Origin of the sequence: Burkholderia pseudomultivorans, from assembly GCF_001718415.1 — a bacterium.
GTDB lineage: Bacteria > Pseudomonadota > Gammaproteobacteria > Burkholderiales > Burkholderiaceae > Burkholderia > Burkholderia pseudomultivorans_A.
Genome location: NZ_CP013378.1, coordinates 3,487,166 through 3,543,446, shown reverse-complemented (window position 1 = coordinate 3,543,446; position 56,281 = coordinate 3,487,166). Strand labels below are relative to the sequence as shown.

Below are 56,281 nucleotides of genomic sequence, written 5' to 3'. Positions count from 1 at the left end.
CCGAACTGGGTGATGGGCCGCAAGATCTCGGTCGATTCCGCGACGATGATGAACAAGGGCCTCGAGGTGATTGAGGCGCACTGGATCTTCGGGCTGCCGGGAGACCGGATCGACGTGCTGATCCATCCGCAGAGCGTGATCCATTCGCTGGTGTCGTATCGCGACGGCTCGGTGCTCGCGCAGCTCGGCAATCCTGACATGCGCACACCGATCGCGCACGCGCTCGCGTTCCCGGAGCGCGTCGACGCGGGCGTCGATCAGCTCGACCTCGCGCAGATCGCGCAGCTGTCGTTCGAAAAGCCCGACTACGCGCGCTTCCCGTGTCTCGCGCTCGCGCTGAAGGCGCTTGAGGAGGGCGGCATCGCGAGCGCCGCGTTGAACGCGGCGAACGAGGTTGCGGTCGAAGCGTTTCTCGAGCGCCGGATCGGCTTCATGACGATCGCGGCGACGGTCGACGCGGTGCTCGACGCGCTGCCGAACCGTTCGCCGAACGGCCTCGACGACGTTCTTGCGGCGGATGCCGAGGCGCGCCGCCTCGCCGCCGCGTTCATTGCGAAAGCGCCTGCGCCACGCGTGGAGCGTACTGTCTGAATGAGGTGCTCATGAACGTGCTGGTCGAACTGGTCGCGTTTGCAGTGGCGATCGGGGTGCTGGTCGTCGTGCATGAGTATGGACACTATCGCGTCGCGCGCTGGTGCGGCGTGAAGGTGCTGCGCTTCTCGATCGGTTTCGGCCAGCCCGTCGCCCGCTGGGTGAGCCGCAGGACCGGCACCGAATGGACGCTGTCCGCGCTGCCGCTCGGCGGCTACGTGAAGATGCTCGACGAGCGCGAGCCGGGCCCGGGCGTGAAGCCTGAGGAACTCGGCCAGGCGTTCAACCGGCAGTCGGTCGGCAAGCGCATCGCGATCGTCGCGGCCGGGCCGATTGCCAACTTCCTGTTGGCAATCGCGCTGTTTTCCGCCGTTTTCGCGACCGGCGTGACCGAGCCGGCCGCGATCATTGCGCCGCCGGCCGCCGGCACGGCGGCTGCGCGCGCGGGCTTCGACGGCAACGAGACGATCGTGTCGCTGCGCAACGCGCAGGGCGGCGAGGCCGAGCCCGTGCGCTCGTGGTCGGATCTGCGCTGGAAGCTGCTGTCGGCCGCCTTCGATCATCGCGAGGTCGTGCTCGGCGCGCGCGACGGCGACACCACCTTCGATTTCCGCGTCGACCTGCGCAACGTGCCCGAAAGCGCGCTCGACGACGATTTCATGATGCATCTCGGCTTCGAGACGGGCGGCGGCACGCTGTCGGTCGCGTCGGTGCAGCCCGGCAGCGCGGCGCAGCAGGCCGGCCTGAAGCCCGGCGACAAGCTGCTCGCGCTCGACGGCGAGCGGATCGGCGGCGCGTCGCGCTTCATCGACGCGGTGAAGCACGATGCGGGCAAGACGCTGCAGCTGCAGATCGAGCGCAACGGCGTCGCGCAGACGCTGACGATCGTGCCGCAGGCGCAGCGCGACGACGAGACGGGGCAGCAGATCGGCCGCATCGGCGCGGCGCTGTCGATGCATACGCCGAGCGTCGACGTGCGCTACGGGCCCTTCGAGAGCCTCAGGCTCGGTGCGCGCCGCACCTGGGACATCGCCGTGTATTCGCTGCGGATGTTCGGGCGCATGATTACCGGCGACGCGTCGCTGAAGAACCTGTCCGGCCCGGTGACGATCGCCGACTACGCGGGCAAGAGCGCGCGGCTCGGTCCGTCGGCGTTCCTGTCGTTCCTCGCCCTTGTCAGCATTAGCCTCGGCGTGCTGAACTTGTTGCCGATTCCCGTTTTGGACGGGGGGCATCTGTTATATTATCTGGTTGAAGCCGCGACCGGGAAAGCCGTTTCGGAGCGCTGGCAGCTGATTCTGCAAAGAGCCGGGTTGATCTGCATCGTCGCGTTGTCGGCAATCGCATTGTTCAACGACCTGGCTCGGTTAATCCATTTCTGAAGCGTCAGGCGGCGGCCAGCGGGCAGTCGCCTGATTTGATGCAGCTAAATATTGGGGATGCATGTTGTTCAAACCTCATCGCTTTGTACCTAAGACAGTTGCAGCGGCCGCGCTCGCCGCTCACGGCCTCGCGGCGCATGCAGCGGCACCGTTCGTGGTGCAAGACATCAAGATCGAGGGGCTGCAGCGCGTCGAACCGGGTTCCGTATTCGCATACCTGCCGATCAAGCAAGGCGATACCTTCACCGACGACAAGGCATCCGAAGCAATCCGCGCGCTGTACGCGACGGGCTTTTTCAACGACGTGCGCATCGCCACCCAGGGCAACGTCGTGATCGTGCAGGTGCAGGAGCGTCCGGCCATCGCGTCGATCGACTTCACCGGCACGAAGGAATTCGACAAGGACAACCTGACGAAGGCGCTGCGCGCAGTCGGCCTCGCCGACGGCCGCTACTACGACAAGGCGCTCGTCGACAAGGCCGAGCAGGAACTCAAGCGCCAGTACCTGACGCGCGGCTTCTACGCGGCCGAAGTGAAGACGACGGTCACGCCGGTCGACGCGAACCGCGTGTCGATCCTGTTCGCGGTCGCCGAAGGGCCGAGCGCGAAGATCCGCCAGATCAACTTCATCGGCAACAAGGCGTTCAGCACGAGCACGCTGCGCGACGAAATGCAGCTGTCGACGCCGAACTGGTTCTCCTGGTACACGAAGAACGACCTGTACTCGAAGGAAAAGCTCACCGGCGACCTCGAGGCGGTGCGCTCGTACTACCTGAACCGCGGCTACCTCGAATTCAACATCGAGTCGACCCAGGTGTCGATCTCGCCCGACAAGAAGGACATGTACCTGACGGTCACGCTGCACGAAGGCGAGCCGTACACGGTGTCGGGCATCAAGCTGTCGGGCAACCTGCTCGACCGCGAAGCCGAACTCAACAAGCTGATCAAGATCAAGCCGGGCGACCGCTTCTCGGCCGAGAAGCTGCAGCAGACGACGAAGGCGATCGTCGACAAGCTCGGCGAATACGGCTACGCATTCGCGACCGTCAACGCGCAGCCGGACATCGACCAGGCGAACCACAAGGTGAACCTGAATCTCGTCGTCGATCCGAGCCGCCGCGTGTACGTGCGACGCATCAACGTGATCGGCAACACGCGCACGCGCGACGAAGTGGTGCGCCGCGAAATGCGCCAGCTCGAGAGCTCGTGGTTCGATTCGAACCGCCTCGCGCTGTCGAAGGACCGCGTGAACCGCCTCGGCTACTTCACCGACGTCGACGTGACGACGGTGCCCGTCGAAGGCACGAACGACCAGGTCGACGTGAACGTGAAGGTCGCGGAAAAGCCGACCGGCGCGATCACGCTCGGTGCGGGCTTCTCGTCGACCGACAAGGTCGTGCTGTCGGCCGGCGTGTCGCAGGACAACGTGTTCGGCTCGGGCACCAGCCTCGCGGTGAACGTCAACACCGCGCGCAGCTACCGCACGCTGACCGTCACGCAGGTCGACCCGTACTTCACGGTCGACGGCATCAAGCGGATCACCGACGTCTACTACCGCACGTACCAGCCGCTCTACTATTCGACCAGCTCGAGCTTCCGGATCATCAGCGCGGGCGGCAACCTGAAGTTCGGCATCCCGTTCTCGGAAGTCGACACCGTCTACTTCGGCGCGGGCTTCGAGCAGAACCGCCTCGACGTCGACTCGAACACGCCGCAGAGCTACCAGGATTACGTGAACGAGTTCGGCCGCGTGTCGAACACGGTGCCGCTGACGGTCGCGTGGTCGCGCGATGCGCGCGACAGCGCGCTGATCCCGAGCCGCGGCTACTTCACGCAGGCCAACGTCGAATACGGCGTGCCGGTCGGCAAGATCCAGTACTACAAGGCCGACCTGCAGGCGCAGTACTACTATTCGTTCTCGCGCGGCTTCATCCTGGGCCTGAACCTGCAGGGCGGCTACGGTAACGGCATCGGCAACCCGTACCCGATCTTCAAGAACTACTACGCGGGCGGTATCGGCTCCGTGCGTGGCTACGAGCCGAGCTCGCTGGGCCCGCGCGACACGAAGACGAACGACCCGATCGGCGGTTCGAAGATGCTCGTCGGCAACATCGAGCTGACGTTCCCGCTGCCGGGCACGGGCTACGACCGCACGCTGCGCGTGTTCACGTTCCTCGACGGCGGCAACGTATGGGGCAATGCACCGGGCGGCACCAGTACCGGTGCGAACGGCCTGCGTTACGGCTACGGTGTGGGTCTTGCGTGGATCTCGCCGATCGGCCCGCTGAAGCTGAGCCTCGGCTTCCCGCTGCAGAAGCACGAGGGCGACCAGTACCAGAAATTCCAGTTCCAGATCGGGACGGCGTTCTGATCGAACGCATAACAACAGCAACGAGAGGGTAATTTTGCTAACCGGTAAGTTTTCGAAACGAGTGTTGTGTGCGCTGACCGTTGCGCTGGCCTTGGGCGCGGCGACGGCACACGCACAGGACGTCGCCCGCATCGCGGCGGTCAATTCGGATCGGATCCTGCGCGAGTCGGCGCCCGCGAAGGCGGCGCAGACGAAGCTCGAAGCCGAGTTCGCGAAGCGCGACAAGGATCTGCAGGACATGGCGGCGCGCCTGAAATCGTTGTCCGATTCGCTGGACAAGAACGGCACGTCGATGTCCGCGGCCGATCGCGCGCAGAAGCAGCGTGACCTTGCCCAGCTCGATACCGACTTCCAGCGCAAGCAGCGCGAGTTCCGCGAAGACCTGAACCAGCGTCGCAACGAGGAACTGGCGGCCGTGCTGGACAAGGCGAACAAGGTCATCAAGCAGATTGCCGAGCAGCAGAATTACGACCTGATCGTGCAGGAAGCCGTGTACGTCAGCCCGCGCATCGACATCACCGACAAGGTGCTCAAGGCGCTCGCGTCCGGCCCGACGAACTGAACGGAGCAGACGACGAATGGCATTGACGCTTGAGGAACTCGTAAAGCGGTTCGGCGGCGAGATCGTCGGCGATCCCCTCTGCAAGGTAGCCGGCCTCGCGCCGCTCGATCAGGCAGGCCCGCAGCAGCTCGCGTTCCTCGCGAACCCGAAGTACCTGTCGCAGGTCAACGCGACCGGCGCCGGCGCCGTGCTGATCGCGCCGAAGGATCTGGAAAAGCTGGGTACGGCCGGCCCCCGGACGGCCGGCCCCCGCAACTTCATCGTGACGCCGAATCCGTACGCGTACTTCGCGCGCGTCGCGCAGATGTTCATCGATCTCGCCACGCCGCCGCGCGCGGCCGGCATCCATCCGAGCGCGACGGTCGATCCGGTCGCGAAGATCGCCGCGAGCGCGGTGATCGGCCCGCACGTGACGGTCGAAGCGGGCGCCGTGATCGAGGACGGCGTGCAACTCGACGCGAACGTATTCGTCGGCCGCGGCACGACGATCGGCGCGGGCTCGCACCTGTATCCGAATGCATCGGTCTACCACGGCTGCAAGATCGGCCCGCGCGTGATCATCCATGCGGGCGCAGTGATCGGCTCCGACGGTTTCGGCTTCGCGCCGGACTTCGTCGGCGAAGGCGACGCGCGCACCGGCAGCTGGGTCAAGATCCCGCAGGTCGGCGGCGTGACGATCGGCCCGGACGTCGAGATCGGCGCGAACACGACGATCGACCGCGGCGCGATGGCGGACACCGTCATCGAGGAATGCGTGAAGATCGACAATCAGGTCCAGATCGCGCACAACTGCCGGATCGGCGCCTATACGGTGATCGCCGGCAGCGCGGGCATCGCGGGCAGCACGACGATCGGCCGCCACTGCATGATCGGCGGCGCGGTCGGGATCGCCGGCCACGTGACGCTCGGCGACTACGTGATCATCACCGCGAAATCGGGCGTGTCGAAATCGCTGCCGAAGGCCGGCATCTACACGAGCGCATTCCCGGCCGTCGACCACGGCGAGTGGAACAGGAGCGCCGCGCTCGTGCGCAACCTCGACAAGCTGCGCGACCGCATCAAGGCGCTCGAAACCGCGCTCGCCGCCAAGGGCGGCGAGACGGACGCCTGACCAGACCATGCGAGACCATGAACCGGGCACGGCCAGCGCATCCGGCCCGGTTCGCCAGACAGGGCCGCACGACGGCCCGCTCCAGCCTTTGCTTCACCACCGCGCAGCCTCTGCGTGAGACGAACCATCATGAGCACTGAAAAAATCAACCTCGACATTCACAAGATCCTCACGCTGCTGCCGCATCGCTATCCGATTCTGCTCGTCGATCGCGTGCTCGAACTCGAGCCGCACAAAGGCATCAAAGCGCTGAAGAATGTGTCGATCAACGAGCCGTTCTTCCAGGGGCATTTCCCGAAGCGGCCGGTGATGCCGGGCGTGCTGATTCTCGAGGCGCTCGCCCAGGCGGCCGCGCTGCTGACCTTCTCGGAAGAGCAGCCGAAGGACCCGGAAAACACGCTGTACTACTTCGTCGGGATCGACGGCGCGCGCTTCAAGCGCGTGGTCGAACCGGGCGATCAACTGATTCTGAACGTGACGTTCGAACGCTACATCCGCGGCATCTGGAAGTTCAAGGCGGTGGCGGAAGTGGACGGCAAGGTGGCGGCGGAAGCCGAACTGATGTGCACGGTCAAGACGGCCGACGCGGCGCCCTGAGCGACGCGACACGCATCGGCAACGCAACCCATCACATCGAGAGGCAACGGCGCATGACCAGGATTCATCCCACCGCGATCGTCGAACCGGGCGCGCAGATCGACGAATCGGTCGAGATCGGCCCGTACGCGATCGTCGGTCCGCACGTCACGATCGGCGCGCGCACGACGATCGGTTCGCACAGCGTGATCGAAGGGCATACGACGCTCGGCGAAGACAACCGCATCGGCCATTACGCATCGGTCGGCGGTCGTCCGCAGGACATGAAGTACAACGACGAGCCGACCCGGCTCGTGATCGGCAACCGCAACACGATCCGCGAGTTCACGACGATCCACACGGGCACCGTGCAGGACAGCGGCGTGACGACGCTCGGCGACGACAACTGGATCATGGCCTACGTGCATATCGGCCATGACTGCCGCGTCGGCAACCACGTGATCCTGTCGAGCAACGCGCAGATGGCCGGTCACGTCGAAATCGGCGACTGGGCGATCATCGGCGGGATGTCGGGCGTGCACCAGTTCGTGCGCATCGGCGCGCATGCGATGCTCGGCGGCGCGTCGGCGCTCGTGCAGGACGTGCCGCCGTTCGTGATCGCGGCCGGCAACAAGGCGGAGCCGCACGGAATCAACATCGAGGGGCTGCGCCGTCGCGGCTTCTCGCCGGATGCGATCTCGGCGCTGCGCAGCGCCTACCGGCTGCTGTACAAGAACGGCCTGTCGCTCGAGGAGGCGAAGACGCAGCTGCGCGAGCTGGCGGAAGCCGGCGGCGACGGCGATGCGCCCGTCAAGGCGCTCGTCGCGTTCATCGAAGCATCCCAGCGCGGCATCATTCGCTAAGCGATGACGCTTCCGACCACTCAGCTCCGGCTCGCGATGGTGGCGGGCGAGCCGTCGGGCGATCTGCTCGCGGCATCGCTGCTCGGCGGGCTGCGCGAGCGGCTGCCGGCATCCACGCAGTATTACGGGATCGGCGGGCCGCGGATGATCGCGCAGGGCTTCGACTCGCACTGGCAGATGGACAAGCTGACGGTGCGCGGCTACGTCGAGGCGCTGGGCCAGATCCCCGAGATCCTGCGGATTCGCGGCGAGCTGAAGCGCCAGCTGCTCGCGGAGCGGCCGGACGCGTTCATCGGCGTCGACGCGCCCGATTTCAACTTCAACGTCGAGCAGGCTGCGCGCGACGCGGGCATTCCGTCGATCCACTTCGTGTGTCCGTCGATCTGGGCGTGGCGCGGCGGGCGGATCAAGAAGATCGCGAAGTCCGTCGATCACATGCTGTGCCTGTTCCCGTTCGAGCCGGCGATTCTCGACAAGGCCGGCGTCGCGTCGACCTACGTCGGCCATCCGCTCGCCGACGACATCCCGCTCGAACCCGACACGCACGGCGCGCGCATCGCGCTCGGGCTGCCGGCCGACGGCCCCGTGATCGCGGTGCTGCCGGGCAGCCGGCGCTCGGAGATCGCGCTGATCGGCCCGACCTTCTTCGCGGCGATGGCGCTGATGCAGCAGCGCGAGCCGGGCCTGCGCTTCGTGATGCCGGCCGCGACGCCCGCATTGCGCGAACTGCTGCAGCCGCTCGTCGACGCGCATCCGCAGCTCGCGCTGACGATCACCGACGGCCGCTCGCAGGTCGCGATGACGGCCGCCGACGCGATCCTCGTGAAGAGCGGCACGGTGACGCTGGAAGCCGCGCTGCTGAAAAAGCCGATGGTGATCTCGTACAAGGTGCCCTGGCTGACCGGACAGATCATGCGCCGGCAGGGCTATCTGCCGTACGTCGGGCTGCCGAACATCCTCGCGGGGCGCTTCGTGGTGCCCGAGCTGCTGCAGCATTTCGCGACGCCCGAGGCGCTCGCCGATGCGACGCTCACGCAACTGCGCGACGATGCGAATCGTCGCACGCTGACCGAAGTCTTTACCGAAATGCACCTTTCGCTGCGGCAGAACACGGCCGCGAAGGCGGCCGAAGCGGTCGCGCGCGTGCTCGAACAACGCAAGGGGCGCGCATGACCGCAGTCGGCACATCGCGGCGCCGCGCGTCGGACGACGCGCAGGGCGGCTTCGACTTCAGCCGGCCCGACGAGATCGTCTGCGGCGTCGACGAAGCCGGGCGCGGCCCGCTCGCGGGGCCAGTGGTGGCCGCCGCGGTGATCCTCGATCCCGCGCAGCCGATCGACGGCCTCGACGATTCGAAGGCGCTGTCCGCGAAGAAGCGCGACGCGCTGTACGAGCTGATCATCGCGCGCTCGGTGTCGTACTGCGTCGCGTCGGCGAGCGTCGACGAGATCGATACGCTGAACATCCTGCACGCGACGATGCTCGCGATGAAGCGGGCCGTCGAAGGGCTGGCGGTGCTGCCGACGCTCGCGCAGATCGACGGCAACCGCTGCCCGACGCTGTCGGTCCGCGCGGAGGCGATCGTCAGCGGTGATGCGCTGGTGCCAAGCATCTCGGCCGCGTCGATCCTCGCGAAAGTCACGCGCGACCGCATGCTGGTCGATCTGCACGAGCGTTTTCCGGTGTACGGTTTCAACGTGCACGCGGGCTACGGCACCCCGAAACACCTTGCGGCGCTGCGCGAGCACGGCCCGTGCGAAGCGCATCGGCGCTCGTTCGCACCCGTGCGCGAAGCGCTCGACCTGATTCGATGAAAGCCATTACGTCAAGGGACAACCCGCTGTACAAGCGCCTGAAGGCGCTCGCGGGTTCGACGCCGCATCAGCGCCGCAGCGGGCAGGCGCTGCTCGAAGGATTCCACCTCGCGAGCGCCTATCTCGATACGGGCGCGACACCCGAGCTGTGCGTCGCGACCGAAGGCGCGCTGGCGCACGCCGAGGCACAGGCGATCGTCGCGCGCATCGACGCGCAGCGCGTCGTCACGCTGCCGGACGCGCTGTTCGGACAACTGTCGAACGTCGTCAGCGGCGTCGGCTTCCTGCTGCTCGTCGATCGTCCTGCGCAGCCGCTGCCCGAGCGCGTCACGCAGTCGTCGGTCGTGCTCGACGGCGTGCAGGACGCCGGCAACGTCGGCTCGATCCTGCGCAGCGCGGCGGCCGCCGGCGTGCGGCACGTGTTCTGCGCGCCGGGCACCGCCTACGCGTGGTCGTCGAAGGTGCTGCGCTCCGGAATGGGCGCGCATTTCCTGCTGTCGATCCACGAGGACGTCGCGCCCGACGCGCTGGCGGCGCGGCTCGACGTGCCCGTCGCGCTGACCGATTCGCACGGCGCGCAGGCGATCTACGACTGCGACCTGTCGGGCCCCCTGGCATGGGTGTTCGGCAACGAGGGCGCGGGCGTGTCGGCGTTCTGGCGCGACGCGGCTGCGCATCGCGTGACGATTCCGCAGCCGGGCGGCATGGAGTCGCTGAACGTCGCCGCGGCCGCGGCCGTGTGCCTGTTCGAGCAGGTCAGGCAGCAGCGGGGCGCTTGAGCTCACGCACACATCGCCGCGCGCATCGAGGGCGAGAACGAAAAAAGGCCGCTCCGAAGAGCGGCTCAGATTGCTGACAAACCCTCGCCAAGTGCGGGGGTTTTGTTTTTTAATGGCGTGATGCTGAAGACGCCCATGCCCACGCAGCACGAACTCGAGATGGTGACGCTCGAGGAACTCGTGCCGAAGGACCACCTGCTGCGCCAGATCGACGCGGCGGTGGATTTCGAGTTCATCCGCGCGAAGGTGGCGCATCTGTATTGCGCGGATAACGGGCGGCCAGCGCTCGATCCCGTGGTGATGTTCAAGCTGCTGTTCATCGGCTACCTGTTTGGGGTGGGCAGCGAGCGGCAACTGATGCGTGAGGTCCAGGTCAACGTCGCCTATCGGTGGTTCGCGCGGTTCCGGCTGACCGACAAGGTGCCGGATGCGTCGACGTTCTCGCAGAATCGCCGCCGCCGCTTCCCGGACACGGTGGTGTATCAGGAGATCTTCGACGAGATCGTGCGGCAGGCAATGAAGCGCGGGTTGGTCGATGGTCGGGTGCTGTACACCGACAGCACGCACCTGAAGGCGAATGCGAACAAAGGCAAGTTTGATGTCGTGAAGCTGGAGCAGACGCCTGCGGCGTACACGGAGGCGCTGAATGCGGCGGTGGATGCGGACCGGGCCGCGCATGGCAAGAAGCCGCTGGATCGCGACGACGACGAGCCGCCGCCGAGCAAGGACACCAAGATCAGCCGAACCGATCCGGACAGCGGCTACATGGTTCGGGACGACAAGCCCAAAGGGTTCTTCTATCTGGACCACCGCACGGTGGATGCCCGGCACGCGATCATCACCGATACGCATGTGACGCCGGCCTCGGTGCACGACAGCCAGCCGTATCTGGATCGGCTGGATCGGCAGCGCGAGCGCTTCGAGTTCAAGGTCGATGCGGTGGGGCTGGATGCGGGCTACTTCACGCCGGCGGTGTGCCAGGGGCTGGAGGAGCGAGGGATTGCCGGGGTGATGGGCTATCGCACGCCGAACCACAAGCCGGGCATGTTCTACAAACGGCAGTTCAAGTACGACGCGTATCGCAACGAATACGTGTGCCCGCAGGGGCAGGCACTGCCTTACAGCACGACCAATCGAGTCGGCTACCGGGAATACAAATCCAACCCGCAGATCTGCCGGCGTTGCCCGGTACGCGCGCAGTGCACGAACAGTGCGAACGCGGTGAAGGTGGTGACGCGCCACGTGTGGGAGCGCGCCAAGGAGAAGGTGGACGCGCGGCGCTTGACCGAATGGGGCCAACGCATTTACGCGCGGCGCAAGGAGACGGTGGAGCGTAGCTTCGCCGATGCCAAGCAACTGCATGGGCACCGTTATGCGCGTATGCGTGGGCTACGCAAGGTGGCCGAGCAGTGCTTGCTGGCCGCGGCGGCGCAGAACATCAAGAAGATCGCGATGCTGGTGGCGCGGAAGCGGAAAAAGGGGCCAGCGGGTCCCGATTGGCGCTTCGTGCGCATGCTGCTGCGTCTGGTGAGCGGTTTGCGCTGCAGCTTCGACTACCCGCTCGCGGCGAGCTCGCAATCCTGATCCCAGAAAGACAAAACCCCACGCTTCCAAAAACGTGGGGTTCGTCAGCAATCTGAGGCCGCGTCGAACGCGGCCTTTTTGCTTCCGGCGGGACGATCGAGCCGCGAGACGGTCAGTACGACTGCCGTTCGAGGCGGATTTCCTGCAGGATCGTCGTTGCGATTTCCTCGATCGACTTGTGCGTCGACGACAGCCACTTGATCCCTTCGCGGCGCATCATCGCCTCGGCCTCGTTGATCTCGTAGCGGCAGTTCTCGGGCGCCGCATACTTGCTGCCGGGCCGGCGCTCGTTGCGGATTTCCGACAGGCGCTGCGGGTCGATCGACAGCCCGAACAGCTTGTCGCGATGCGGCGACAGCGCCGACGGCAGCTTGCCGCGCTCGAAGTCTTCCGGAATCAGCGGATAGTTGGCGGCCTTCACGCCGTACTGCATCGCGAGATACAGGCTGGTCGGCGTCTTGCCGCTGCGCGACACGCCGACCAGGATCACGTCGGCTTCCGACAGGTTGCGGTTCGACTGGCCGTCGTCGTGCGCGAGCGAGAAGTTGATCGCCTCGATCCGCGTCTTGTATTCCTCGGTGTCCGCGTTCTGGTGGCCGCGGCCCATCGCATGGCTCGACTTCAGCTGCAGTTCCTGCTCGAGCGGTTCGACGAAGCGCTGGAACATGTCGAGCACCAGCGCGTTCGAGCGCTTGACGATGTCGTTCGACTCGCTGTCGACGAGCGTCGTGAACACGATCGAGCGGCGGCCGTCGTGCACGGCGGCCTCGTTGATCTTCTCGACGGTCGAATACGCCTTGTCGAGCGAATCGACGAACGGAACGCGTACGAGGCGGAATTTCTGGTCGAACTGCGAGAGGATCGAATGCGCGAAGGTTTCGGCAGTGATCCCGGTGCCGTCGGACACGATGAAAACGGTAGGCAGCATGAATCTGGAGGTCGAGCGTGAAGGGCGGGTGCACGGGTGGCTGGAGGGCCTCCTCCAGACGCGGTGACAAGGTCGCGCCACATCCGGCAGCCGGCACGGTAGAATAGCGGCAACCTGTTGGATAAGCAATTGCGGGGGCAGGGCGCGACCGGCGCCCGGAGCATGCCGCGATCGGTCAAAGATTCCCGGCAAGTTCGGCGATTCGTCTGCAAATATCGCCCTTCTGCCGGGATTTTTGCAAATCGGGTCGGAACAATTCCGCCGCTGCGATTGTTTATCTAACAGGTTGCGCAAGACGCGCCGCGCCTTTTTGCAAGCGCCCGCGTTCAAGCCCACTTGCGCGATCGAGCATTTTTTTCACACTTAGGGGCTTGTATGACTAACGCAGCAAACGTCGCAAAGGACCAGGCGTATGTAATTCCGTTCGAGCAGTTGCGGATGACCGATGTGGAGATCGTCGGCGGCAAGAATGCGTCGCTCGGCGAAATGATCAGCCAGCTTTCCGAGGCAGGCGTTCGCGTACCCACCGGTTTCGCCACGACCGCGCTCGCTTTCCGCGATTTCCTCAAGCATAACGACCTCACCGACCGCATCGCCAAGCGTCTCGAGTCGCTCGACATCGACGACGTGAAGGCGCTCGCCGAAGCCGGCGCCGAGATCCGCAAGTGGATCGTCGATGCGCCGCTGCAGCCGCGTCTCGAGCAGGAAATCCGCGCGCAGTTCGAAGTCCTGCAGAACGGCTCGCCGGGCGAGCTGTCGTTCGCCGTGCGCTCGTCCGCCACCGCGGAAGACCTGCCCGACGCCTCGTTCGCAGGCCAGCAGGAGTCGTATCTGAACGTCGTCGGCATCGAGGACGTGCTCGACCGCATGAAGCACGTGTTCGCGTCGCTGTACAACGACCGCGCGATCTCGTATCGCGTGCACAAGGGCTTCACGCACGCCGAGGTCGCGCTGTCGGCCGGCGTGCAGCGCATGGTCCGCTCGGACGTCGGCGCGGCCGGCGTGATGTTCACGATCGACACCGAATCGGGCTTCAAGGACGCCGTGTTCGTCACGTCGAGCTACGGCCTCGGCGAAACCGTCGTGCAGGGCGCCGTGAACCCGGACGAGTTCTACGTGTTCAAGACCACGCTCGCCGACGGCAAGTACCCGATCATCCGCCGCTCGATCGGCTCGAAGCTGATCAAGATGGAGTTCACGCAGCCGGGCGAGCCGGGCCGCGTGAAGACGGTCGACGTGCCGCACGAGCAGCGCAACCGCTACTCGATCACCGACGAAGACGTGATCGAGCTCGCGAAGTACGCGGTCATCATCGAGAAGCACTACCAGCGTCCGATGGACATCGAGTGGGGCAAGGACGGCCGCGACGGCAAGATCTTCATCCTGCAGGCGCGTCCTGAAACGGTGAAGAGCCAGGCGAGCGGCAAGGCCGAGCAGCGCTTCAAGCTGAAGGGCCAGTCGCAGGTGCTGGCGACGGGCCGTGCGATCGGCCAGAAGATCGGCGCGGGTCCCGTGCGCGTGATCCAGGATCCGTCCGAAATGGAGCGCGTGCAGCCGGGCGACGTGCTGGTTGCCGACATGACCGACCCGAACTGGGAGCCGGTGATGAAGCGTGCGTCGGCGATCGTCACGAACCGCGGCGGCCGGACCTGCCACGCGGCGATCATCGCGCGCGAGCTCGGCGTGCCGGCCGTGGTCGGCTGCGGCGACGCGACGGACGTGCTGAAGGACGGCGCGCTCGTCACCGTGTCGTGCGCGGAAGGCGACGAAGGCAAGATCTACGACGGGCTGCTCGAGACGGAAGTCACCGAAGTGCAGCGCGGCGAACTGCCGGAAATCCCGGTGAAGATCATGATGAACGTCGGCAACCCGCAGCTCGCGTTCGACTTCTCGCAGCTGCCGAACGCCGGCGTCGGCCTCGCGCGTCTCGAGTTCATCATCAACAACAACATCGGCGTGCACCCGAAGGCGATCCTCGAGTATCCGAACATCGATCAGGATCTGAAGAAGGCGGTCGAGAGCGTCGCGCGCGGTCATGCGTCGCCGCGTGCGTTCTACGTCGACAAGCTGACCGAAGGCGTCGCGACGATCGCCGCGGCGTTCTATCCGAAGCCCGTGATCGTGCGTCTGTCCGACTTCAAGTCGAACGAGTACAAGAAGCTGATCGGCGGTTCGCGCTACGAGCCGGATGAAGAAAACCCGATGCTCGGCTTCCGCGGCGCGTCGCGCTACATCGCCGACGACTTCGCGCAGGCGTTCGAGATGGAGTGCCGTGCGCTCAAGCGCGTGCGCGACGAGATGGGCCTGACCAACGTCGAGATCATGGTGCCGTTCGTGCGGACCGTGAAGCAGGCGGAGCGCGTCGTCGGGCTGCTCGAGAAGTTCGGCCTGAAGCGCGGCGAAAACGGCCTGCGCCTCGTGATGATGTGCGAAGTGCCGACCAACGCGATCCTCGCCGAAGAGTTCCTGCAGTTCTTCGACGGCTTCTCGATCGGTTCGAACGACCTCACGCAGCTCACGCTCGGCCTCGATCGCGACTCGGGCATGGAACTGCTGGCAGCCGACTTCGACGAGCGCGATCCGGCGGTCAAGTTCCTGCTGAAGCGCGCGATCGATACCTGCCGCAAGATGGGCAAGTACGTCGGCATCTGCGGTCAGGGCCCGTCCGATCACCCGGACTTCGCGCAATGGCTGACCGACGAAGGCATCGTGTCGATCTCGCTGAACCCGGACACGATCATCGAGACGTGGCAGAACCTGGCGAACCGGAAGTAACGGTCGCTCATGCGCGTTCGACGAAATGGCGGTTCGTCCGCACTTTCGTTGAAGGCAAAATGAAAGGTTTGTGATATAAACACCCCGGTAGCACCGGGGTGTTTTCGTTTGCAGGAGACCACATGATGTCGGGGCATCTGTTCTGGTGGGTCGCGGTGGGCGTGCTGGTGGTGGCCGAGCTGCTGACCGGCACGTTCTATCTGCTGATGATCGCGCTCGGCTTTCTCGCGGGCGGGCTGCTGCAGCTCGCGGGGTTCGCGCCGCACGTGCAGTTCGGCGCGGCCGCCGCAGTGGCGCTCGTCGCGATGATCGTGTTGCGCCGCTCGGGGCTCGGGCGCCGGCAGAAGCGCGACACGTCGACCAATCCCGACGTCAATCTCGATATCGGCGCGACCGTCACGGTCGATGCGTGGCATGACGGCCGCGCGCGCGTGCAGTATCGCGGCGCCGACTGGGATGTCGAGCTCGCGCGCGGCGAGCGCGACGATGCGCGCGTGTACCAGGTCAGCGCCGTGCGCGGCAACTGTCTGGTGGTCGTGGCGAAACCCGCGGGCTGATCGTCCGCTGAAATAACAAGGAGGGAATGCTTGATGGATTCGCTGATCATCTGGGTTGTCCTGCTCGTCATCGCGATCGTGATCGTCTCGAAGACGGTGAAGATCGTGCCGCAGCAGCATGCATGGGTGCTCGAACGCTTCGGGCGCTATCACGCGACGCTGTCGCCGGGGCTGAACATCGTGCTGCCGTTCGTCGATCGCATCGCATACCGGCACGTGCTGAAGGAGATCCCGCTCGACGTGCCGAGCCAGATCTGCATCACGCGCGACAACACGCAGCTGCAGGTCGACGGCGTGCTGTACTTCCAGGTCACCGATCCGATGAAGGCGTCGTACGGGTCGAGCAACTTCGTGCTCGCGATCACGCAGCTCGCGCAGACGACGCTGCGTTCGGTGGTCGGCAAGCTCGAGCTCGACAAGACTTTCGAGGAGCGCGACTTCATCAACCACAACATCGTGTCGGCGCTCGACCAGGCCGCGGCGAACTGGGGCGTGAAGGTGTTGCGCTACGAGATCAAGGATCTGACGCCGCCGAAGGAGATCCTGCACGCGATGCAGGCGCAGATCACCGCGGAGCGCGAGAAGCGTGCGCTGATCGCCGCGTCGGAAGGCCGCAAGCAGGAGCAGATCAATCTTGCGTCGGGCGCGCGCGAGGCAGCGATCCAGAAGTCCGAAGGCGAGCGGCAGGCCGCGATCAACCAGGCGCAGGGCGAGGCCGCGGCGATTCTCGCGGTGGCCGAGGCCAATGCGCAGGCGATCCAGAAGATCGCGAGCGCGATCCAGTCGCAGGGCGGGATGGATGCGGTGAACCTGAAGGTGGCCGAGCAGTATGTCGGCGCGTTCTCGAATCTGGCGAAGCAGGGCAATACGCTGATCGTGCCGTCGGACCTGTCGGATCTCGGGACTGCGATCGCGTCGGCGTTGACGATCGTCAAGCGCGCGACGCCGGGCGCGGGCGGTGCGTCGAGCGGGAAGGGCTGAGGCCTTCGCGTCGCGTCACGTTTCGCAGAAAGAACAACGGCCCGCGTCGAGCGGGCCGTGTCATTTTGACGCGGGGGGATGCGAGGCGTCAGGCGCCTGCGCGCATGATGCGCGCCTTCTCGCGTTCCCAGTCGCGCTTCTTCTCGGTTTCGCGCTTGTCGTGCAGCTTCTTGCCCTTTGCCAGCGCGATGTCGCACTTCACGCGGCCGCCCTTGTAGTGGAAGTTCAGCGGCACGAGCGTATAGCCGCGCTGCTCGACCTTGCCGATCAGCTTCTTGATCTCGTCGCGGTGCAGCAGCAGCTTGCGCGTGCGCACGGGATCGGGCTTGATGTGCGTCGAGGCCTCGGGCAGCGGGCTGATGTGCGTGCCGATCAGGAAGATCTCCGCGTGCTTGATCACGACGTAGCCTTCCTTGATCTGGCCGCGCCCGGCGCGCAGCGCCTTGACTTCCCAGCCCTCGAGCACGAGCCCCGCTTCGTAGCGTTCCTCGATGTGGTAATCGAAGTGCGCTTTCCTGTTGTCGATGATGCTCATGAAAGGATCGGGCCAACTCGTTTAAAATCACGATTTTAGCAAAGCGGGGCGGGAATCGCCCGGCTTGCTTTCCCACCTTCAGCGATGCCGCGCGATTTATGGCAGATGTCCAGAAAACCGTATTGATCCGTCACTCGGCGGAACAGATGTTCGACCTCGTCACCGACGTGGCCGACTACCCCAATTTCCTGCCCTGGTGCGGCGGCGTCGAGATTCGTCGCCAGGACGACAGCGGGATGGAAGCGCGCATCGACATCAACTTCAAGGGCATCAAGCAGCATTTTGCGACGCGCAACACGCAGCAGCGCCCGACGCGCATCGACATGGAATTCGCGGACGGCCCGTTCAAGAAGTTCACCGGTTCGTGGCGCTTCACGGCGCTGCGCGCCGACGCGTGCAAGATCGAATTCGCGCTGCATTACGAGTTTTCGAGCATCCTGCTCGAGAAAATCATCGGCCCCGTGTTCAGCCACATCGCGAACACGTTCGTCGATTCGTTCGTCAAGCGCGCGGACCAGCGCTATGGCAAGGGGTAAGGCGATGTTGTCGATCGAAGTCTGTTATGCGCTGCCGGATCGCCAGACGCTGATTCCGGTGTCCTTGCCCGAAGGCGCGACCGTGCGCGCGGCGATCGAGGCGAGCGGCGTGCTGGCGATGCACCCGGAGATCGATCTCGCCCACGCGAAGACGGGCGTGTACGGCAAGCTCGCGCCGCTCGATGCGCCGCTCGCCGATCACGACCGCGTCGAGATCTACCGCCCGCTGATCGTCGATCCGAAAATCGCGCGCCAGCGGCGCGTCGACAAGTCGCGCCGCGACGGCTCCATCGAGGGCCGCAAGTGGATGCACAAGGACGCGCGCTGACGCGCGGTCCGTTGTTTCCGTCATTCGTCCGATCAAACGTCGCCGCGCTCAGTGCGCGGTGACGTTCGCGTTCGCCGCTGCACGCCGCGGCGGCTCGCCGGTATCGCCATGCCGGCGCACCGACGCGTAGACGCCCGCCAGCAGCAGCGCGAGCGCGGCGATCTCGAGCAGGCGCGGCATCCGCTGGTCGTAGATGAACGCGTACAGCATCGCGAACGCGGTCTCGAACACGATCAGCTGGCCCGACAGCGTCAGCGGCAAGCGCTTCGACGCGGCGTTCCACAGCCCGTTGCCGAGCCACGACGCGCCGATCGCGAGCACCAGGTTCAGCAGCCAGAACAGTTGCCAGCGCGAGGCCGGAACCGCGGCCTGCACGGTGCCGGCCGGCAGCGCGAGGATCACGGCCCAGCAAAGCGCGCCGATCAGCCCCGTCACGACGCCCCACAGCACCGACCATTCGTTGCCGCTGAAACGATGATGGCGCTGCAGGTAGCGCGCGTTGGCGACCGCATACCAGGTCCAGCTTGCCAGCGCGCCGCTGGCGCACGCGATGCCGGCGAGTTTCTGGCCGAGCGTGGTCGCGTGCGAGGCCGACGACGTGAACAGGTCGACGTTGATGCACGCGATGCCGGCGACGACCAGCGCGAGCGGCCCGACGAGGCGTCGCAGCGGCATCGCGCCGTGGTCGCCGAGGCCGACGAGCGTGACGGTCACGGGCAGCACGCCGACGATCAGCGACGTCGGCGCGATGCCGATCAGGTGCACCGCGCAGGCCAGCAGCAGGTAGTACGCGACGTTGCCGATCAGCGCGAGCCGCACGAGCGCGACCAGGTCGGCGCGGGTCAGTCGCGCGAGCAGCGAACGCGCGGCCGGCAGCGCGGCCGCGCACGAGACGAGACCGTACATCGCGTAGCGGCCGATGCTCAGCAGCAGCGGCGAGAAGTCGGTCAGCAGCCGCGGAACGAGAAACACCATGCCCCACAGGGCACCGGCCAGGACACCATACACCACACCGCGCTGCATCGACTGCTCCGAACGAATCACTGACGAGCGCGCATCTTAGCGGCGGCGGTGCCGTCGCGTCTTGTTCATTCCTGCACTCGGAGCGCGGGGCGGGCCGGTCAGTCAGCGGCCGGGCGCGTGATCGGCGTCGGTTGCGCTGCCGTCGTCGTGCGAGGCGTTGCGCGCGGGGCGGCGCACGGCGCGCAGCTTGCCGCTGTTGCCGCCGCCGCAGAAGAAACGCTCGCCGCCGTCCGATTCGAGCCCCGACACCCCGATGCCGTCCGGCATGTCGAGTTGCTCCAGTACCTGTCCGGTCTGCGGATCGATGCGCCGCAATTCGCTCTGGTCGGCTTCCCAGGTGCCGTGCCACAACTCGCCGTCGACCCATGTCACGCCGGTGACGAAGCGATTCGATTCGATCGTGCGCAGCACCGCGCCCGATTGCGGATCGACCTGGTGGATCTTGCGCTCGCGGTACTGGCCGACCCACAAGGTGCCTTCGGCCCAGGCGAGCCCGGAATCGCCGCCGCCGCCGGGCGCGGGGATCGTCGCGAGCACGCGGCCCGATTCCGGATCGATTTTCTCGATCCGGTCCTCGACGATCTGGAACAGATGGCGGCCGTCGAAGGCGGTGCCCGCGTGCGCGGCGATATCGAGCGCCCGCAGTGTCGTGCCGCGCTCCGGATCGAGCGCGTTCAGCTTGTCGCCGGACGCGAACCATACGTGTCGTCCGTCGAACGTGACGCCGTGTACGCCGTCGACGCCCGGAAACGGGCCGTATTCGCGCATGATGTCTGCCTTTGATCGTTTCATCGTCGTCGCCTCGTCGTTCGATAGGGGTTTCGTCGGGTGCTGCCCGCGTAAACGGATCCTAGTCGTCCGGCACCAGCGTGGGGAGTAACAAGGTCGTCGCGAATCCGGGCAGCGGCGGCATCATCCAGCGGCGCGCGCGGCCGCGGCCGATCGCCTGCACCTTGCCGGCTTCCCCGAGTGCGTCGAGCGCGCGCTGCACGGTGCGCTGGCTCGCGCCGAGCGCGAGCGCCAGCGCCGAACTCGACCACGCTTCGCCGTCGGCGAGCAGCGCCAGCACGGCCGGGTGGCGGTCGTCGACCGGGCGCGCGAGCACGACGGTCTCGCGCACGCCGAGCGGCTCGAGTGCGAAGCCGCGCGGTGTCGCGTTGAGGTTCGCGAGCGGCCGCAGCACCGCACGCAGCCGTCCGATCTCGACACGCAGCCGCGCGCGATGCGACTCGTCCGCCTGTTTCGCGCGGAACGCGGCGGCCACCAGCGCGTGGCGCGACACGTCGGCGGGCCACGCTTCGCCGAGCAGGCGCGCGAGTTCGAACAGCACCGGGCGGCGCGCGAGCGACACGGTCGTGCGCGCGTCGCGCACCGTATGACGACACGCATCGAAGACGAGCGCGCTCGATGCCAGCAGCGCCTCGACTTCGTCGAGCGATGCGAGCCGCGATGCGCCGCGCACGATGAGCCGCGCCGCCGGGGCGGCCAGCAGCCGGCATGCGGCGTCGACTTCGGCCGTCAGCGCGGCGATGCCCGCGTCGTGCGCGGCCTCGCGTGCACGTGCGAGTGCCGCGCGGGCGGTGTGTGCGCGGATGCGGCGCATCGCGATGCCGGCCGCGATCAGTTCGTGCGTGGCGCACAATGCGGCGGGTAGCGGCGCGGGGTCGAGCGTCGCGAGCAGCCGTTCGGCTTGGTCGACGTGTCCGATCAGCAGCAGGCGACGCACATGCAGATAGCGCGCATGCGCGGCATTCGCGCGATCGCCGTGCGCGTCGAGCGTCGCGCACGCCGCATCGAGCGCACGCCACGGCCAGCCGAGATCGCGCGACGCGAGCGCGATCTCGGCTTCCGCGACCACGCAGCGCGCGTGGGCCACCGCTTCCTTCGCGCCGAACGCGCGTGCCGCGCCGCGGACCAGCACGCGCGCGCGCTCGAAGTCGCCGAGCTGCGCCATCGCGATGCCGCGCAAGGCCAGCGCGGGCGCATCGTCGCGCAGCGCGACGCGGTTCAGCGCGCCGAGCGCGTCACCGACCGCGAGTGCGCGCGCGGCCGCAGTGATCAGCGAATCCATTCGAATCCCGACACACTTGTCACTCCCTCCGGTTCGATGCCCGGCACTAATCTAGCACCACGCACACGGCCCGGTACGCCGTGCCCGGATACAGACCGAATGGAGGCACCCACGATGACGACTCACCCGACCGGAACGCGCGACGAATGGCTGGCTGCGCGGATTTCGCTGCTCGATGCCGAAAAGGCGTTGACGCGGCAGAGCGACGAACTCGCACGGCGGCGCCAGGCGCTGCCCCGGGTGCGGGTCGACAAGACCTACCGGTTCGACACCGCCGACGGGCCGGCGACGCTGGCGGACCTGTTTCTCGGTCGCTCGCAGCTGCTCGTCTATCACTTCATGTTCGGCCCCGACTACCGGGCCGGGTGCCCGTCCTGCTCGGCGCTCGCCGACGGCTTCGACGGCTTTGCCGTCCATCTGGCGAATCACGACGTGACGCTCACGGCCGTGTCGCGCGCACCGCTCGCGAAGCTGCTGGCCTACCGGCAGCGGATGGGCTGGCGGTTTCCGTGGGCGTCGTCGGTCGGCAGCGATTTCAACTTCGACTTCAATGTGTCGTTCACCGAAACACAGCAGCGCGCAGGCGAGGTCGAATACAACTACGCCCGCGCGGGCCACGCGATGGACATGGATCCGCCGCCGCCGGCCGTCGCGCAGTTCGCGGCGACGTGCGGCACCGATGCGGCCACCTACTCGCTCGACCGGCCGGGGATGAGCGCGTTCGTGTGCGAGGACGGCGTCGTCTATCACACGTATTCGACCTATGCGCGCGGCCTCGACGGCTTGTGGGGGATGTACCAGTGGCTCGACCGCGCGCCGCGCGGGCGCAACGAGACGGGTGTCTGGTGGCGCCGGCACGACGAGTACGCGCGCGGCTGAGCGCGGTCGGGCAAGACGAGCGGAGCGGACCATGAAACCCGTGGCCGTCGAGGCGGGCGCCGACCGGCGCGGATTCGGTGCCGTGCTCGCCGCGGTGTTCGCGGCCGCCGCCGCGGCGATGCTGGTGCAGCACGCATCGATGGACGCGATGGCCGGCGTGCCGATGCACGGCGGCTGGACGATGTCGGCCGCCTGGCTGCGTCCGTGCGGCTCGCGGGCCGGCGACGCGTTCGCGGCGTTCTGCGGAATGTGGGGCGCGATGATTGTGACGATGATGCTGCCCGTGCTCGCGCCGGCGCTGTGGCGCTACCGGCGCCGGCTCGGCGCGAGCGTGCCGGGCGCCATGCGCGCGAGCGCGTATGTCGCGGCGATGGCGTCCGGCTATTTCTCGGCGTGGATGGTGGTCGGCATGCTGGTATTTCCGCTCGGCGACGCACTGATGGCGGCCGCGGCGCGACTGCCGGCGCTCGCGCGGGCGGTGCCGTTCGCGGCCGGCGCGACGGTGCTCGGCGCGGGCGCGCTGCAATTCTCCGGATGGAAGGCGCGCCGGCTGGCCTGCTGCCGGCATGCGGCGGCAGGCGGGGACGTGCCGCGCGCGGGCGCCGGCGCCGCGTGGCGGTTCGGGATCCGGACCGCGCGGGATTGCGGCGCGTGCTGCGGGAACCTGATGGCCGTCGCGCTGGCCGCCGGCATCATGGACCTGCGCGCAATGGTCGCGGTGACGGTCGCGATCGCGGCCGAGCGGTTGATGCCGGCGGGTCGCCAGATCGCGCGGATCGTCGGCGGCATTGCCATCGGGGCGGGTGTCGCGATGCTCGCGCGCGCGGCAGGCGTTGTGTAGCGAGAGGAGGGCGCGCAACGTTCCTCCGACCGGACGCGGCCCGAAACGGCGCGCGCCAGCGCCCGACGCGGCCCATTGCGCGAACGGCTCCCTGCCGGGGGGAAACGAAAGGCGATCGAAAACGAACCGAACGACGATTCGAACGATTCGGCCCCCGAACGTCCGGAAAGGGCTAACCCGTTGTTCGTGTTGTGAAAATTCACGGCGCTTCGCGTATAATTCGCTTTTGCGCCCATAGGATTTGCCATGCGTCTGATCCAAAAAGCACTCACTTTCGATGACGTGCTCCTCGTCCCGGCGTTCTCCGACGTTCTGCCGCGCGACACCAGCCTCAAGACCAGGCTGACCCGCAACATCTCCCTGAACATGCCGCTCGTGTCCGCCGCGATGGACACCGTCACCGAAGGTCGTCTCGCGATCGCGATGGCGCAGCAGGGCGGCGTCGGCATCATCCACAAGAACCTCACGCCGGCCGAGCAGGCCCGCGAAGTCGCGAAGGTCAAGCGTTTCGAGTCGGGCGTCGTGCGCGACCCGATCACGGTGCCGCCGCAGATGAAGGTGCGCGACGTGATCGCGCTGTCGCGCCAGCATGGCATCTCGGGCTTCCCGGTCGTCGAGGGCCCGCAGCTCGTCGGCATCGTCACGAACCGCGACCTGCGTTTCGAAACGCGCCTCGACGAGCCGGTCAAGTCGATCATGACGCCGCGCGAACGCCTCGTCACCGTCAAGGAAGGCACGCCGCTCGCCGAAGCGAAGGCGCTGATGCACAGCCACCGCCTCGAGCGCGTGCTGGTCGTCAACGACGCGTTCGAACTGCGCGGCCTGATGACCGTCAAGGACATCACGAAGCAGACCGAGCACCCGGACGCGTGCAAGGACGAGCACGGCAAGCTGCGCGCGGGCGCGGCGGTCGGCGTCGGCCCGGACAACGAAGAACGCGTCGAGCTGCTGGTGCAGGCCGGCGTCGACGTGATCGTCGTCGATACCGCGCACGGCCACAGCAAGGGCGTGCTCGAGCGCGTGCGCTGGGTCAAGCAGAACTTCCCGCACGTCGAGGTGATCGGCGGCAACATCGCGACGGCCGCCGCCGCGAAGGCGCTCGTCGAATACGGCGCGGACGCTGTCAAGGTCGGTATCGGCCCGGGCTCGATCTGCACGACGCGGATCGTCGCGGGCGTCGGCGTGCCGCAGATCAGCGCGATCGCGAACGTCGCCGAGGCGCTGAAGGGCACCGGCGTGCCGTGCATCGCCGACGGCGGCGTGCGTTTCTCGGGCGACGTGTCGAAGGCCCTCGCGGCCGGCGCGAATGCGGTGATGATGGGCAGCATGTTCGCGGGCACCGAAGAGGCGCCGGGCGACGTGTTCCTGTACCAGGGCCGCCAGTACAAGTCGTATCGCGGCATGGGCTCCGTCGGCGCGATGAAGGACGGTGCGGCCGACCGCTACTTCCAGGACAACTCGGCGAACATCGACAAGCTCGTGCCGGAGGGCATCGAAGGTCGCGTCGCGTACAAGGGTTCGGTCAACGCGATCCTGTTCCAGCTGGTTGGCGGCGTGCGCGCGAGCATGGGCTACTGCGGCTGCCGGACCATCGACGAGCTGCACGAGAAGGCCGAATTCGTCCAGATCACCGCCGCGGGCATGCGCGAGTCGCACGTGCACGACGTGCAGATCACGAAGGAAGCCCCGAACTACCACGTGGACTGATTGCCGATGAAACCGCTGCTGCGAGCCGTGCTGATCATCGATGCCGTGCTGCTGCTGGCGTTCGGCGTGCTGTTCGTGCTGACGCCCTGGCAGGCGCTGTTCAACGCGCTGCAGCTTGCGAACGTCCAGCCGGCGATGCTCGGCCAGGCGTTCGGCATCGCGCTGCTCGGGCTCGCGTGGCTGGCGTTTCATGCGGCGATCAACGGCGACCTGACGGCGCCCGTCGCACGCGCGGTCGGCCACGTGAACTGGCTGACCGGCGTGCTGACGATCGTGTGGTCGATCGGCACCGGCAACGGTCCCGCGCTCGCGGCGGCCGGCCGGGTGCTGTCGGCGATTGCCGGCGTCGCGCTGATCGTGCTCGGTCTCGGCGGCGTGCGTCTCGCGTCGGCCGTGCGGCGGCGCGAGAAGGCGCAGGCGCTCGACGCGCGTGCGCCGGCCACGCCTGCGGGCGAGCCGGCGATGCCGGCAGCCGCGCCGCAGCGGGTCGAGCCGGTCGTCAGCCGCCCGGTGGCGCCTGTCGCACCGTCGTCTCCCGCGGCTTCGACCGCCTCCGGCAGATCGTCTGGCACCGTCGCACTCGACGAGCGCCCGCCGATGCAGGATTGACCGGCCATGCGTCGCGCGTGCCGCCTGCCGCCCGACGCCGCTGTCCATGCTTTTGACGCAGCGCTCGATGCGCTGCTTTTCTTATTCTCTTCATCCCGTCCGCAGCCATGCACGACAAAATCCTGATTCTCGACTTCGGTTCGCAAGTCACCCAACTGATCGCGCGGCGCGTGCGCGAAGCGCACGTCTACTGCGAAATCCATCCGAACGACGTGTCCGACGACTTCGTCCGCGAGTTCGCGCCGAAGGCGGTGATCCTGTCGGGCAGTCATGCGAGCACGTACGAAGACCACCAGCTGCGCGCGCCGCAGGCCGTGTGGGATCTCGGCGTGCCGGTGCTCGGCATCTGCTACGGGATGCAGACGATGGCCGTGCAGCTCGGCGGCAAGGTCGAGTGGAGCGACCATCGCGAATTCGGCTACGCGGAAATGCGCGCGCACGGCCATACGCGCCTGCTCGACGGCATCGAGGATTTCAAGACGTCCGAAGGCCACGGGATGCTGAAGGTCTGGATGAGCCACGGCGACAAGGTCACCGAGCTGCCGCCGGGCTTCACGCTGCTGGCTTCGACGCCGAGCTGCCCGATCGCCGGCATGGCCGACGAGGCGCGCGGCTACTACGCGGTGCAGTTCCACCCGGAAGTCACGCATACGGTGAAGGGCCGCCAGATCATCGAGCGCTTCGTGCTGCAGATCGCCGGTGCGAAGGCCGACTGGATCATGCGCGACCACATCGAGGAAGCCGTCGCGAAGATTCGCGAGCAGGTCGGCGACGAGGAAGTGATTCTCGGCCTGTCGGGCGGCGTCGATTCGAGCGTCGCGGCTGCGCTGATTCATCGCGCGATCGGCGACCAGCTGACCTGCGTGTTCGTCGATCACGGCCTGCTGCGCCTGAACGAAGGCAAGATGGTGCTCGACATGTTCCAGGGCCGCCTGCATGCGAAGGTCGTGCACGTCGACGCGTCGGAGCAGTTCCTCGGCCACCTGGCCGGCGTGACCGATCCGGAGCAGAAGCGCAAGATCATCGGCCGCGAATTCGTCGAGGTGTTCCAGGCCGAGGCGAAGAAGCTGACCAACGCGAAGTGGCTCGCGCAGGGCACGATCTATCCGGACGTGGTCGAGTCGGGCGGCACCAAGACCAAGAAGGCGACGACGATCAAGAGCCACCACAACGTCGGCGGCCTGCCGGAAACGCTCGGCCTGAAGCTGCTCGAGCCGCTGCGCGATCTGTTCAAGGACGAAGTGCGCGAGCTGGGCGTCGCGCTCGGCCTGCCGCCGGAGATGGTGTACCGCCATCCGTTCCCGGGCCCGGGTCTCGGCGTGCGGATTCTCGGCGAAGTGAAGCGCGAGTATGCGGACCTGCTGCGCCGCGCGGACGCGATCTTCATCGAGGAACTGCGCAATACGGTCGCGACCGCGCAGGATGCGGCGGCCGGCCTGTGCGGCGAAGCCGATGTCGGCAAGAGCTGGTACGACCTGACGAGCCAGGCGTTCGCGGTGTTCCTGCCGGTGAAGTCGGTGGGCGTGATGGGCGACGGCCGCACGTACGACTACGTGACGTCGCTGCGCGCGGTGCAAACGACCGACTTCATGACCGCACACTGGGCGCACCTGCCGTATGCGCTGCTCGGCCGCGCGTCGAACCGGATCATCAACGAGGTGCGCGGGATCAATCGCGTGGTGTACGACATCTCGGGGAAGCCGCCGGCGACGATCGAGTGGGAGTGAGGGCGGGAAAATCCTCTGTTGAATCATCTGGTTCTGTCAGCTGGTAAATAATCGTGCTCGATTATCGATTGCCAGAGTGATGTCTGACCTGTTGAAAGTCGCGAGGATTTTTTCGTTTCAGTCGATGTCGTGTCGGGTGGCAGCGCCCCCGATTTGACGGTATTTCTGACGGTATCAGCAGAGTCTGTGCGCAGAGCCTGCTTGATACCGTCAGACTCATTGACGGTACCTGGGCCCCTGTCTGAACGCCGACGTGCCAGTAGCTCGGTTGAAGGGGGCGGTTTCTGACCACGGCTTGCGACTGTCGTCGGATCAGAAATTAGGACGACATAGTTTATCGAGAGTGAATCGGCTCGCTCCTCGATCTTCGCAAGCCGGGCTTCATGTCAGATCGAGCCTGCGTCAATAGACTCCGCTTCGGGCGGATGGCGTCAGGAGCCGTCTCCGGAACGCCGTGCCGGGAAGCGGTCATTCGGCAAAGCCTGACGCTCCCGATCGCGCTGACTTCTGCAGCAATCGTAGGAGAAATCACCTCAGTCTCGCACCTCATGGTGCGCCGGGAAATCCCGGCGTAAACGGACGGCGAGCCGCGAACCGGCGCAGGCCGCAACCCAGGCGGCCTAGGGTTTTCATATATTTCAAATTACCCGCCGAGTCCGCCGGGGATGAATATATTTAAAGCTTGGTACCGGTCATGTCCGGGGCGTGCGCGGCAGCGGAGGTCATCATGAGCTACAGCCTGGAGGGACGCATACTGGAAGTGTGCGATTGCAAGGTACTTTGCCCCTGCTGGATCGGCGAGGATCCCGACAACGGCACCTGCAAGGCGACCGTCGCCTATCACTATGACAAGGGCGCAGTGGACGGTGTGGACATATCGGGATTGACGGTCGCCTGTGCCGCATTCCTTCCGGGCAACGTGTTGCAGGGCAACTGGCGTGTGATCCTTTTCATCGACGAGCGCGCGAGCGACGCCCAATACGAGGCGCTCGCCAGCGTCTATCGGGGCGAGCACGGCGGCCCGATAGCCGATTTCGCCCAACTGTTCGGCGAGATCGTGGCGATCGAGCGCGCCCCGATCGCGTTCGACGTGCAGGAGGGCAAAGGCACCCTCAAGGTCGGCAACGCCACTTACGCCGAACTCGAACCGTACCTCGGCCCCACCGGCGAGCCGACGAAACTGGTCGAAAGCATTTTCTCGACGATTCCAGGGTCCCCCGCGTTCGTCGGCAAGGCCGGCACGTTCCGGATGCACGAACCGAAACTCGACATCGATGTCGATCTGCACGGACACAACGCCATTCAAGGATATTTCGCCTTCCAGTCGTGATTGTCGCGGGCGCTTGCCTATTGTCCGGGTATCGCAATGAACGCGGTTTCGCGCCCCCGACTGTTCGTGCCGCTGGCGGTCACGCTGATCGCCGCGGCGTGGGTCATCCTATGGGCGTGGGACAGCAGCCCTTACGCTCGCTACCTGCATTACGTCGACTGGTCTGAAACAGGCTTGGCCGGATTGTGCAGCGTGGCCCCGGCGGGCCTCGTCGTTGTTCCGGCCGTTCTGCACATCGCCGCGTGGCTATTGATCATCGTGGCCATGATGTTGCCGACCATGCTGCCGTTGCTGCAGATATTCGAGCGGTTGACAGCCGCGCGCCCGGATCGCAAGCGCCTGCTGCTGCTGGTGGTGCTCGGTTATCTGTCCGTGTGGAGCGCGTTCGGCCTCCTTGCTCACGCAAGCGATGCGGGCCTGCACGAACTGGTGCGGCGGACACCGTGGCTGGCGTGGCATGGATGGGTCGTCGGTGCCGCCATACTGGCGCTCGCAGGCGGGTATCAGTTCAGTTCGATCAAGTACCGGTGTCTCGACAAATGTCGCTCCCCGCTGATGTTTGTCAGCGAGCAGTGGCACGGAAGCAACGCGCATCGCGACAGCTTCCTGCTCGGGATACGTCATGGCCTGTTTTGCGTCGGATGTTGCTGGGTGCTGATGTGCCTGATGTTTGCCGTTGGTACCGGCAGCATTGGATGGATGCTGGCGCTCGGCGCAGTGATGTCGGCCGAGAAGAATCTGCCCCACGGACGCCGACTTAGCGCACCGTTGGGCATCGTCCTGCTAGGGTGGGCGGTGCTGATCGTCGTCAACGGGCTGCCGAACTGATCGATTGGGCTTTTCGAACTTCGCGAGCGTCTGTTTTTGCCGAGCGCCGATGGCTGTTCAGGGGCGATTTGCGCTGACCGTGTCGGGCGCTAGCCGGCCAGTTGCGGTCATTCGGCGGCGCCGAAAGCGGTCGTTCGATGCTCGAGTCAAGCCGGACGCGTAACCAACCCGCGTTGCATCACGATCGCTTGTCCAGCGTAATCTATCGCCGGCTTGCGAAGTAGTTCGACGAAGCCCTCGCGCTTCCAGAATTCGAGCGCTCGCGGGTTTGTGTCGATGACGGCAAGACGCAATGCGCGGCATTGCCAACCCGTGCAGATGGCTTCAGCCATTTGCAGAACCTGTGGGCCGAATCCGCGGCCCTGCGATTCCTCCCGGAACAGCAAGAGGCCGATGAACGCGATGTCGGTTTCCGGGTAGCCTCTCACCATCTCAAGACATCCGACCGCCTCGCCATCGTGGGCAATTTCGTAAACGAATTTGTCCGCATAGTCTTTGCCCGGCGGTAGCGCATCAAGTACCTCAATGGCGGCGCCAGGGCCGGGCAACCTTCCTTCGACGGCCAGGCTATAACCTGGGGCGCCCTCCAACACGTTTTGCAATCGTTCTACGTCACTCGAAAGCTGACGGTCGATGAGGCGTAGCGTAGGCGTAGACATGGTCTTGGTGATTCGGACAAGGCGTGTGGCATCGATTGTCGACCACCGAAGTGCCGGTGTCGAATGACCGCTACGGTGTTTGCGGTGCAAAGGCGCCGACGAAGCATCGGCGGGCGTGCCTGCGGCTTCGCGAGGGCGGGAGGCCCGGCGGCCGTTGCGCGCGGGTCATGGTCGTCAAAAACTCGCGGTGAACGCGCCCGGTGTCGGTGTGACGTCAAGCTGTTCAGTCAGCCCGGGCGAGCAGGCGGAAATGTGATCTTCGTGACACATTAAACCGGATATGGGCTCACGAAGATTGCAATGTGCCCACGCACGCTCACCCGCGCGACCGCCCCAGCGAGCGCAAGTACGTCGGCACTTTCGCCTTGCTCGTCGCCTGTACCTGCGTCATCAGCGTGTGATCGATCCGGTCGAGTCCGTAGGTTCGGGCGATGTCGTGCTGCAGCCTGCACCAGAGATGACCGGCCATTTCCGCATCGACCATCGCGCGGTGCGCACGGCCCGATTTCGGCAACTGCAGCATCTCCGCGAGACTGGACAGACGATGGCTCCGGGCGTCCGGGTAGATGCGTCTCGCGACCAGCATCGTGCATGCGAAGGCGTGCTCGGCGCTGACATCGAGACGGCCGAGTTCGGCCTGCCAGAACCGTTTGTCGAAACCGGCGTTGTGGGCCACGACCGCATGCTTGCCAACGAACGCCGCCGCTTCTTTCATGACCTTTGCCGCGGGCGGGGCCGATGCGATCATGTCGTTCGTGATGCCGGTGAGCGCGACGACATCGGACGGGATGCGTCTGCCTGCATTCATCAGGCTTTGATAACGGTCGACGATCTGCCCGTCCCGGAGCAGGATGACGGCGATTTCGGTCGCGCGGTCGCCGAGATTCGGCGAAAGCCCGGTTGTTTCAAAGTCCAGTACCGCAACGGTTTGCATGGTCAAGTCCTGTTACTTCTCGCGGCGATTTGTGGTTCGGCCGAGAGGGTAGCATCTTCGCGCCGGCGATGGCCCCGTCCATGCCCGGCAGCGACCGGTTTTTGCCGTCTCGTCGTCACGGCGAGCGGGCCGGTCGCCGATTGACGATAATGGGCGCTTCGCACTGGTTTGCCTGCCATGCTGCCGTGACCCAGCTGACGCTACCCGGATTCGACTTGCCGCCACCGGCTCCCGAGCATCGCTTCTTCTTCGCGGTGATGCCCGATCCGGGCGCGGCCGCGCGTATTGCGGCGCTGGCCGAAGACTGCCGATCGGGAACGCCAGGAAAGGCAGAGGTGCTGCGCACCGAACGTCTGCACGTCACGCTGTATTCGCTGGGCGACTTCGCGTATGCGCCGGGTGCCGTCATCGCGCGCGCATGCGCCGCGGCGGATCGCATCGCTGCATCCGCCTTCCGCGTGACCTTCGACAGGATCGTCAGCTTCAACGGTCGGCCGGGCCATCAACCGCGGGTGCTGACGTCAAGCGCCGGCGCGGACGCGTTGATCGCCTTTCAGCAGCAACTTCGCGAGGCGCTGAGAAGGGCCGGCCTGCGTGTCTCGGCCGCGCGCTTCACACCGCACGTGACCTTGCTGTACGGTGAACGCGGGCCCGAGCAGCCCTGCATCGAGCCCGTTACGTGGATCGTGAACGAATTCGTGTTGATCCACAGCTGGCTCGGCAGGAAGCGCTACGACATCGTCGGGCGGTGGCCGCTGACGGGCGGAGACTCGTCGGCCGAGGCGCTTCGCCAGCGGTTCGATGCGGATTGACGAACTGATTGCGCGGTCGCCCGTCGGCCAGCGCGACAAAGACCGCGCCATCCCGCATTCACGACCCTTACCGCGCTTCGCCAAGCGCCGCCGCCCGTTCAGCTGCACGCCGCGCGACGTCCCGCACGCCGGCGCTCATCGGGAGATCGTCGCGATCGAGTTCGGCGACACCGAACCAGCGTGCATCGAGCGCATCGTCGCCGGCGACGGGCGTCCCGCGCAGCCATCTGCAGAGCACGACGACCAGCACGAAGTGGTAGCGCAGCGTGCCGTCGGCATCGCGGTCGAATGCATCGAGTGCGGTGAACACGTCCAGTGCCTCGACCTCGACGCTCGTTTCTTCGACGATCTCCCGCACGGCCGCGTCCGCGACCGGCTCGCCGGGCTCGATCTTGCCACCGGGAAAGCCCCAGCGGCCGGCGTCCGGCGGATTCGCGCGACGCACGAGCAATACGTCCTGCCCGCGAAGCACGACGCCGATCACGGCAGGAACGGGGCGGGCGGCGCGCGACGATTCGGACATGGCGTTCCTCAAGCGTGATCGCGGGCCAACCCGCGTGTATGCCGGCGGCTCATCGCGCCGCGTCGGTTCGCTGCTCGATCGCGCGGATCACGGCGACCATGTCGTCCGATCCGTGTCCGGCGCGCTCGGTTTCGCCGTACAGCGCATGGCAGATGTCGAGCAGCGGCGACGCGATGCCGATGCTTCTCGCCGCTTCGGCGACGAGGCGCGCGTTCTTCAGCACGTCGGTAATTGCCGCCTGCACCGAGAAATCCGATTCGACGAGCTTGCCGAGCTTCACGCGCGACACGTCGCTCGCCATCGGGCCCGCGTTCAGTACGTCGGCGAAGCGCGCGAGATCGATGCCGTGACGCTGCGCGAAATGCGTGGCCTCGGTCAGGCCCGTGACCATCGTGATCAGGAACAGGTTGACCGCGAGCTTCATCGTCAGCGCCGCCGGCACGTCGCCGCACACGAAGCTGTCGCGGCACAGCGGTTGCACGAGCGAGCGCACCGCGTCGACGTCGTCCGGCGCGCCGGCCAGCATCACGACGAGCTGGCCCGCTTCGGCCGGCTTGCGCGAGCCCGACACGGGCGCCTCGACGTAGCGGCCCGATGCGGCGGCGACTTCGTCGGCCAGCGTGCGCGAGTATTCGGGCGGATGCGTGCCCATGTTGACGATCGTGTGTCCGGCGACGCGGCGGACAAAATCCGCCGTGCCGCGTCCAAGAACGGCGTCGGTCGCCGCGTCGTTCGCCAGCATCAGGATCACGGTGCGGCACGCGGCGAACACGTCGTCGGGGCCGTCGGCCACGCGCGCGCCGGCGTCGCGCAAGGCGTCGTCGTTGCGGTTCGAGCGGCTCCACACGACCAGCGGCGTGCCGGCCCGGGCGAGATTGAGCGCCATCGGCGTGCCCATCACGCCGAGGCCGATGAATCCGACTGCTGTCTGCATGTGCGTGCTCCTGGAGAAGCGGAAACCAATGCCGCAGGCGTCAGTGTCGCAGCGTTTCGACGAGCGTGCAGATGGGAGCGTCATTCACCAAGGGGCGGGGACGCGCGGGGGCGCTCTCGTCAGTACGCGATGATGTCACGATCGCGCGTGGCGCGTGAGCGAGCGATGGGGCACGAACCGTGTCTGCCGCGATCCGAGTGAGATGGGGGACGAATGGCGGCGGCAAGCGTACACGGCCGCCTCCGGACGCGAAGCGGCCCGATGCGAGCAGCACCACCCCGATCAACCGCTGATCGAGACGGCCCGCTGCGCTTTCGCCGCACGCGTCTTACGCATGTGCGAGTTCCGCCAGATACGACCACGGATAGATGCCGCGCGCATGGCCGTCGCCGAACACGAGGCGAATGCCATACCCTGCGGCTTCCACACGCACCAGCGCAATGTCCGGCTGCACGGCGACGCTGCCGCCGTCATGGCGGATCCTGCGGCATTCGGCGCACGGACAGTCGCGGCGCAGCCGCGCATAGTCCACACGCTGCGCTTCGCGGTCCGGCCAGCGCAGCGTCATCGCGCGGCCCGCCGTGTCGAGCATGATGTCGGTCGGCGGCGTCATGGCGCTTCCCCGATTTGCCGGATCGCGATCCGCACGGCCTTGCGCACCTCCGGATCGCGATCCTCGAGCGCATCGTGCAGGGCCGGCAGCGTGGCCGGGTCGCGCAGCTCGCCGAGCGCGAGCGCGGCTTCCTTGCGCAGGTTGCTGATCGCATGCGCGAGCAGTGCGGCGACAGCCGGCGCGGCGGCCGCGTCGCGCAGCTGTCCGAGCGCGCGCGCCGCACGCACGCGCACCTGCCAGTAATCGTCGTCGAGCGCGGCGACGAGCGGTTCGCGAGCATGGGCGACGCGCAGCTTGCCGAGCGTCGCGGCTGCTTCCTCGCGCACCTGCCATTCGCGGTCGCGCAGCGCGGCAAGCAGCGCGGCCGAGACAGCCGCATCGCCGGGCGGTGCGAACCCGACGGCGCCCACGGCGACGCGTCGCACCTCGGCATCCGGATCGTCGGTCGCGACGCGCGCGAGCGGCGCCAGCGCGCGCGGCTCCCGCAGCCAGCCGAGCACCGCGACGGCTTCGCTGCGCACCGCCGCGGCCGCATCGTCGAGCGCATCCAGCGCCGGTTCGAACGCATCCGCAAAACGCAGCTCGCGCAGGCCGCGCAGCACGGCGCCGCGCACGAACGGTTCGGGGCGATCGGCCCAGCGTCGCAGCACGGGACCGGACGCGGCGTCCTTCAGCTCGGACAGGCTCTGCGCCGCAGTGGCGCGGACTGCGTCGTCCGGATCGAGCAGCGCGCGGCACAGCGCGTCGACGACGTCGGGCTGTTCCCACGCGCCGAGCACGCGCGCGGCCTCGTGACGCACGTCGGCCGATGGATCGTCGTGCAGCGCCGCGACGAATGCCGGCACGAGGTCGGGATCCTCGAGGTCGGCGAGTTCGTACAGCGCAATGCGGCGCACCGACGGATCGGGGGCGGCGAGGCGCGCGACGAGCGCGGCAGCGTCGTGCTCGTGCGCATCGGGTGACGGGAATGCGGAGGAGTAGGCGGTCATGGGCGAAGGGTCGAAGCGGTGAAGGAGCGGCGCGGGATCATCCCGCGTCGCGCAGCAGCGCGAGGCAGCGGCGCTTGATGTCGATGAACGCGGGATCGGTCGTGCTGTCGTCGGTGCGCGGCCGCGCGAGCGGCACCCGAATGTCGGCGACGAGGCGTGCGGGCCGTGGCGACAGCATCAGGATGCGATCGCCGAGGAACAGCGCCTCCTCGATGTCGTGCGTGACGAACAACACGGTCGTGCCGATCCGCGACCAGATGTCGAGCAGCAGCGTCTGCATCATCCGGCGCGTCTGCGCATCGAGTGCGCCGAAAGGTTCGTCCATCAGCAGGATGCGCGGCCGGTTGATCAGTACGCGCGCAATCTCGACACGCTGCTGCATGCCGCCGGAAAGCTGGGCCGGGTAGTGCGCGCCGTAGCCGCCGAGCCCGACGAGTTCGAGCAGTGCAGCCGCTTCGCGCCGACGTTCGCGCGCGGGCACGCCCTTCATCTTCAGGCCGAACGCGACGTTGTCGATCACGCGTTTCCACGGAAACAGCGTGTGCTGCTGGAACACGAGCCCGCGATCGGGATGCGGGCGCTCGACCGGCACGCCATCGACGACGATCTCGCCTTCCGTGGCCGCGACATGGCCGGCGAGCGCGCCGAGCAGCGTCGATTTCCCGCATCCCGACGGCCCGAGCACGCAGACGAATTCGCCCGGCGCGATATCGACGTCGAGCGCATCGAGTGCGGCGAAGCGCGCGTGCGGCGGCCCGAGTTCGATCGTCAGCGCCCGCACGCCGACGCGGCCCGGCGCGGGCGAGGCAAGCCCGGCCGCGCTCACGACCGGCCTCCGCGCGGCGCATACCACGGCGTGAGGGCCGCGCCGATCCGCTTGACGAGCAGGCTGCTGCCCATCCCGAGCAGGCCGATCAGCGCCATCCCGACCACGATGTCCGGATAGTTCTGCAGCGTATAGGACTCCCATGTGAAATAGCCGATGCCGTACTGGCCTGCGATCATTTCGGCGGTGACGAGGCAGAACCAGGCGGTGCCCATGCCGATCGACAGGCCCGTGAAGATCGCCGGCGCGGCGCCGGGCAGGATCACTTCCGCATAGAGCGCGAGGCCGCGCGTGCCGAGGCTGCGCGCGGTCGCGACGAGCCGCGGGTCGACGGCCTCGGCGCCGTGCACGGTGTTCAGCAGGATCGGGAACAGCGCGCCGACGAAGGTGATGAACATCATGCTGAGCTCGGACGACGGAAACATCAGGATCGCGAGCGGAATCCACGCGACGGCAGGAATCGGTCGCAATACCTCGAGCGGCGGCAGCAGCGTGTCCTCGAGCGCGCGGTAGCGGCCGATCGCGAGCCCGAGGCCGATGCCCGCGACGGCCGCCGCGACGAATCCCGCCAGCACGCGCGTGACGCTCGCGAGCAGGTGCATCGGCAGCTTCGGCGATTGCAGGAACGACCAGAGCGCCGGGCCGACGTCGGTCGGCGCGGGCACGTTCGCGAACGTGACGATGCCGAGTGACAGCCGCCAGTGGACGGCCGCCTGCCACAGCGCGACGCATGCGGCGAGCGACGCGATCCGCGTGGCGCGCCGGCGCAGCGAGTTGGAACGATCGCGCGTGGCGGCGCGCGACGCGAAGCCGTCGCTCGTGCGCGGCGGGTCGGGGAGACGACGTTTGGCGAGTTCGAAGGTGGCGGCCATGCGAATGTCCGGTGTCGATGAGTGGAGAAGGAGCGCGAGGCTCAGCGTGCAGCGAGCGCCTGTGCGGCGCCGGTCTTCGCGGCCGCGTAGTCGACGACCGCGCCCGATACCTGCTGCGCGTATGCGTCGGCGCCCGTCTTCAGCAGGAACGCGGTGAGCGTGCCGCGCGCGTCCTTCACGTACCACGCCTGGTCGGCGAACAGCTTCAGGCCGCTTGCATGGTCGTGCACGTACACCGCGCGCACCTTCGCGGCCGGGCCGAGCTTCTCGAGCACGGCGAACGCGGCGGCCGGGCTCGCGTAGTGACGCACGGCTTCGTCGCCGGCGAGCCAGACCTGCGCGACGTCGTTGAAATCGCGAATCGGCTTGCCGGTCGATGCATCGTTTGCGACGAGCGGCTGCTTGCCGTAATGCCTGAGCGCCGCATCGTAGTCGAGCCCCGACGCCTTGAAGGCCGCGCGGATGTAGCGATCGTCGATGAAGGTCGCGGGATCGGGCGCGGTGTCGGTCTTCTTCAGCAGCTTGAGCGTATCGATCGCGGTGGCGACGGCCTGCCGGTATTCGGGCTTCCAGGTCAGGCCGCGGGTCTGGATGCCGAGCGGCCCGTGATACAGGTAATCGACCGGCGCGTCGATGCCGGTGACCTTCTCGATCAGCAGGCTGTACTTCTCCGGGTTTTCCGCGAGCAGCCGGTTTGCCTCGATCACGGCCCGCAGGTACGCGACGACCACTTCCGGATAGCGCTGCGCATAGGCGGCATCGACGAGCGCGCCGTGGAAGGTCGGCGCGTGGCTTTGCGCGCCGTCGTAGATCTTGCGGGCGATGCCGCGGTACGGGAACAGGTCCGCGAACGGCACGAAATCTGCATGCGCGTCGATCTTGTTCGCCTTCAGCGCGCTGCCGGCCACCTCCGGCGCCTGCGTGACGATGTTCACGTCGGTGTCGGGATTCCAGCCTTGCGCCTTGATCGCGCGCAGCAGCATCCCGTGCGCGGTCGAGGCGAACGGCACCGAGATCGTCTTGCCCTTGAGGTCGGCCAGCGAGCGCGCCGGCGAGTTCGTCGGCACGACGATGCCGTTGCCGCTGCCGTCGATGCTGCCGTCGAGCACGGTGATGAACACGCTGCTGCGGCCGGCCTTGCGGAACGCCGCGCCGTTCAGTGCGCCGGGAAAGTCGGCCATCGCACCGAAGTCGAGCTTGCCGGCGACCATCTCGTTGGTCAGCGGTGCGCCGGAAGTGAAGTCCTTCCATTGCACGTCGTATTTCACGTCGCGATACTTGCCGGTGCGCGGCAGGTACTTGTCGAGCAGATGCAGTTCGCGAATCAGCAGGCCGCCGGTCGCGCAGTTGATCGTCGTGTCCTGCGTTCCGATCGCGACGCGAATCGTTTCGGCATGCGCGAAGCCGGCAGCCGCGACGGCGAGCGATGCGGCGAACAGGCGAAAAATCCGTAGCGTGGGGTTCATGATGTTCGGAATCCGGAAAGGGAGAATCGATGCGCCGGTCTTGCGCCGGGTCAGCGCAACAGGTACGGGATGTCGACCTTGACCGCGCCGGTCGGGCAGTCGCGCTCGCACGGCATGCAGTACCAGCATTCGTCGAACTGCATGTAGGCCTTGCCCTTGCTGACGTCGATCGCGAGCAGGTCGAGCGGGCATACGTCGACGCAGACGGTGCAGCCCTTGTCGGCGATGCAGCGTTCCTCGTCGATCGTGACGGGCGCGCTGCTGCGCAGGAAGATGTCGTGCGGGGTATGGGGCACGGTGAGGCTCCTCAGAGGGCGGCCGCGAGCGCGGCCGGTTCACGGATGCGCAGATGCGCGTAGGCGCTGCGCTCGTCGTCGGCGAGCGGCACGATGTACGGCTCGACCGCGCGCTTCTCGCTGCGCATCGTGCCGTCGGCACCCTTGCTCAGCCACGTGTGGCAGAACCACTCGGCGTCGTTGCGGTGCGGGAAGTCGACGCGGTGGTGGTAAAGCCCCCAGCGGCTCTCGGTGCGAAACAGCGACGCGCGCGCGGCCATTTCGGCGCAGTCGCGGATCGCGCGCACTTCGGCCGCGCGCATCAGTTCGTGCGGATGACTGGCCTTGATCGATTCGATATCCTCAGAAATGTCGGCAAAACGCTGCAGGCCGATTTCCATCTTGCGCGTCACCTTCGGCGGCTGCAGGTAGTCGTTCACCATGCGTCGCAGCTTGTACTCGACCTGCGCCGGCGCGAGGCCGTGGTCGCGCGCGAGCGGCGCCAGCACGCGCGCGCGTTCGGCGTCGACCTGTGCCCGGTCGACGGCCGCGTGGTCGCGACCGGCCACATATTCCGCGGCGTTCTGCCCGGCGAACCAGCCGTACGTGAAGGCGCCGAGCATGTAGTTGTGCGGGACGGCGGCCATGTCGCCCGCCGCGTAAAGACCGGGCACGGTCGTTTCCGCGCGCGCGTTCACGTAGACGCCCGAGGCGCTGTGGCCGCTGCAGAAGCCGATCTCGGAGATGTGCATCTCGACCATCTGGCGCCGGTAGTCGGTTCCGCGTCCGGCATGGAAGCGGCCGCGGCTCGGCCGCTCGTTGGTGTGCAGGATCTGCTCGATGGTCTGGATGGTTTCTTCCGCCAGATGGTCGAGCTTCAGGAACACGGGGCCGTTGCCACTTTGCAGCTCCTGGTAGAACTCCCACATCATCTGGCCGCTCCAGTAGTCGCATTCGATGAAGCGTTCGCCCTTGCCGTTCGCGGTGAAGCCGCCGAGCGGCCCCGTCACGTATGCGCACGCGGGGCCGTTGTAATCCTTGATCAGCGGGTTGATCTGGAAGCATTCGAGGTTCGCGAGCGCCGCGCCTGCGTGATAGGCCATCGCGTAGCCATCGCCGGCGTTGGTCGGGTTCTCGTAGGTGCCCATCAGGTAGCCGGATGCCGGCAGGCCCAGCCGGCCGGCCGCGCCGCAGCAGAGAATCACGGCCTTCGCGCGGATCACGTGGAAATCCGCGGTGCGGCAGTCGAAGCCGAGCACGCCGCTTGCATGGCCCTGCGCATCGGTCAGCACGCGGGTCGCGACGATCCGGTTCGTGATCGCGATGCGTGCGCGTTTCAACTGCCGGTACAGCACCTTCTTGATGTCGTGCCCTTCGGGCATCGGCAGCACGTACGAGCCCATGTGATGCACCTTCTTCACCGCATAGTCGCCGGTGCCGTCCTTTTCGAACTTCACGCCCCAGCGATCGAGCTGCTCGATCGTCGCGAAGCTGTGCGTCGCGTAGGCGTGGACCGCTTCCTGGTCGACGATCCCGTCGTTCGCGATCGTGATCTCGCGCGTGTACTGCTCGGGCGTCGCATGCCCCGGGATCACCGCGTTGTTCAGTCCGTCCATGCCCATCGAGATCGCGCCGCTGCGCTTCACGTTGGCCTTCTCGAGCAGCAGTACGCGCAGCGACGGGTCGCGCTCCTTCGCCTTGATCGCGGCCATCGGGCCGGCCGTGCCGCCGCCGACCACGACGATGTCGTATTCATGGATATGGGTATTCATCGCGGGTTCCTTGCTGGTTTGCGCGTCTTCTGCCGGTCGATGCGCAGCCGGTACTGGAAGGCGTCGCCGCGGAAGTAGAGATGTTCGTAGTCGATCGGCGTGCCCGACGCGTCGTGCGTCAGGCGCTCGATGCGCAGCACGGGACTGCTTTCCTCGACGCGCAGCGCCTCGACGATCTCGTCGTCGGCCAGGATCGCGTCGATCGACACGTCGGCGTGGCCGAGCGGTATGCCGCAGTCGTTCTCGAGGATCAGGAAGATGTCGCGGGTCGCGAGATCCGCGTTCGCGAGACGCTTGCCGAGCGCTTCCGGCACCCAGGTCTGTTCGAGCGACACCGGTTCGCGGTTCAGGAGCCGCACGCGGTGAATCTCGACGAGGGGCGCACCCTCCGGCACGTGCAGTTTCGTCGCCAGATGGCGGTCGGCCTTGACGGTGCGCAGGCTGCGCAACTGGTTGACGATCTCGTAGCCCATCGACGACATCGCTTCGGCGAAGCCCTGCAGCGACGTGACGTTCTGGAACGCCTTCGGCTTCGACACGAAGGTGCCCTTGCCGTGAAGCTTGAATAGCAGGCCTTCCTTCTGCAGATCGCCAAGCGCCTGGCGCACGGTGATGCGGCTCACGTCGAACATCGCGCACAGCGCGTGCTCGGACGGCATCCGGCTGTGCGGCGCATAGGTGCCGTCGAGGATGCGCGTGCGCAGCGTGTCCTTGATCTGCACGTAGAGCGGCGGTGGCGACAGCGGTACGACATTGGGTGGGGGCATCGGTCGACTTGTTATGACAAGATGGGGCGAGTGTAGCCAGCGCGATCGCGCGTCCCAACCAAGGATTTCTGCTTTCGACTTTCCGAATCCGGAAAAGGAGAGCGGGGTGGCCGTTCGAATAGGGTGACGTGAGGCCGGGTCCCCCGATCCGATCCGTCACCAAAATGGACGGGCGCTCGCCGGTTCGCCGGCGCGGTGCGCGTGCATGTCGATTTCCCGATGCGTCGCGCGTCGTATCGATGTCGACCGGGCCGGCGGCGGCGTTGACGCCGTCGGCGCCCGGCTCCATGGTGACCGATACGAACAAGGAGATGCCAGATGCCGCAATCCCGATATCGCTGGGTAATCGTCGCCGCGGGCGGCCTGATGGGCTGCATCGCGATCGGCGCGATGTTTTCGCTGCCCGTGTTCCTGCGGCCGATCGCGCGCGACACGGGCTGGTCGATGACCGGCATTTCCGGTGCGATGACGCTCGGTTTCATCGCGATGGCGTTCGCCAGCATGGCGTGGGGTGCGCTGTCGGACCGCATCGGCGCGCGGGCAGTGGTCGTCACGGGCGCGGTGCTGCTGGCGACGAGCGTTGCGCTCGCCAGTCGCGCGTCGTCGCTGCTCGCGTTCCAGCTGATCTTCGGCGTTGCCGTCGGCAGCGCGACCGCCGCATTCTTCGCGCCGGTGATGGCGTGCGTGACCGGCTGGTTCGACACGCACCGCAGCCTCGCGGTGTCGCTCGTGTCGGCCGGGATGGGGATGGCGCCGATGACGATGTCGCCGCTCGCCGCCTGGCTCGTATCGACACACGGCTGGCGCACGTCGATGCTGATCATCGCCGGGCTGGCGGCCGTCGTGATGATCCCGGCGTCGCTGCTGATCCGCCGCGCGCCGTCGCCCGACGCCGCGCAGCCGGCGCCGGGCGCGGGCGGTGCTGACGACGCGCCGATGTCGGTCGCGCACGCGCTGCGCTCGCCGCAGTTCGCGATCCTGGTGCTGACCAACTTCTTCTGCTGTGCGACGCATTCCGGCCCGATCTTTCATACGGTCAGCTATGCGGTGACCTGCGGGATCCCGCTGATCGTCGCGGTGTCGATCTACAGCGTCGAAGGGCTCGCCGGCATGGGCGGGCGGATCGCGTTCGGGATCCTCGGCGACCGGCTCGGCGCGAAACGCATGCTGGTCGCCGGGCTGCTGCTGCAGGCGTTCGGCGCGCTCGGCTACTACTTCGTGCGCACGCTCGACGGCTTCTACGCGGTGGCGACGCTGTTCGGCTTCATCTACGCGGGCGTGATGCCGTTGTATCCGGTGCTCGCGCGCGAGAATTTTCCGCTGCGGATGATGGGCACGGTGATCGGCGGCAGCGCGATGGCCGGCAGCCTCGGGATGGCGGCGGGGCCCGTCGCGGGCGGCCTGATCGTCGACGCGTTCGGCAGCTACGGCTGGCTCTACCTCGGTTCGTTCGTGATCGGCATCGGCGCATGCCTGATCGCCTTGACGTTTCGGCCGTTTCCGAAGGCGCGGACGCGGTCGGCCGTCGCGTGACGGGCACGTCCGTAAACAGGGCCGGAATAACGCCGCACAAGCACGGCGCGCGCGTACCGTCAATCGCATGTCGAGCATTCGTTCGAAGTGCCTGTCATACGCGCGTCACCCTGCTAGAATTCGGCTGCCGCATTGTTTCGATTGACCGATGAGATTGCTTGACGCCCTGGTCGAACAGCGTATTGCCGCCGCCGCCGCGCGGGGCGAGTTCGACGATTTGCCGGGTACCGGCGCGCCGCAAGCGCTGGACGACGACCTGCTCGTGCCCGAGGAGGTGCGGGTGGCCAACCGTATCCTGAAGAATGCGGGCTTCGTGCCGCCGGCCGTCGAGCAACTGCGCGCGCTGCGCAATCTGCAGGACGAGTTGCAGGCGGTCAGCGATCGCGCCGCGCGCTGCCGGCTGCAGGCGAAGATCCTCGCGCTCGACATGGCGCTCGAATCGCTGCGCGGCGGCCCGATGGTGATGCCGCGCGACTACTGCCGGCGCATCGCGGAACGTCTGTGCGAGCGCGGACTCGACGACGCGTCGGCCGAAGCGGGGCCGATGTGACGTCCGACGCGCTGCGCGACGCAGCGGCCGAACCTGCCGCCGAATCTCCTTCTCCCGAACAAGCTGCGCCCGTATCGGCGCGCGACGTGCACTTCATGCGTCTTGCGCAGGCCGCGGCCGAAGAGGCGCGGGCGGCCGGCGAGGTGCCGGTCGGTGCAGTGCTGGTGCGCGGCGACGAAGTGATCGCGCGCGGCTTCAATCACCCGATCGGCGGACACGATCCGTCCGCGCACGCGGAAATGGCGGCGCTGCGCATGGCCGCGCAGCATCTGCAGAATTACCGGATGCCCGGCTGCGAACTCTATGTGACGCTCGAGCCCTGTTTGATGTGTGCGGGCGCGATCATGCATGCGCGCATCGCCCGCGTCGTCTACGGCGCGGCCGATCCGAAGACGGGCGCATGCGGCAGCGTGATCGACGCGTTCGCGAATCCACAGCTCAATCACCATACCGAAGTGACCGGCGGCGTGCTCGCCGACGAATGCGGCGCCGCGCTGAAGTCGTTCTTCGCCGAGCGCCGCCGCGCGCTGCGCGAGGCGCGGCTGGCGCGCGACGCGGCGTCCGGCGGCGCATCGTAGCCGTCCCTTCGTCGTGTCCGGCCGCCGCGAGCCGGGCGCGATGCCGGTCCGTGAACCGGGCACGGTTCGGACCCTCTAAACAGGTTTGACGACCCGACACCTCCTCTCGCCATGTCCTTCCAGCCCGCCGCGTCCTATACCATTCGCCTGCTGGCGCCCTCCGGCTATCCGCACGACCCCGACGCGATCAATCGCGCGCTCGAACGCCTGAGCGGCGCGCAGCATCGTATCGAGAATCTCGAGGCGACGCAGCGCCGCTTCCAGCGCTTCGGCGGCACCGACGGCGAGCGGGCGGGCGACCTGAACCGTCTCGCCGATCCCGCGCGTCCGCTGCCGGACATCGCGCTCGCGGTGCGCGGCGGCTACGGCGCGGCGCGCATCCTGCACGGCCTCGACTATCGCGGGCTCGAAAGCCGGTTGCGCGACCAGCCGATCGCGCTCGTCGGCCACAGCGATTTCACGGCGATCCAGCTCGCGCTGTACGCGAAGGCGCGCATCAAGACCTTCGGCGGCCCGATGCTGTCCGCCGATTTCGGTGCGGAAACGCCGAGCGACTTCACGATGCAGCACTTCTGGCAGACGCTGTCGCAGCCGACCACGACGATCGTCGCCGAAGCGCCGCAGGTGCAGGCCGTCGACGTGACGGGCACGCTGTGGGGCGGCAATCTCGCGATCCTCACGTCGCTGGTCGGCACGCCGTACATGCCCGATATCGAAGGCGGGATCCTGTTCATCGAGGACGTCAACGAGCAGCCGTTCCGGATCGAACGGATGATCTATCAGCTTCACCTGTCCGGGCTGCTTGCCCGCCAGCAGGCGCTCGTGCTCGGCCAGTTCACCGGCGCGCGGCCGTTCGAGTACGACAACGGCTACGACATGCAGGCGATGATCGAGCAGGTGCGCGCGGTGATCGGCATTCCGGTCGTCACGGGGCTGCAGTTCGGCCATGTGCCGGACCTGCTGACGCTGCCGTTCGGCGCCCAGGCGCAGCTCGTCGCGAATGCGCACGGTTTCCGGCTGACGCTGTCGGATTATCCGCATCTCGGTTGAGGTCCGGCACGCGCGACCGAAAGGCGGGATCGTCGGATCCCGCCTTTTTCTTTAAGCCGTTACGCAACTAACGGTCGGAAATTTTCGTCGACGGGACGTGCTTCCTTCGCAATGCATGCACCATTTTTGTCAACAAAATGGCCGGCAGGGTATACGACGAGACGGCGTTCTGTCGGGCCGTAGAGGGCTGTCATGCATGGATTTCGCGCACGACGCACCGCGACAGAGCAGGGCGATGCCCGTGGATTGTGCGCAGTTCGCCAAATAAATTGTTGACAATCTTTATGTCCGTTCTACGATGAGGACCATCACACGATGCAGATCATGAACGAGCCAGATTCCCGTCCGTCCGGCGTACCCGGCCCCGAAGCGATCGCCGAGCGGATCCGCACCGCGATCCTCGAGCATCGGCTCGCCCCCGGCGCGAAGCTGACGGAGGCGCAGCTCTGCGACGTATTCGGCGTGAAGCGCGGGACGATCCGGCAGGCGCTCGCACTGCTCGCGACCGACAAGCTGGTCGATCTCGAGCCGAACCGCGGCGCATTCGTCGCGAGTCCGACGCTGCAGGACGTGCATGAGGTGTTCGAGATGCGCCGGATCATCGAGCTCGCGGTGATGGAACGGCTGGCGACGGGGCCCGGCGCGAAGCGATTGAAGGGCGTCGCGGCGCTGCTCGACAAGGAGCGCGGCGCGTTCGAGCGGCGCGATTTCTCCGCATGGATTCGCCTGTCGGGCGAGTTCCATACGGCGCTCGCCGAGCTGATGGGCAATGCGGCGCTCAGCGAGTGCCTCGAAGGGCTGGTCGCGCGCTCGACGCTGATGTCGGCGCTGTACGAATCGCATGGACGCAGCCCGTGTTCGTGCGACGACCACGCGGAGATTCTCGCCGCGCTGGAGGCGGGCGATGCGAAGCGGGCGGTGACGCTGATGGCGCACCACCTGCAGCATGTCGAACTGAAGATGCTGGACCGGCCCGCGCAAGGCCAGGTCGATCTGCGCGAAGTGTTCGGCGGCGCCTGAGCGGCGACCCGAACACGGCCGCGCGCCACGGAACGAGCGTATGCAGGCGCGCGGCGCATGCCGCGGGCCGCTGGTCCGACTCCGGACGACGATCCGGAGCGATGTCGATGACGGTGGAGCGGCTGTCCGGCCGCGGTCAAGGAGAAGTCATGGCTCAGTTCAGTGTGGCGCACGACAGCGCCTATCCGGCAGAGGAAGGCGGCGAGGGCGGCGGCCCGACGCTGCCGGGCGGTTACAGCGAACGTCTGTACAACGAAGATTTGGCACCCCTGAGAAACCAGACATGGGGTGCGTACAACATCTTTGCGTTCTGGATGTCGGACGTGCACAGCGTCGGCGGCTACGTGTTCGCGGGCAGCCTGTTCGCGCTCGGGCTGACGAGCTGGCAGGTGCTGATCGCGCTGATCGTCGGGATCGGCATCGTGAACCTGCTGTGCAACCTGATCGCGCGGCCGAGCCAGCAGATCGGCGTGCCGTACCCGGTCGCGTGCCGCGCGACCTTCGGCGTGCTCGGCGCGAACGTGCCGGCCGTGATTCGCGGGCTGATCGCGATCGCGTGGTATGGGATCCAGACCTATCTCGCGTCGAGCGCGCTCGTGATCGTCGTGCTGAAGTTCTTCCCGCAATGGATGCCCTACGCGGATGTGCATCGCTACGGGTTCCTCGGGCTGTCCGCGATCGGCTGGGCCGGCTTCATGCTGCTGTGGGTGCTGCAGGCGTTCGTGTTCTGGAACGGGATGGAGACGATCAAGAAGTTCATCGACTTCGCCGGCCCGGCCGTCTACGTCGTGATGTTCATCCTGGCCGGCTACATGGTGTGGCGCGCGGGCTGGCGCAACATCGGCATCAATCTCGGCGGCGTCCGGTATCACGGCGCGGAGGTGATTCCGGTGATGATCACGGCCGTGTCGCTGGTCGTGTCGTACTTCTCCGGGCCGATGCTGAACTTCGGCGATTTCTCGCGCTACTGCCGCACGTTCGGCGACGTGAAGCGCGGCAATTTCTGGGGGCTGCCGGTCAACTTCCTCGCGTTCTCGCTGGTCACGGTGATCACGACGGCCGCGACGCTGCCGGTGTTCGGCGAGCTGATCACCGATCCGGTCGAGACGGTCGGCCGCATCGACCATCCGACCGCGGTGATCCTCGGCGCGCTGACGTTCACGATCGCGACGATCGGCATCAACATCGTCGCGAACTTCGTGTCGCCCGCGTTCGACTTCTCGAACGTCGCGCCGCGGCTGATCAGCTGGCGCGCGGGCGGGATGCTGGCGGCCGTCGCGTCGATCTTCATCACGCCGTGGAACCTGTTCAACAACCCGGCCGTGATCCACTACACGCTCGACGTGCTCGGCGCGTTCATCGGTCCGCTGTACGGCGTGCTGCTCGCCGATTTCTACCTCGTCAAGCGCGGCCGGCTCGTGCGCGACGACCTGTACACGATGTCCGAGCAGGGCGCGTACTGGTACACGGGCGGCGTCAACCGCCGCGCGCTGGCTGCGCTGCTGCCGGCCGCGCTGATCGCGATCGTCTGCGTGATGATGCCGGGCTGGCAGGGCGTCGCGAACTTCTCGTGGTTCATCGGCGCGGCGCTCGGCTTCGTGTTCTACCGGCTGTTCGCGAACGCAAAGGCCTGAGGAGCGTGCGATGAAGATCAAGCTGATCAATCCGAATACGACGCAGCGGATGACCGACGCGATGGGCCGCTGCGCGCGCGAGGTCGCGGCCGCCGGCACGACGGTGGCGGCCGTGAGCCCGCCGATGGGGCCGCCGTCGATCGAAGGGTATTACGACGAGGCGCTCGCGACGCCCGGGCTGCTCGCCGAGATCGCGCAGGGCGAGCGCGACGGCTTCGATGCGTACGTGATCGCGTGCTTCGGCGATCCGGGCCTGTACGCGGCGCGCGAACTGGCGCGCGGGCCCGTGATCGGGATCGCCGAGGCCGCGATGCACGCCGCGAGCGTGCTCGCGCCGGGCTTCTCGGTCGTCACGACGCTGGCGCGCACTTGCGGGATGGCCTGGCATCTCGCGGAGCGCTACGGGATGAAGCGCTTCTGCCGCAACGTGCGCGCGACCGACGTCGCGGTGCTCGAACTCGATCGGCCGGGCTCGGCGGCACGCCGGATCATCGTCGACGAATGCCGGCGCGCGCTCGACGAGGACGGCGCGGACGCGATCGTGCTCGGCTGCGCCGGCATGGCCGAGTTCGCGCGCGAGATCGAGCAGCAGATCGGCGCGCCGGTGGTCGAGGGCGTCACGGCGGCCGTCAAGTGGGCCGAGGCGCTCGTCGCGCTGCGCCTGGCGACCGCGAAGCGCGGCGACTACGCGCGGCCGCTGCCCAAGCGCTACGACGGCGAGTTCGCACGCTTCAGCCCGCCGCCCGACGCGGCGCCCGCCGACGCGCCAGGCGCAACCGCCGCAGCGGAACCGGTCCCGGATTTGCCGCAAGCGCACATACACGCCGTCTGACACGCACTATCTGCGCCGCTGTATGGGCGCGTATGGGCGTTTTCGCTACACTGGGCCGTCGTCGCATCGGCCCGCGCAGCCGGCTTCCGGCGTTGCGCGGGGCGATGCGAACCCATTATTTCAGCAAGCTTTCGTTGCACATCGAACCATGTCATACGATTCCAACTATCCTCGCGACCTGATCGGCTACGGCCGCCATCCCGTGCAGGCGAACTGGCCGGGGCGCGCCCGTGTCGCCGTGCAGTTCGTGCTGAACTACGAGGAGGGCGGCGAGAACTGCGTGCTGCACGGCGATCCGGGCTCCGAGCAGTTCCTGTCCGAGATCGTCGGCGCGGCCGCGTATCCGGACCGCCACATGAGCATGGAGTCGATCTACGAATATGGTTCGCGCGCCGGCGTGTGGCGCATCCTGCGCGAATTCGAGAAGCGCGGGCTGCCGCTGACGGTGTTCGGCGTCGGCATGGCGATCGAGCGGCATCCGGAGCTCGCGCGCGCATTCGTCGAGCTCGGCCATGAAATCGCGTGTCACGGCTGGCGCTGGATCCACTATCAGAGCATGGCGCCCGAGCTCGAGGCCGAGCACATGCGGCTCGGGATGGAAGCGATCGAGCGCGTGACGGGCGTGCGTCCGCTCGGCTGGTATACCGGTCGCGACAGCCCCAATACGCACCGCCTGGTCGCCGAATACGGCGGCTTCCTGTACGACTCCGACAACTACGGCGACGACCTGCCGTTCTGGATGGACGTCGGCGTGACGGGCGGCGGCACCACGCCGCAGCTGATCGTCCCGTACACGCTCGACACCAACGACATGCGCTTTGCGACGCCGCAGGGCTTCAATACCGGCGATCACTTCTTCGACTACCTGCGCGACGCGTTCGACGTGCTGTACGCGGAAGGCGACGAGGCGCCGAAGATGCTGTCGATCGGCATGCACTGCCGCCTGCTCGGCCGGCCGGGACGTTTCCGCGGACTGCAGCGTTTCCTCGATCACATCGAGAAGCACGATCGCGTATGGGTGACGCGCCGTGTCGATATCGCACGTCACTGGCGTGAACATCATCCGTATCAGCCCAATCATCGAAACGAAGGGAAAGCATGAAGGCGATGCGTTACACGTTGGAACAACTGAACACGATGGCGCCGAGCGCATTCGTCGCGGCGCTGTCGGGGATTTTCGAACATTCGCCGTGGGTGGCCGAGCTCGCCGCGGGCGAGCGGCCGTTCGCGAGCATCGACGCGTTGCACAAGACGATGTCCGGCGCGGTCGAAGCGGCCGGCGACGCGCGCCAGCTCGCGCTGATCAACGCCCACCCGGAGCTGGCCGGCAAGGCCGCCGTGCGCGGCGAGCTGACGGCCGAGTCGACGCGCGAGCAGAGCGGCGCGGGCCTCGACCAGTGCACGCAGGAAGAATTCGACAAGCTGCTGACGCTGAATCGCACGTATCGCGAGAAGTTCGGCTTTCCGTTCATCCTCGCGGTGCGCGGCTACGACCGGCACGGCATCATCGCGAACTTCGAGTCGCGCGTGAATCATTCGCGCGACGAGGAACTGCGCGCGAGCCTCGACCAGATCTACCGGATCGCGCGCTTCCGGCTCGACGACCTGATCGACGCCTGACACGCCGTACGTAATACGGGCCGCCGCATTGCGGCGGCCTTTTCGCAATACTGACAAGGAAACATCATGGCTCTTCCGCTTCTCGATCCCGACGCACCCGATTTCACGCGGCGCTATGTGAATCTCGCCGACCCGCGTCTCGGTGCGCAGGCGCTCGAGGCCAGCGACGATTTCTTCGCGCCGAAGGAGCGGATGCTGAACCCCGAGCCGGCCGTCTTCATCCCCGGCAAGTACGACGACCACGGCAAGTGGATGGACGGCTGGGAAACGCGCCGCAAGCGCACGACCGGCTATGACTGGTGCATCGTCAAGCTCGCGCGTCCGGGCGTGATCAAGGGCTTCGACATCGATACGAGCCACTTCACCGGCAACTTCCCGCCGGCCGCGTCGATCGAGGCCGCATACGTGCCCGACGGCGCGCCGACGCATTCGACCGAGTGGGTCGAGATCGTGCCGTCGACGACGCTGCAGGGCAACAGCCATCACTACGTCGCGGCGAGCGACGCGCGCGCGTTCACGCACCTGCGCGTGAACATCTATCCGGACGGCGGCATCGCGCGCCTGCGCGTGTACGGCCAGCCGCAGCTCGACTGGGCCGGCGCGAGCGCGACCGAGCAGTTCGATCTCGCGGCGATGGAGAACGGCGGTTACGTGGTGGCGGCGAACAACCAGCACTTCGGCGTCGCGTCGAACCTGCTGCTGCCGGGCCGCGGCGTGAACATGGGCGACGGCTGGGAAACCCGCCGCCGCCGCGAGCCGGGCAACGACTGGGCGATCATCGCGCTCGCGCAGCCGGGCGTGATCCGCAAGATCGAAGTCGATACGGCGTTCTTCAAGGGCAACTACCCGGACCGCTGCTCGATCCAGGCCGCGTACGTGTCGGGCGGCACCGACAGCTCGCTGATCACGCAGTCGATGTTCTGGCCGGTGCTGCTCGGCGAGCAGAAGCTGCAGATGGACAAGCAGCATTACTTCGAACAGGAAATCGCGTCGCTCGGCCCGGTCACGCACGTGCGCCTGAACATCATTCCGGACGGCGGCGTGTCGCGCCTGCGCCTGTGGGGGACGCTCGACAAATGAAAACGCTCGTTATCGAACCGCTGACCAAGGAAGCGTTCGCGCCGTTCGGCGACGTGATCGAAACCGAAGGCGCGAAGCAGATTCCGATCAACCTCGGCACGACGATCCGCTTTCACGACCTCGCGAAGGTCGATGTCGAAGAGGCAGGCGGGCGCACGCTCGTCAACCTGTTCCGCGGCCAGCCGCGCACGCTGCCGTTCGAAGTGAAGATGCTTGAGCGCCACCCGCTCGGCAGCCAGGCGTTCGTGCCGCTGAACGACAGGCCGTATCTCGTCGTCGTCGCGCCTGCGGGCGATCTCGACGAGACGAAGATCCGCGCGTTCGTGACGAGCGGCTGGCAGGGCGTCAACTATGCGAAGGGCGTGTGGCATCACCCGCTGATCGCGCTCGGCGAGGTCAGCGACTTCATCGTCGTCGACCGCGGCGGCGACGGGCTGAACCTGAACGAGCAGGATCTGCAGACGTCGCTGTGGCTCACCGACGAAGCACTGCATGCGTTGACGGCCTGAGTCGCCGGCGTCACGCATCGGTTTGCCGAAACCCGCGCAGTTTGCGCGGGTTTTTTTATGCCGGAGGCGGTCGCGTGGCGAGGTCGGCGCGCAGCCGTTATGTATCGAAGCAGGATCGCGGGCGCGTCTTTCCGACAAACCGATCTTGAGATCGCACTGCGTAAGATATTCCCGGAACTGCATTCGGGCGCTCGTGTGGTCGTATCGTTTCGGCCGGCACCAATGTGTCGCTATCCGAAGCGATCGCGAGTCTTCGCAACGGGGAGAACCTGACGATCGGCGTCGATGAGGTATTGGCCGCTCGTCGTCGCCGGCTCGTGTTGCTTCGCACCTCGTGAATCGCACCTCCACCCGGCGCATCGCACGACTGCCAACCCGCATCGCCTTCGCGATCGATCGCGCGATCATCGCGCATATTCCCGCGCCTTCCCGACAAGCAAAAAAAACGGGCCCGTTTCCGGGCCCGCGAACGGAGAGGGTGGCGCCGGCGCACCGGCACGCGGCAGCGTTACTTCGTCGCGCCGCCCTCGAACCATGCGGCGAGCTTCGTGCGCTCGTCGTCGGTCATGTGCGTGACGTTGCCGATCGGCATCGCCTTCAGTCGCACCGCTTGTTCATAGATGCGCTGCGCGTTCTTCGACACTTCGTCCGGCGTATCGAACATCACGCCGGCGGGCGCGCTGCCCATCAGCGTCGGCTTGGCCGAGTGACACTCGACGCAGCGCTGCTGCAGGATCGGCATGATGTCGTTGATCACGACCTTCGGTGCGTTGGCCGCCTGCGCTTCCGGCGCGATCGGCTTCGGCATGGTCCAGACCAGCGCGCCCGACAGCAGCGCGACGCCGCCGATCGGCAGGTACCACAGCTGCTTGCCGCGGTGACGCATCACGAAGAACTGACGGATCAGCGCGCCGGCCAGCATGATCAGCACGAGCACGATCCAGTTGTACTTGTTCGTGTACGTCATCGCATAGTGGTTCGACAGCATCGCGAACACGACCGGCAGCGTGAAATACGTGTTGTGCACCGAGCGCTGCTTGCCGCGCTTGCCGTAGATCGGGTTCGGTTCCTCGCCCTTGAGCATCTTGTCGACCATCTTGCGCTGGCCGGGGATGATCACGAAGAACACGTTCGCGGTCATGATCGTCGCGAGCATCGCGCCGACGATCAGGTAGGCGGCGCGGCCGGCGAAGATGTGGCAGGCCAGGTACGCGGCGGCGACGACGTAGATACCGACGCAGATGCCGAGCACGCGATCGTTGGTGCCGAGGATGCGGCACAGCGAGTCGTAGACGATCCAGCCGGCCATCAGGAAGCCGAGCGCGGACGCGACGGCGACCACCGGGCCCATGTCGAGCACGCTCTTGTCGATCAGGTACGTGTTCGGCGCGAGCAGGTACAGCACGAAGAACAGCGAGAAGCCCGACAGCCAGGTCGTGTACGACGGCCACTTCGACCAGTGCAGGTCATCCGGCATTTCCGGCGGCGCGACCGTGTACTTCTGCATGTTGTAGAAACCGCCGCCGTGGACGTGCCATAGTTCGCCGAACACGCCGCGCTTGCGCTGGTTCGCGTCGGTAGGCGGTTTCAGGCTGTTGTCGAGCGCGACGAAATAGAAGGACTCGCCGATCCACGCAATGGCGACGATGACGTGCAGCCATCGCAGCGCGAGGTTCAGCCAGTCGGTGATGAAGCCTTCCATGAAACTCCTCCAGACTCAGATCGTTGTCTTGATGCGGGCAGCCGATACGTATGTCAGCTGCCGCGATAGGTGCTGTACGCCCACGGCGAGACGAGCAGCGGCACGTGGTAGTGCGCGCCCGGATCGGCGATGCCGAAGCGCAGCACGACGCGGTCGACGAAACGGGGTTCGGGCACCTTCACGCCGAGCGACGCGAAGTAGTCGCCGGCATGGAATACGAGTTCGTATTCGCCGGCGGCGAGCGCGGCGCCTTCGAGCAGCGGTTCGTCGCAGCGGCCGTCGCTATTGGTCAGCACGGTCTTGATCGCGCGGCGCGATTCGCCGTCCAGCGCGTAGAGGTCCACCTTGAGTGCGGCGCCGGGACGACCGTTCGCCGTATCGAGTACGTGGGTAGTGAGCTTTCCCATTCGCAGTTTTCCTTGTGTGAATGCGAGGTTCGGCGGCGACTCGATCCAATGACTGTGCGGCGGATCGAGGCTCCACGTCACGTGGCTACATACCCGTCGGCGAAGTTGAAGCGAGCGCCGTGCAGGCATTGTAAAAAGGTTCCCCGCGCAAATACGGGCGCGATATCAAAGATAATGCGCCGCGCATGAGCGGCTGTCGACGCCGCGCCGGAAGCCGCCCGCCGCGTGCCGCAGGCCGCCCGCCGGGGCGGTGCGCGGCGTACCATATCGGATCCGTGAAGCGCGGTATTCGGGTGCGCGCATTGTGCGCGGCGCACGCTTGGGCGATCCTGCCGCCGTGCGCGTCGGCCCGGGGCCGGCGCGTACCCCGAAGACGGCGAGCACGCCGGGTAACCGGGCCAGGGCGTTCGAACGGACGCAGGCACCGGGGCGTGCCGCGAATCAGCGTTCGAACGGCTGTGTGACCGTCTCCAGGCCCGGCGCCTGGGGACAGACCGACGCGGAGAACGCATGAGCATCGAATCCCCATCCCGCCCGAAAACCTTGCTGGTCAAGCACGCCGACGTGCTCGTGACCATGGACGACACGCGCCGCGAACTGCGCGACGCAGGGCTTTACATCGAAGACAACCGGATCGTCGCGGTCGGGCCGACCGCCGAGCTGCCCGACACCGCGGACGAAGTGCTCGACCTGCGCGGGCACCTGGTGATTCCGGGGCTCGTGAACACGCACCATCACATGTACCAGAGCCTGACGCGCGCGGTGCCGGCCGCGCAGAACGCCGAGCTGTTCGGCTGGCTCACGAACCTGTACCGGATCTGGGCGCACCTGACGCCCGAGATGATCGAGGTGTCGACGCTCACCGCGATGGCCGAGCTGCTGCAGTCGGGCTGCACGACGTCGAGCGATCACCTGTACATCTACCCGAACGGCAGCCGGCTCGACGACAGCATCGGCGCCGCGCAGCGCATCGGCATGCGGTTTCATGCGAGCCGCGGCGCGATGAGCGTCGGCCAGCGCGACGGCGGCTTGCCGCCCGACTCGGTCGTCGAGCGCGAGCCCGACATCCTGCGCGACGCGCAGCGCCTGATCGAGACCTATCACGACGAAGGGCGCTACGCGATGCTGCGCGTGGTGGTCGCGCCGTGCTCGCCGTTCTCGGTGAGCCGCGGACTGATGCGCGACGCCGCCGTGCTCGCGCGCGAGTACGGCGTGTCGCTGCACACGCACCTCGCGGAGAACGTCAACGACATCGCGTACAGCCGCGAGAAGTTCGGGATGACGCCCGCCGAATACGCGGAGGATCTCGGCTGGGTCGGTCACGACGTCTGGCATGCGCACTGCGTGCAGCTCGACGATGCGGGCATCGGCCTGTTCGCGCGCACCGGCACCGGCGTCGCGCACTGTCCGTGCTCGAACATGAGGCTCGCGTCGGGCATCGCGCCGGTGAAGAAGATGCGGCTCGCGGGCGTGCCGGTCGGGCTCGGCGTCGACGGCTCCGCGTCGAACGACGGCGCGCAGATGGTCGCCGAAGTGCGCCAGGCGCTGCTGCTGCAGCGGGTCGGCTTCGGCCCCGACGCGATGACCGCGCGCGAAGCGCTGGAGATCGCGACGCTCGGCGGCGCGAAGGTGCTGAACCGCGACGATATCGGCGCGCTGAAGCCGGGCATGGCGGCCGACTTCGCCGCGTTCGACCTGCGCCAGCCGCTGTTCGCGGGCGCGTTGCACGATCCGGTTGCGGCGCTCGTGTTCTGCGCGCCGTCGCAGACGGCGTACACGGTGGTGAACGGGAAGGTGGTGGTGCGGGAGGGGCGCCTGGCGACGCTCGACCTGCCGCCCGTCATCGAGCGTCACAACGCGCTCGCGCAGGCGCTGGTCGAAGCATCGCGCTGACGCGACGCGGTGGCTTCGGCGCTTGCGGCGGCGCGGCTGCGCTGCCACTGCCGCCGTATGCCGCAGCGGTGTGCAGCGCTGGCCGTTACGGTTCGATCAGCGTGCGGGTGGCCTCGGCGACGAGGCCGCGCAGCCAGCGCACTTCGTCGGAGTAGTGGCAGCGCTCGTGCCACAGCTGGTAGTACTGCATCGGCGGGAAGTCGAGCGGCGCCGGCACGACCGACAGCGGCAGGAACTTCGCGTAGTGGTCGGCGAACAGCCGCGTCGTCGTGAAGATCAGGTCGGACTTCACGAGCACGTACGGCGCGAGGTTGAAGTACGGCAGCGTGACGACCACGTGGCGCTTGAGCCGCTCGCGCGCGAGATGCACGTCGATCGCGCCGCGCTGGCCGACCGAGTACGGCGTCGGCGCGAGATGCGGCGCGTTCAGGTACTGGTCGAGCGTGAGCCCGCCGCGCTTCGCGAACGGGTGCGTGTTGCTCATCAGGCACACGATCTCGTCGACGAACAGGTTCGACAGGTGAAGCTGCTCGGGCGGCTCCGGCCAGTTGCCGACGACGATGTCGAGCTTGCCGTCTTCCAGCGCGAGCTCGTAGTCGAACGCGGGGCCGAGCGAATGGAACTCGAGCGTCGCGTTCGGCGCGGCCTGGCGGAAGCGTTCGACGACGGTCGGCACGAACAGCACGTTCAGGTAGTCGGGGCAGCCGATCCGGTAGCAGCGGATCGACGTGGCTGGGTCGAAATTGTGCTGCTGGAACTTGATGCGCTCGATTTCACGCAGTGCGTTCTGCACGGGCTCGAGCAGGCGCAGCCCGTATTCGGTCGGCACCATGCCGGACTTGCCGCGCACCAGCAGCGGGTCGCCGGTGATGTCGCGCAGGCGACGCAGCGCGGCGCTGATCGCCGGCTGCGACTGGTTCAGTTTGACGGCTGCGCGCGTGACGCTGCGCTCCATCAACAGGGTGTGCAAGACGCGCAAGAGGTACGTGTCGATCGCCTCGCGTTGCTGACTCATGTTATCTCCGTTTATATGCCTGGGCTGATCGAGAGGGGTATGGGGTATATCGTTTTTAATATGAACGAAAGTCAGCGTCAAGAGATGGATACCCGCAGGCGGCCGCCGGCCGGGCCGCGGCGCGGCCG

The 56,281-nt window shown here is 66.9% G+C and carries 56 protein-coding genes (1 of these 56 only partly in view); 36 read left to right on the top strand and 20 right to left on the bottom strand.

Features of this window, described 5'->3' with window-relative positions:
- The 11 genes from WS57_RS28685 to WS57_RS28635 form a co-directional block, all read left to right on the top strand.
- Window positions 1–591, top strand: the end of a protein-coding gene (locus WS57_RS28685; RefSeq protein ID WP_059512852.1) for a 1-deoxy-D-xylulose-5-phosphate reductoisomerase. The gene continues 606 nt to the left of window position 1, outside the view; 591 of the gene's 1,197 nt are visible here — the last part of the coding sequence; its start codon lies beyond the left edge, outside the window; the stop codon is at window positions 589–591.
- A gap of 11 nt (window positions 592–602) precedes the next feature.
- Window positions 603–1,973, top strand: a complete 1,371-nt coding sequence (gene rseP / locus WS57_RS28680) for an RIP metalloprotease RseP (RefSeq protein WP_059601447.1) — start codon at window positions 603–605, stop codon at window positions 1,971–1,973.
- A 61-nt stretch (window positions 1,974–2,034) separates the two neighbouring features.
- On the top strand, window positions 2,035–4,344 hold the full coding sequence (bamA, locus tag WS57_RS28675) for an outer membrane protein assembly factor BamA (RefSeq protein WP_040127706.1): 2,310 nt from the start codon (window positions 2,035–2,037) through the stop codon (window positions 4,342–4,344).
- 34 nt (window positions 4,345–4,378) lie between these two features.
- On the top strand, window positions 4,379–4,906 hold the full coding sequence (locus tag WS57_RS28670) for an OmpH family outer membrane protein (protein ID WP_059512848.1): 528 nt from the start codon (window positions 4,379–4,381) through the stop codon (window positions 4,904–4,906).
- 16 nt (window positions 4,907–4,922) lie between these two features.
- A complete protein-coding gene (gene lpxD / locus WS57_RS28665) occupies window positions 4,923–6,017 on the top strand; it encodes a UDP-3-O-(3-hydroxymyristoyl)glucosamine N-acyltransferase (protein ID WP_069245182.1) in 1,095 nt (364 codons plus the stop codon).
- A 129-nt stretch (window positions 6,018–6,146) separates the two neighbouring features.
- Window positions 6,147–6,614 carry a 3-hydroxyacyl-ACP dehydratase FabZ gene (fabZ, locus tag WS57_RS28660; RefSeq protein WP_006402657.1) on the top strand — a complete coding sequence of 156 codons (468 nt, stop codon included), beginning with the start codon at window positions 6,147–6,149 and terminating at the stop codon, window positions 6,612–6,614.
- Between the two features lie 53 nt (window positions 6,615–6,667).
- Window positions 6,668–7,456: an acyl-ACP--UDP-N-acetylglucosamine O-acyltransferase gene (gene lpxA / locus WS57_RS28655; RefSeq protein ID WP_009694992.1), complete on the top strand. Its 789-nt coding sequence runs from the start codon at window positions 6,668–6,670 to the stop codon at window positions 7,454–7,456.
- Between the two features lie 3 nt (window positions 7,457–7,459).
- Window positions 7,460–8,629, top strand: a complete 1,170-nt coding sequence (lpxB, locus tag WS57_RS28650; RefSeq protein ID WP_059512844.1) for a lipid-A-disaccharide synthase — start codon at window positions 7,460–7,462, stop codon at window positions 8,627–8,629.
- Window positions 8,626–9,270 (top strand): ribonuclease HII, encoded by a 645-nt coding sequence (rnhB, locus tag WS57_RS28645; RefSeq protein WP_059481210.1) that lies wholly within the window; start codon window positions 8,626–8,628, stop codon window positions 9,268–9,270. The genes lpxB and rnhB overlap by 4 nt, the downstream gene beginning before the upstream one ends.
- Window positions 9,267–10,049: a TrmH family RNA methyltransferase gene (locus tag WS57_RS28640; protein WP_059512842.1), complete on the top strand. Its 783-nt coding sequence runs from the start codon at window positions 9,267–9,269 to the stop codon at window positions 10,047–10,049. The genes rnhB and WS57_RS28640 overlap by 4 nt, the downstream gene beginning before the upstream one ends.
- 120 nt (window positions 10,050–10,169) lie before the next feature.
- Window positions 10,170–11,633 (top strand): IS1182 family transposase, encoded by a 1,464-nt coding sequence (locus WS57_RS28635; RefSeq protein ID WP_155741224.1) that lies wholly within the window; start codon window positions 10,170–10,172, stop codon window positions 11,631–11,633.
- A gap of 112 nt (window positions 11,634–11,745) precedes the next feature.
- On the opposite strand, the gene ppsR is transcribed toward WS57_RS28635, so the two are convergent.
- Window positions 11,746–12,561: a pyruvate, water dikinase regulatory protein gene (gene ppsR / locus WS57_RS28630; protein WP_040127701.1), complete on the bottom strand. Its 816-nt coding sequence runs from the start codon at window positions 12,559–12,561 to the stop codon at window positions 11,746–11,748.
- 375 nt (window positions 12,562–12,936) lie between these two features.
- On the opposite strand from ppsR, the gene ppsA reads away from it, so the two are divergent.
- The 3 genes from ppsA to WS57_RS28615 all read left to right on the top strand — a co-directional run bounded on the left by ppsA (window position 12,937) and on the right by WS57_RS28615 (window position 16,874).
- The gene (gene ppsA / locus WS57_RS28625) at window positions 12,937–15,336 is read left to right on the top strand and encodes a phosphoenolpyruvate synthase (protein ID WP_009694999.1); all 2,400 of its coding nucleotides are present in this window, start codon (window positions 12,937–12,939) and stop codon (window positions 15,334–15,336) included.
- A 122-nt stretch (window positions 15,337–15,458) separates the two neighbouring features.
- Entirely contained in the window at window positions 15,459–15,893 is a 435-nt protein-coding gene (locus WS57_RS28620; protein ID WP_009688259.1) for an NfeD family protein, read from the top strand.
- Window positions 15,894–15,926: 33 nt separating this feature from the next.
- A complete protein-coding gene (locus WS57_RS28615; RefSeq protein WP_069245181.1) occupies window positions 15,927–16,874 on the top strand; it encodes an SPFH domain-containing protein in 948 nt (315 codons plus the stop codon).
- An 88-nt stretch (window positions 16,875–16,962) separates the two neighbouring features.
- On the opposite strand, the gene smpB is transcribed toward WS57_RS28615, so the two are convergent.
- The gene (smpB, locus tag WS57_RS28610) at window positions 16,963–17,409 is read right to left on the bottom strand and encodes an SsrA-binding protein SmpB (RefSeq protein ID WP_009688257.1); all 447 of its coding nucleotides are present in this window, start codon (window positions 17,407–17,409) and stop codon (window positions 16,963–16,965) included.
- Between the two features lie 98 nt (window positions 17,410–17,507).
- On the opposite strand from smpB, the gene WS57_RS28605 reads away from it, so the two are divergent.
- The gene (locus WS57_RS28605) at window positions 17,508–17,945 is read left to right on the top strand and encodes a type II toxin-antitoxin system RatA family toxin (RefSeq protein WP_009688256.1); all 438 of its coding nucleotides are present in this window, start codon (window positions 17,508–17,510) and stop codon (window positions 17,943–17,945) included.
- A gap of 4 nt (window positions 17,946–17,949) precedes the next feature.
- Entirely contained in the window at window positions 17,950–18,273 is a 324-nt protein-coding gene (locus tag WS57_RS28600) for an RnfH family protein (RefSeq protein WP_009688255.1), read from the top strand.
- Between the two features lie 48 nt (window positions 18,274–18,321).
- Here WS57_RS28600 and WS57_RS28595 read toward each other — a convergent pair whose 3' ends face one another.
- The 3 genes from WS57_RS28595 to WS57_RS28585 form a co-directional block, all read right to left on the bottom strand.
- Window positions 18,322–19,296, bottom strand: a complete 975-nt coding sequence (locus WS57_RS28595) for a DMT family transporter (RefSeq protein ID WP_059512836.1) — start codon at window positions 19,294–19,296, stop codon at window positions 18,322–18,324.
- Window positions 19,297–19,398: 102 nt separating this feature from the next.
- Window positions 19,399–20,088: a glutaminyl-peptide cyclotransferase gene (locus WS57_RS28590; RefSeq protein WP_059512834.1), complete on the bottom strand. Its 690-nt coding sequence runs from the start codon at window positions 20,086–20,088 to the stop codon at window positions 19,399–19,401.
- Window positions 20,089–20,146: 58 nt separating this feature from the next.
- Window positions 20,147–21,367 carry a hypothetical protein gene (locus WS57_RS28585; RefSeq protein ID WP_059512832.1) on the bottom strand — a complete coding sequence of 407 codons (1,221 nt, stop codon included), beginning with the start codon at window positions 21,365–21,367 and terminating at the stop codon, window positions 20,147–20,149.
- A gap of 114 nt (window positions 21,368–21,481) precedes the next feature.
- Here WS57_RS28585 and WS57_RS28580 point away from each other — a divergent pair, with 114 nt between their 5' ends.
- The 7 genes from WS57_RS28580 (at window position 21,482) to WS57_RS28550 (ending at window position 29,288) form a co-directional block, all read left to right on the top strand.
- Complete coding sequence (locus WS57_RS28580) at window positions 21,482–22,246, top strand: DUF899 domain-containing protein (protein WP_059512830.1); 765 nt, start codon at window positions 21,482–21,484, stop codon at window positions 22,244–22,246.
- A 31-nt stretch (window positions 22,247–22,277) separates the two neighbouring features.
- The gene (locus WS57_RS28575) at window positions 22,278–23,087 is read left to right on the top strand and encodes a DUF2182 domain-containing protein (RefSeq protein ID WP_059512828.1); all 810 of its coding nucleotides are present in this window, start codon (window positions 22,278–22,280) and stop codon (window positions 23,085–23,087) included.
- A gap of 246 nt (window positions 23,088–23,333) precedes the next feature.
- Window positions 23,334–24,794: an IMP dehydrogenase gene (gene guaB / locus WS57_RS28570; RefSeq protein ID WP_009688915.1), complete on the top strand. Its 1,461-nt coding sequence runs from the start codon at window positions 23,334–23,336 to the stop codon at window positions 24,792–24,794.
- A 6-nt stretch (window positions 24,795–24,800) separates the two neighbouring features.
- On the top strand, window positions 24,801–25,403 hold the full coding sequence (locus WS57_RS28565) for a hypothetical protein (RefSeq protein ID WP_059481353.1): 603 nt from the start codon (window positions 24,801–24,803) through the stop codon (window positions 25,401–25,403).
- Window positions 25,404–25,510: 107 nt separating this feature from the next.
- A complete protein-coding gene (gene guaA, locus WS57_RS28560) occupies window positions 25,511–27,130 on the top strand; it encodes a glutamine-hydrolyzing GMP synthase (protein WP_009688314.1) in 1,620 nt (539 codons plus the stop codon).
- A 727-nt stretch (window positions 27,131–27,857) separates the two neighbouring features.
- Window positions 27,858–28,460 carry a DUF1326 domain-containing protein gene (locus WS57_RS28555; RefSeq protein WP_009688315.1) on the top strand — a complete coding sequence of 201 codons (603 nt, stop codon included), beginning with the start codon at window positions 27,858–27,860 and terminating at the stop codon, window positions 28,458–28,460.
- 36 nt (window positions 28,461–28,496) lie between these two features.
- The gene (locus tag WS57_RS28550; protein ID WP_069245180.1) at window positions 28,497–29,288 is read left to right on the top strand and encodes a DUF2182 domain-containing protein; all 792 of its coding nucleotides are present in this window, start codon (window positions 28,497–28,499) and stop codon (window positions 29,286–29,288) included.
- Window positions 29,289–29,434: 146 nt separating this feature from the next.
- Here WS57_RS28550 and WS57_RS28545 read toward each other — a convergent pair whose 3' ends face one another.
- On the bottom strand, window positions 29,435–29,947 hold the full coding sequence (locus tag WS57_RS28545) for a GNAT family N-acetyltransferase (protein ID WP_059512823.1): 513 nt from the start codon (window positions 29,945–29,947) through the stop codon (window positions 29,435–29,437).
- 316 nt (window positions 29,948–30,263) lie between these two features.
- Entirely contained in the window at window positions 30,264–30,881 is a 618-nt protein-coding gene (locus WS57_RS28540) for a PolC-type DNA polymerase III (RefSeq protein ID WP_009687534.1), read from the bottom strand.
- Between the two features lie 185 nt (window positions 30,882–31,066).
- On the opposite strand from WS57_RS28540, the gene thpR reads away from it, so the two are divergent.
- Entirely contained in the window at window positions 31,067–31,693 is a 627-nt protein-coding gene (gene thpR, locus WS57_RS28535; protein ID WP_236871977.1) for an RNA 2',3'-cyclic phosphodiesterase, read from the top strand.
- A 67-nt stretch (window positions 31,694–31,760) separates the two neighbouring features.
- Here the strand turns inward: thpR and WS57_RS28530 are convergent, their stop codons facing one another.
- The 10 genes from WS57_RS28530 to WS57_RS28485 form a co-directional block, all read right to left on the bottom strand.
- Window positions 31,761–32,216, bottom strand: a complete 456-nt coding sequence (locus WS57_RS28530) for an NUDIX hydrolase (RefSeq protein ID WP_040127619.1) — start codon at window positions 32,214–32,216, stop codon at window positions 31,761–31,763.
- A 49-nt stretch (window positions 32,217–32,265) separates the two neighbouring features.
- Window positions 32,266–33,150: an NAD(P)-dependent oxidoreductase gene (locus WS57_RS28525; RefSeq protein ID WP_069245178.1), complete on the bottom strand. Its 885-nt coding sequence runs from the start codon at window positions 33,148–33,150 to the stop codon at window positions 32,266–32,268.
- A 328-nt stretch (window positions 33,151–33,478) separates the two neighbouring features.
- Window positions 33,479–33,763 (bottom strand): gamma-butyrobetaine hydroxylase-like domain-containing protein, encoded by a 285-nt coding sequence (locus WS57_RS28520; RefSeq protein WP_009687538.1) that lies wholly within the window; start codon window positions 33,761–33,763, stop codon window positions 33,479–33,481.
- Window positions 33,760–34,752 carry a HEAT repeat domain-containing protein gene (locus tag WS57_RS28515; RefSeq protein WP_069245177.1) on the bottom strand — a complete coding sequence of 331 codons (993 nt, stop codon included), beginning with the start codon at window positions 34,750–34,752 and terminating at the stop codon, window positions 33,760–33,762. The genes WS57_RS28520 and WS57_RS28515 overlap by 4 nt, the downstream gene beginning before the upstream one ends.
- Before the next feature lie 37 nt (window positions 34,753–34,789).
- Window positions 34,790–35,578, bottom strand: a complete 789-nt coding sequence (locus WS57_RS28510) for an ABC transporter ATP-binding protein (RefSeq protein WP_009694826.1) — start codon at window positions 35,576–35,578, stop codon at window positions 34,790–34,792.
- Window positions 35,575–36,450, bottom strand: coding sequence for an ABC transporter permease (locus WS57_RS28505; protein WP_059512817.1), 876 nt, complete (start codon window positions 36,448–36,450; stop codon window positions 35,575–35,577). Before WS57_RS28505 ends, WS57_RS28510 begins: the two co-directional genes overlap by 4 nt.
- A gap of 41 nt (window positions 36,451–36,491) precedes the next feature.
- Window positions 36,492–37,916, bottom strand: coding sequence for an ABC transporter substrate-binding protein (locus WS57_RS28500; protein ID WP_069245176.1), 1,425 nt, complete (start codon window positions 37,914–37,916; stop codon window positions 36,492–36,494).
- 50 nt (window positions 37,917–37,966) lie between these two features.
- Window positions 37,967–38,212 carry a 4Fe-4S dicluster domain-containing protein gene (locus WS57_RS28495; RefSeq protein WP_009694822.1) on the bottom strand — a complete coding sequence of 82 codons (246 nt, stop codon included), beginning with the start codon at window positions 38,210–38,212 and terminating at the stop codon, window positions 37,967–37,969.
- Between the two features lie 11 nt (window positions 38,213–38,223).
- Window positions 38,224–39,963, bottom strand: a complete 1,740-nt coding sequence (locus WS57_RS28490; RefSeq protein ID WP_009694821.1) for a fumarate reductase/succinate dehydrogenase flavoprotein subunit — start codon at window positions 39,961–39,963, stop codon at window positions 38,224–38,226.
- A complete protein-coding gene (locus WS57_RS28485) occupies window positions 39,960–40,730 on the bottom strand; it encodes a GntR family transcriptional regulator (RefSeq protein WP_009694820.1) in 771 nt (256 codons plus the stop codon). Before WS57_RS28485 ends, WS57_RS28490 begins: the two co-directional genes overlap by 4 nt.
- A gap of 318 nt (window positions 40,731–41,048) precedes the next feature.
- On the opposite strand from WS57_RS28485, the gene WS57_RS28480 reads away from it, so the two are divergent.
- The 11 genes from WS57_RS28480 (at window position 41,049) to WS57_RS28430 (ending at window position 51,136) form a co-directional block, all read left to right on the top strand.
- Window positions 41,049–42,263: an MFS transporter gene (locus WS57_RS28480; protein ID WP_059512816.1), complete on the top strand. Its 1,215-nt coding sequence runs from the start codon at window positions 41,049–41,051 to the stop codon at window positions 42,261–42,263.
- 148 nt (window positions 42,264–42,411) lie between these two features.
- Entirely contained in the window at window positions 42,412–42,813 is a 402-nt protein-coding gene (locus WS57_RS28475; RefSeq protein ID WP_009694817.1) for a DnaJ family domain-containing protein, read from the top strand.
- Window positions 42,810–43,391 (top strand): tRNA adenosine(34) deaminase TadA, encoded by a 582-nt coding sequence (gene tadA / locus WS57_RS28470; protein WP_009694816.1) that lies wholly within the window; start codon window positions 42,810–42,812, stop codon window positions 43,389–43,391. Before WS57_RS28475 ends, tadA begins: the two co-directional genes overlap by 4 nt.
- A gap of 111 nt (window positions 43,392–43,502) precedes the next feature.
- Complete coding sequence (gene ldcA / locus WS57_RS28465; RefSeq protein ID WP_009694815.1) at window positions 43,503–44,441, top strand: muramoyltetrapeptide carboxypeptidase; 939 nt, start codon at window positions 43,503–43,505, stop codon at window positions 44,439–44,441.
- Window positions 44,442–44,756: 315 nt separating this feature from the next.
- Window positions 44,757–45,461, top strand: coding sequence for a GntR family transcriptional regulator (locus WS57_RS28460; RefSeq protein WP_009694814.1), 705 nt, complete (start codon window positions 44,757–44,759; stop codon window positions 45,459–45,461).
- Window positions 45,462–45,610: 149 nt separating this feature from the next.
- Complete coding sequence (locus tag WS57_RS28455; protein WP_009694813.1) at window positions 45,611–47,095, top strand: NCS1 family nucleobase:cation symporter-1; 1,485 nt, start codon at window positions 45,611–45,613, stop codon at window positions 47,093–47,095.
- Window positions 47,096–47,105: 10 nt separating this feature from the next.
- Window positions 47,106–47,927: an aspartate/glutamate racemase family protein gene (locus tag WS57_RS28450; protein WP_009694812.1), complete on the top strand. Its 822-nt coding sequence runs from the start codon at window positions 47,106–47,108 to the stop codon at window positions 47,925–47,927.
- Window positions 47,928–48,075: 148 nt separating this feature from the next.
- Entirely contained in the window at window positions 48,076–49,029 is a 954-nt protein-coding gene (gene puuE, locus WS57_RS28445; RefSeq protein ID WP_009694811.1) for an allantoinase PuuE, read from the top strand.
- The gene (gene uraD, locus WS57_RS28440) at window positions 49,026–49,547 is read left to right on the top strand and encodes a 2-oxo-4-hydroxy-4-carboxy-5-ureidoimidazoline decarboxylase (protein ID WP_009694810.1); all 522 of its coding nucleotides are present in this window, start codon (window positions 49,026–49,028) and stop codon (window positions 49,545–49,547) included. The genes puuE and uraD overlap by 4 nt, the downstream gene beginning before the upstream one ends.
- Before the next feature lie 66 nt (window positions 49,548–49,613).
- Window positions 49,614–50,627 carry an allantoicase gene (alc, locus tag WS57_RS28435; protein WP_059512809.1) on the top strand — a complete coding sequence of 338 codons (1,014 nt, stop codon included), beginning with the start codon at window positions 49,614–49,616 and terminating at the stop codon, window positions 50,625–50,627.
- Window positions 50,624–51,136 (top strand): ureidoglycolate lyase, encoded by a 513-nt coding sequence (locus WS57_RS28430; protein ID WP_009694807.1) that lies wholly within the window; start codon window positions 50,624–50,626, stop codon window positions 51,134–51,136. The genes alc and WS57_RS28430 overlap by 4 nt, the downstream gene beginning before the upstream one ends.
- Before the next feature lie 508 nt (window positions 51,137–51,644).
- On the opposite strand, the gene WS57_RS28425 is transcribed toward WS57_RS28430, so the two are convergent.
- Both WS57_RS28425 and uraH read right to left on the bottom strand, forming a co-directional pair.
- Window positions 51,645–52,838, bottom strand: coding sequence for a urate hydroxylase PuuD (locus WS57_RS28425; protein ID WP_059481181.1), 1,194 nt, complete (start codon window positions 52,836–52,838; stop codon window positions 51,645–51,647).
- A 53-nt stretch (window positions 52,839–52,891) separates the two neighbouring features.
- Window positions 52,892–53,245 carry a hydroxyisourate hydrolase gene (uraH, locus tag WS57_RS28420; protein WP_009694805.1) on the bottom strand — a complete coding sequence of 118 codons (354 nt, stop codon included), beginning with the start codon at window positions 53,243–53,245 and terminating at the stop codon, window positions 52,892–52,894.
- Window positions 53,246–53,755: 510 nt separating this feature from the next.
- Here uraH and WS57_RS28415 point away from each other — a divergent pair.
- On the top strand, window positions 53,756–55,138 hold the full coding sequence (locus WS57_RS28415; protein WP_040127603.1) for an 8-oxoguanine deaminase: 1,383 nt from the start codon (window positions 53,756–53,758) through the stop codon (window positions 55,136–55,138).
- 85 nt (window positions 55,139–55,223) lie between these two features.
- Here WS57_RS28415 and WS57_RS28410 read toward each other — a convergent pair whose 3' ends face one another.
- Window positions 55,224–56,153 (bottom strand): LysR substrate-binding domain-containing protein, encoded by a 930-nt coding sequence (locus WS57_RS28410; RefSeq protein ID WP_006402708.1) that lies wholly within the window; start codon window positions 56,151–56,153, stop codon window positions 55,224–55,226.
- Between the last annotated feature and the right edge of the window lie 128 nt (window positions 56,154–56,281).

Coding starts and splice junctions, on each gene's coding strand:
- rseP (WP_059601447.1), top strand. CDS start 603: ATGAACGTGCTGGTCGAACTGGTCGCGTTTGCAGTGGCGATCGGGGTG.
- bamA (WP_040127706.1), top strand. CDS start 2,035: ATGTTGTTCAAACCTCATCGCTTTGTACCTAAGACAGTTGCAGCGGCC.
- lpxD (WP_069245182.1), top strand. CDS start 4,923: ATGGCATTGACGCTTGAGGAACTCGTAAAGCGGTTCGGCGGCGAGATC.
- fabZ (WP_006402657.1), top strand. CDS start 6,147: ATGAGCACTGAAAAAATCAACCTCGACATTCACAAGATCCTCACGCTG.
- lpxA (WP_009694992.1), top strand. CDS start 6,668: ATGACCAGGATTCATCCCACCGCGATCGTCGAACCGGGCGCGCAGATC.
- lpxB (WP_059512844.1), top strand. CDS start 7,460: ATGACGCTTCCGACCACTCAGCTCCGGCTCGCGATGGTGGCGGGCGAG.
- rnhB (WP_059481210.1), top strand. CDS start 8,626: ATGACCGCAGTCGGCACATCGCGGCGCCGCGCGTCGGACGACGCGCAG.
- WS57_RS28640 (WP_059512842.1), top strand. CDS start 9,267: ATGAAAGCCATTACGTCAAGGGACAACCCGCTGTACAAGCGCCTGAAG.
- WS57_RS28635 (WP_155741224.1), top strand. CDS start 10,170: ATGCTGAAGACGCCCATGCCCACGCAGCACGAACTCGAGATGGTGACG.
- ppsR (WP_040127701.1), bottom strand. CDS start 12,561: ATGCTGCCTACCGTTTTCATCGTGTCCGACGGCACCGGGATCACTGCC.
- ppsA (WP_009694999.1), top strand. CDS start 12,937: ATGACTAACGCAGCAAACGTCGCAAAGGACCAGGCGTATGTAATTCCG.
- WS57_RS28620 (WP_009688259.1), top strand. CDS start 15,459: ATGATGTCGGGGCATCTGTTCTGGTGGGTCGCGGTGGGCGTGCTGGTG.
- WS57_RS28615 (WP_069245181.1), top strand. CDS start 15,927: ATGGATTCGCTGATCATCTGGGTTGTCCTGCTCGTCATCGCGATCGTG.
- smpB (WP_009688257.1), bottom strand. CDS start 17,409: ATGAGCATCATCGACAACAGGAAAGCGCACTTCGATTACCACATCGAG.
- WS57_RS28605 (WP_009688256.1), top strand. CDS start 17,508: ATGGCAGATGTCCAGAAAACCGTATTGATCCGTCACTCGGCGGAACAG.
- WS57_RS28600 (WP_009688255.1), top strand. CDS start 17,950: ATGTTGTCGATCGAAGTCTGTTATGCGCTGCCGGATCGCCAGACGCTG.
- WS57_RS28595 (WP_059512836.1), bottom strand. CDS start 19,296: ATGCAGCGCGGTGTGGTGTATGGTGTCCTGGCCGGTGCCCTGTGGGGC.
- WS57_RS28590 (WP_059512834.1), bottom strand. CDS start 20,088: ATGAAACGATCAAAGGCAGACATCATGCGCGAATACGGCCCGTTTCCG.
- WS57_RS28585 (WP_059512832.1), bottom strand. CDS start 21,367: ATGGATTCGCTGATCACTGCGGCCGCGCGCGCACTCGCGGTCGGTGAC.
- WS57_RS28580 (WP_059512830.1), top strand. CDS start 21,482: ATGACGACTCACCCGACCGGAACGCGCGACGAATGGCTGGCTGCGCGG.
- WS57_RS28575 (WP_059512828.1), top strand. CDS start 22,278: ATGAAACCCGTGGCCGTCGAGGCGGGCGCCGACCGGCGCGGATTCGGT.
- guaB (WP_009688915.1), top strand. CDS start 23,334: ATGCGTCTGATCCAAAAAGCACTCACTTTCGATGACGTGCTCCTCGTC.
- WS57_RS28565 (WP_059481353.1), top strand. CDS start 24,801: ATGAAACCGCTGCTGCGAGCCGTGCTGATCATCGATGCCGTGCTGCTG.
- guaA (WP_009688314.1), top strand. CDS start 25,511: ATGCACGACAAAATCCTGATTCTCGACTTCGGTTCGCAAGTCACCCAA.
- WS57_RS28555 (WP_009688315.1), top strand. CDS start 27,858: ATGAGCTACAGCCTGGAGGGACGCATACTGGAAGTGTGCGATTGCAAG.
- WS57_RS28550 (WP_069245180.1), top strand. CDS start 28,497: ATGAACGCGGTTTCGCGCCCCCGACTGTTCGTGCCGCTGGCGGTCACG.
- WS57_RS28545 (WP_059512823.1), bottom strand. CDS start 29,947: ATGTCTACGCCTACGCTACGCCTCATCGACCGTCAGCTTTCGAGTGAC.
- WS57_RS28540 (WP_009687534.1), bottom strand. CDS start 30,881: ATGCAAACCGTTGCGGTACTGGACTTTGAAACAACCGGGCTTTCGCCG.
- WS57_RS28530 (WP_040127619.1), bottom strand. CDS start 32,216: ATGTCCGAATCGTCGCGCGCCGCCCGCCCCGTTCCTGCCGTGATCGGC.
- WS57_RS28525 (WP_069245178.1), bottom strand. CDS start 33,150: ATGCAGACAGCAGTCGGATTCATCGGCCTCGGCGTGATGGGCACGCCG.
- WS57_RS28520 (WP_009687538.1), bottom strand. CDS start 33,763: ATGACGCCGCCGACCGACATCATGCTCGACACGGCGGGCCGCGCGATG.
- WS57_RS28515 (WP_069245177.1), bottom strand. CDS start 34,752: ATGACCGCCTACTCCTCCGCATTCCCGTCACCCGATGCGCACGAGCAC.
- WS57_RS28505 (WP_059512817.1), bottom strand. CDS start 36,450: ATGGCCGCCACCTTCGAACTCGCCAAACGTCGTCTCCCCGACCCGCCG.
- WS57_RS28500 (WP_069245176.1), bottom strand. CDS start 37,916: ATGAACCCCACGCTACGGATTTTTCGCCTGTTCGCCGCATCGCTCGCC.
- WS57_RS28490 (WP_009694821.1), bottom strand. CDS start 39,963: ATGAATACCCATATCCATGAATACGACATCGTCGTGGTCGGCGGCGGC.
- WS57_RS28485 (WP_009694820.1), bottom strand. CDS start 40,730: ATGCCCCCACCCAATGTCGTACCGCTGTCGCCACCGCCGCTCTACGTG.
- WS57_RS28480 (WP_059512816.1), top strand. CDS start 41,049: ATGCCGCAATCCCGATATCGCTGGGTAATCGTCGCCGCGGGCGGCCTG.
- WS57_RS28475 (WP_009694817.1), top strand. CDS start 42,412: ATGAGATTGCTTGACGCCCTGGTCGAACAGCGTATTGCCGCCGCCGCC.
- ldcA (WP_009694815.1), top strand. CDS start 43,503: ATGTCCTTCCAGCCCGCCGCGTCCTATACCATTCGCCTGCTGGCGCCC.
- WS57_RS28460 (WP_009694814.1), top strand. CDS start 44,757: ATGCAGATCATGAACGAGCCAGATTCCCGTCCGTCCGGCGTACCCGGC.
- WS57_RS28455 (WP_009694813.1), top strand. CDS start 45,611: ATGGCTCAGTTCAGTGTGGCGCACGACAGCGCCTATCCGGCAGAGGAA.
- WS57_RS28450 (WP_009694812.1), top strand. CDS start 47,106: ATGAAGATCAAGCTGATCAATCCGAATACGACGCAGCGGATGACCGAC.
- puuE (WP_009694811.1), top strand. CDS start 48,076: ATGTCATACGATTCCAACTATCCTCGCGACCTGATCGGCTACGGCCGC.
- uraD (WP_009694810.1), top strand. CDS start 49,026: ATGAAGGCGATGCGTTACACGTTGGAACAACTGAACACGATGGCGCCG.
- alc (WP_059512809.1), top strand. CDS start 49,614: ATGGCTCTTCCGCTTCTCGATCCCGACGCACCCGATTTCACGCGGCGC.
- WS57_RS28430 (WP_009694807.1), top strand. CDS start 50,624: ATGAAAACGCTCGTTATCGAACCGCTGACCAAGGAAGCGTTCGCGCCG.
- WS57_RS28425 (WP_059481181.1), bottom strand. CDS start 52,838: ATGGAAGGCTTCATCACCGACTGGCTGAACCTCGCGCTGCGATGGCTG.
- uraH (WP_009694805.1), bottom strand. CDS start 53,245: ATGGGAAAGCTCACTACCCACGTACTCGATACGGCGAACGGTCGTCCC.
- WS57_RS28415 (WP_040127603.1), top strand. CDS start 53,756: ATGAGCATCGAATCCCCATCCCGCCCGAAAACCTTGCTGGTCAAGCAC.
- WS57_RS28410 (WP_006402708.1), bottom strand. CDS start 56,153: ATGAGTCAGCAACGCGAGGCGATCGACACGTACCTCTTGCGCGTCTTG.